This window comes from Pseudomonas sp. MYb13, from assembly GCF_002980075.1.
Classification (GTDB): domain Bacteria; phylum Pseudomonadota; class Gammaproteobacteria; order Pseudomonadales; family Pseudomonadaceae; genus Aquipseudomonas; species Aquipseudomonas lurida.
This window is the reverse complement of sequence record NZ_PCQI01000015.1, coordinates 1-57,671: the sequence shown is the minus strand read 5'-3', so window position 1 is coordinate 57,671 and position 57,671 is coordinate 1. Positions and strand designations below refer to the sequence as shown.

Sequence of the window (57,671 nt, the reverse complement as noted above, 5' to 3'; positions counted from 1 at the left end):
TTGTGGCCGTAAAGGCTCAAATAGCCATTACCGTGGTCCAGAATGACCAACAAACCGGCGCCGCGCAGCCAATCGGCAAACACCACACGCCCGCCATGCACTGCATGGACCTGGCTGCCAGCGGAGGCGCTGATCATCACCCCATCCCACTTGGCGCGGGTGTCATCGCCACGGGTTTCCCCAAAGCGTGCCAGTAGTCGACCATCAACCGGCCATGGAAGTTTGCCGCGCGCTGAAGCAAAAGGCCCACCGAATGACTCACCGGCGCTGGAAACCAGCGGTCCAGGGGCTGCACGCACCGGTTTACGGGGTGCAGGGGCGTCCGAGGTGGCAGCCAACTCGGCCTCACGCTGGCGCTTTTTTTCGGCTTCCTGCTGGGCGATCAGTGCTTTCTGCCGCGCCTCTTCGGCCTCACGTGCCTGGCGGGCCAGGGTTTCCTCGATGGTCTTGAGCACCTTGGCCAGGTCGGCCTGGTCCTGCTCGCGGGCTTGCAGCTTGGCGTCGCGGGCCTTCACATCGTCATTGAGCTTGGCCAGGGCCAGCTGGCGCTCCTTGCGCACCTTGTCCAGTTCGTCGCGCTGGGTATCCAGGGCGCTTTTCTGGTCCTGCAACTGAGATTGCTGGTTGGCGATTTCCTGTTCGACGTTGACCAACTGGCGCAAGGTCTCGTTGAAGCTTTTCAACTGCTCCATCCGGGCCTTGCTCAGGTAATCGTAGTAGGTCAGGGTGCGGGCGAATTTTTCGGGGTTCTGCTGGTTGAGCAGCAGCTTCAGGTATTCCTGGCGGCCGTTCTGGTAGGCCGCGCGGGCCTGGATCGCGATCAGGCGTTGCTGTTCAACACGGGCGCTCTGGAGTTTTTTTTTCTCAGCGTCGAGTCGCTCCAGTTCCGACTCGCTCTTCTTTAATTCTTTTTGCAGCTCCTGGACTTGCTTCTCGAGCTTGCCCATTTCGGTTTCCGTACCGCGCAGGTCTTTCTGCACCCCGGATTTCTCTTCCTGGAGCTTGCCGAGCAGTTTTTTCAGCTCGGTAATGTCCTGACGCGTAGCGTCCAACTGTTGTTGGGTTTGTGCGCGCTCATCGGCAAACGCCGGTTGGAGCAGGCAGACAAGAGCAAGGGTAATCAAGGCGCGAAGCATAGAGGCGGGCGACACCAGGGAAAGGGACGGCCTAGTATGCCCGCCAAGCGCGGCAAAAAAAACGCCTCAAGGCCAACTGCTTTGAGGCGTTCGTCATAAAAAGCCGTTTAAGGCGATTTAATCGCTTGGTTTAAGGGCTTAAACCAATATCGAAGTGCCAGTCATTTCCACAGGCTTCTCCATCCCCATCAGCATCAGCATGGTCGGCGCCACATCCGCCAGCACGCCACCTTCACGCACCTTGAAGTCGCGTTTGCCGACATAGATGAATGGCACCGGCTCGGTGGTGTGGGCCGTGTGGGCCTGGCCGGTGGATTCATCGGACATTTGCTCGCAGTTGCCGTGGTCGGCGGTGATCAGCGCTTCGCCGCCGACTTTCTCGAGGGCGTCGACGATGCGGCCGACGCACAGGTCCAGGCATTCCACGGCCTTGGTCGCGGCCTCCAGGTTGCCGCTATGGCCGACCATGTCGCCGTTGGCGTAGTTGACCACGATCACGTCGTAACGCTGGTTGTCGATGGCGTCGACGATCTTGTCGGTGACTTCCGGTGCACTCATTTCCGGCTGCAGGTCGTAGGTGGCGACCTTTGGCGATGGAATCAGGATGCGCTCTTCACCCGGGAACGGCTCTTCACGGCCGCCGGAAAAGAAGAAGGTCACGTGGGCATACTTTTCGGTTTCGGCGATGCGCAGCTGGGTCTTGCCGTTTTTGGCCAGGTAGTCGCCCAGCACGTTGTCCAGGCTGCTGGCGGCAAAGGCGGCGGGGGCCGGGATGCTGGCGGCGTACTGGGTCAGGCCCACGTACTGCACCTTCGGCTGGCGAGCGCGCTCGAATTCCTTGAAACCGTCTTCGACAAACACACGGCTCAGCTCGCGTGCGCGGTCGGCACGGAAGTTCATGAACACCACGGCGTCGCCGTCTTCTACCTTCACCGGCTCACCAATGGTGGTGGCCTTGACGAATTCGTCGCTCTCGCCGCGGGCGTAGGCGGCTTCCAGGCCTTCCTGGGCGGTGGCAGCGTTGAACTCGGCCTGGCCGTCGACGATCAGGTTGTAGGCCTGGGAGACGCGGTCCCAGCGGTTGTCGCGGTCCATGGCGAAGTAACGGCCCACCAGGCTGGCAATACGGCCTTTGCCGAGGGCGGCGAAGGTGGCGTCGAGCAGTTCGATGGACGATTGTGCGCTTTTAGGCGGCGTGTCACGGCCGTCGAGGAAGGCGTGCAGGTAGATCTTGTCGGCGCCGCGCTTGAAGGCCAGTTCGGCCATGGCGACCAGGTGGTCCTGGTGGCTGTGGACGCCGCCATCGGACAGCAGGCCCATGAAGTGCACGGCCTTGCCAGCCGCCACTGCTTTATCTACCGCGGCGCATATGGTCGGGTTTTCGAAGAACTCGCCATCGCGGATCGCTTTGGTCACTCGCGTGAAGTCTTGATATACCACTCGTCCGGCGCCGAGGTTCATGTGGCCGACTTCCGAATTGCCCATCTGGCCGTCCGGCAGGCCCACATCCATGCCCGAGCCAGAGATGAGGCCGTTGGGTACGGTGGCGGTCAGGCGATCGAGTACGGGCTTCTTGGCCGCGTATACCGCGTTGTCGTGGTGGCTTTCACTGTGTCCGAAGCCATCGAGAATTATCAGGACCAAAGGTTTAGGCGTCGTAGTCATAGATCCTCTCGCGGCGGTAATAAAGGAAGACAATTGAAAAGGGAGTGGCAGTTTAAAGCGAAGTTCCGACCACGTCACCGCTTTACGGGGGTTGGCCCCCCCTGACGGCTGTGTATACTTACCGCCATTTTAACGCCCTGGAACCTCCTTGATGGTTGATCACCTGATTGCATTTGCCACTGCCCACTACCTGCTCGTGGGTGCCTTCGTCATCCTGCTGGCGCTGCTGATCGCTCACGAATTGAGCCGCGGTGGCCGCAGCCTGAGCACGGCGGAGCTGACCGCGTTGGTCAACAAGGATGAGGCCGTTGTCGTGGACATCCGCCCGGCCAAGGATTTTGCTGCCGGCCATATCGTCGGTGCCCTGAACATTCCGCAGGACAAGCTGATCGCGCGCCTGGCCGAGCTGGAAAAGCACAAGGCCAAGACCATCATCCTGGTCGACGCCCAAGGCCAGCATGCCGGCACCCACGCCCGCGAAATGCTCAAGACCGGCTTCACCGCCGCCAAGCTGTCCGGTGGCATCAGCAGCTGGCGCGCCGATAACCTGCCGCTGGTGAAGTGATATGAGCCAGGTTGTCGTGTATTCCAGCGATTGGTGCCCCTACTGCATGCGGGCCAAGGCCCTGCTGGAGAAAAAGGGCGTTGCCTTCGAAGAAATCAAGGTCGACGGCAAACCCCAGGTGCGTGCTGAAATGGCCCAGAAGGCGGGGCGCACGTCCGTGCCGCAGATCTGGATCGGCGCCAGGCACATCGGTGGTTGCGACGACCTGTTCGCCCTGGAGCGCGCCGGTAAACTCGATGCGCTGCTGCTCGTCTGACTCCTAAACCCTAAAAGACCCCAAGATCAAGAAGGATCTGCGATGACTGACCAACAGAACACCGAAGCAGCAGAAGCCCAAGCTCCACAGTTCTCGCTGCAGCGGATCTACGTGCGTGACCTGTCGTTCGAAGCGCCGAAAAGCCCGGCCATCTTCCGCCAGGAATGGACCCCAAGCGTTGCGCTGGACCTGAACACTCGCCAGAAGGCACTGGAAGGCGACTTCCACGAAGTCGTACTGACCCTGTCCGTTACCGTCAAGAACGGCGAAGAAGTGGCCTTCATCGCTGAAGTGCAGCAGGCCGGTATCTTCCTGATCCAGGGCCTGGACGAAGCCTCCATGAGCCACACCTTGGGTGCGTTCTGCCCGAACATCCTGTTCCCATATGCCCGTGAGACCTTGGACAGCCTGGTCACCCGTGGCTCGTTCCCTGCGCTGATGCTGGCTCCGGTGAACTTCGATGCCCTGTACGCCCAAGAGCTGCAGCGGATGCAACAAGAAGGTTCGTCGACGGTTCAGTAAGTCGACGCGGTAAAAAAATGTGGGAGCGGGCTTGCTCGCGAATGCGGTACTTCAGTCGATATCTTCATCGACTGACACACTGCTTTCGCGAGCAAGCCCGCTCCCACATTTGTTTGCGGTGTTATTTAAAACCCAGCTGGCGCCAGCCTTCGTAAACCGCGACGGCCACGGTGTTGGACAGGTTCAGGCTGCGACAACCCTCGCGCATCGGCAGGCGCAGGCGGTGGCCGTCGGGCAGGGCGTCGAGGACCTCGGCTGGCAGCCCGCGGCTTTCCGGGCCGAACAGGAAGGCGTCGCCTTCGGCAAAGCTGGCATCATGGAACGGCCGCGAACCCTTGGTGGTGAACGCGAACAGCCGTGGGTGCCCCAGGCTTTCCAGGCAACTGGCCAGGTCAGCGTGGCGCTTGAGCGTGGCGTACTCGTGGTAGTCCAGCCCGGCACGGCGCAGGCGCTTGTCGTCCATGTCGAAGCCCAGGGGCTCGATCAAATGCAGGTGGCAGCCGCTGTTGGCGCACAGCCTGATAACGTTGCCGGTATTCGGCGGAATTTCTGGTTGAAAAAGGATGACGTGAAACATGCACGGCTCCGAAGGCAAAGATGCGCTGCATTCTACCCCCGAAGAGGACCCAAGGCCGAAGCTTATGCCGCGGGTCATGGGCTCATTGGCAATCGTTGGCTTGATGGTGGGCCTGATGATCGGCCGCCTCACCACCCCGGACCCGGTCGAGCTGCAACAGGTCGAGACAGCGGCGGAGGGTGTAGTGGTGTGGTTCAACAGCGAGCCCAAGCTGCACGGCGAGCATATCGACGGTACGGTGGCGCTGCTGTTCGACGCGCAAGGCAAGGCGGCCAGTGGGCAACTCAAGGTCAATGAAAAGGACGTGAACTGGCGCGTGCGCAAGACCGATGGTGGCCTGCTGCTCAACCTGGTGGCGGCCCGGCCGTTGCGTGGGGAGTGGAAGGGCGAGAAGGCCGATGGCCGCTGGCGGCTGGAGATCCATCTCCAGGAGCAATAAAAGAGGGAAGCCCCGGCCTGCCTGTACCAAGGTCCCCAAAACGGGCTGGGGCTATGGGCGCAGTGCCACATAAGCCCCGGGTGTAAAGAAGGGAGTTCCCGGCCTGCCTGTACCAGGGCTCCCAAAACGGGGTGAAGCCTGAAGGCTTCGGTGTTAAAGAGGGAGTCCCCGGCCTGCCTGTACCGAGGTTCCCCAAAGCGGTGTGGAGCGCGACGCGATTCGCATCAAGCACCCCGGGTGTAAAGAGGGGATTCTCGGCCTGCCTGTACCAAGGTCCCCGAAACTGGGTAGTACGAGGGTTATTGCAGGGCGCGTGCCAGAGTCGCCAGGTTGTGCCAAAAAATTTCCCCAGAAAGCGCAAAGCCCCGGAATACGGGGCTTTGGTGTTTTGGGCGTTCAGGTTTATTTCACCACCGACGGGGTTTCAGGCGCTGGGTCCATGCCCGATGCTAGTTCATGGTGCATTGAAGCGGTGCACAGGGCTGCAGCGTTGTGGCGATTCAAACGTGGGCGCGGGCTTGCCCGCGAAAGCGCCGGACCAGTCGATACATCTATTGACCGATACACCGCCATCGCGGGCAAGCCCGCGCCTACATTCAAGTTCAGTGGGGCTGAGATTCAGCCCTCATCGCCTTCATCATCATCCCCACCATCGACCTTCATCCCCAGCTCCTTGATCTTGCGCGTCAGGGTATTACGCCCCCAACCCAGCAACACGGCGGCGTCGCGGCGGCGGCCAGCGGTGTGCTTCAAGGCAGTCTCGATCATGATCCGCTCGAAAGCCGGCACGGCACTGTCCAGCAGGCTCGACTGGCCGCGTGCCAGGGCCTGGTCGGCCCATTGGCGCAACGCCTGCTCCCAGTTCGTCACAGGCGCAGAGTCCTGCGGCAGGCTCAGCAGCTCCGGTGGCAGATCGCTGATATGCACTTCGCGCCCGGACGCCATCACGGTGATCCAGCGGCAGGTGTTCTCCAGCTGGCGCACGTTACCCGGCCACGGCAGGTTCTTCAGGTATTCCTCGGTCTCGCTTTTCAGCAGCTTCGGCTCGACGGCCAGCTCCTGGGCGGCGCGGCTGAGGAAGTGGCGGGCCAGGGTAGGAATGTCTTCACGACGATCCGACATGCGCGGAATGTGGATGCGGATCACGTTGAGGCGGTGGAACAAGTCCTCACGGAATTTGCCCGCATGCACCAGGGTTTCCAGGTTCTGGTGGGTCGCCGCGATGATGCGCACGTCAACCTTGACCGGTGTGTGCCCGCCCACGCGGTAGAACTCGCCGTCCGCCAGCACCCGCAGCAAGCGGGTCTGGGTATCGGCCGGCATGTCGCCGATTTCATCCAGGAACAAGGTGCCGCCGTCCGCCTGTTCAAAGCGGCCGCGACGCAGGTTGGCCGCACCGGTGAAGGCGCCTTTCTCATGGCCGAACAGCTCGGACTCCATGAGGTCCTTGGGAATCGCTGCCATGTTCAGTGCGATAAAAGGCGAGTCCGCCCGTGGGCTGTGGCGATGCAGGGCGTGGGCGACCAGTTCTTTACCCGTACCGGACTCGCCATTGATCAGCACGGTGATGTTGGAATGGCTCAAGCGCCCGATGGCGCGAAACACTTCCTGCATCGCTGGCGCTTCGCCGATGATTTCCGGGGTGCGGGTCAGGGCCGGTGGGGCTTCCTGGTTCTGTTGTTCCTGGGCGTGCTGGTTGGCGCGCTTGACCAATGCCACCGCCTCATCCACGTCGAACGGCTTGGGCAGGTATTCAAAGGCTCCGCCCTGATAGGACGCGACAGCGCTGTCCAGATCCGAGTGCGCGGTCATGATGATCACCGGCAAGCGCGGGTGCTGCTCGCGAATCCGCGCCAGCAAGTCCAGGCCACTGGCGCCGGGCATGCGGATGTCGGAGATGATCACGTCAGGCTGCTGGCGCGCCAGGCGGCTCATTACCCCGTCGGCGCTGTCGAAGCTCTGGGTGGTCATGCCTTCCTGTTGCAAGGCTTTCTCGAGGACCCAGCGGATAGAACGGTCGTCATCGACGATCCAGACAGTTTCACTACGGCTCATGTCGATGGGGCTCCTTGTTCCAGAGGCAGAAAGATCGAGAAGGTGGTGTGGCCAGGATGGCTCTCACATTCGATCAGACCCTGGTGCTGGCTGATGATGTTCTGGGTAATGGCCAGGCCCAGCCCGGTACCGTCCGGGCGGCCGCTGACCATGGGAAAGAAAATGGTTTCCTGCAGTTCCGCAGGAATACCCGGGCCGTTGTCGATGATCTCGACCTTGGTCACCAGGCGATGGCGCACATGGCCGATGGTGAACTGGCGCAGGGCGCGGGTCCGCAGGCTGATGCGGCCCAGGCGCAGTTCGTTCTGGCTGCTGATGGCCTGCATGGCGTTGCGGACGATATTGAGCACCGCCTGGATCATCTGTTCGCGGTCGATCAATACGTCGGGAATGCTCGGGTCGTAGTCACGCACCAAGGTGATGCAGCCCTGGCTTTCGGCTTCCACCAGGTGGCAGACGCGCTCGAGCACCTCGTGCACGTTGGTCATCGCCAGGGACGGCAGCTTGTTGGAGCCGAGCATGCGATCCACCAGGTTACGCAGGCGATCGGCCTCCTCGATGATGACGTTGGTGTAGTCCTTGAGGTTCTCGTCCGGCAGTTCGCGGGCCAGCAGTTGCGCCGCGCCGCGAATACCACCAAGCGGGTTCTTGATCTCATGGGCCAGGCCGCGCACCAGCATCTTGCTGGTTTCCTGTTTGGACAACTGCGCTTCTTCCTTGGTGATGCGCAGCAGGCGGTCGCGGGGGTGCACTTCCAGCAGCAGCAGGGTGGCGCCGTTGCTGAGGATCGGAGTCACGGCGTAGTCGACGGTCAGCGTCTGTCCGGTAAGGGCGGTGAGCATCGCTTCGCGTTTGGTGAACGGGTGTGCCTGCTCCACCGCCTGGCGCAATGAGCTCAAGGCTTCGGCCGACTCGGTGAACAGTTCGCTGATGAATTGCCCATGGCTGCGCTGACCGCTGATGGCCAGCAGCATCTCCGCCGCCGGGTTCATGTACTCAAGGCGCAGGTCGTCATTGAGCAGGATGGTCGCGGTGGTCAGGTTGTCGAGTAACAAACGGTGCAGTGCATCGCTGATGGTCATCAGGACCTCTTTTGGAGCAACGCGCGGGCTTGAGGCACACGCTGATACAAGGAAAATGCAAAAACCAAACCAAGGCTCCGAAAAGAAGCGCGCAAGCCCTGAAATGGAGGTTTTAGGCGCGAAACTGTGGCGTTCTGCCAGCTTGGTCGGGAAGTTTCGAACCAAAATGGGCTGGGCAGGTGGGAAGGGTGCAAGTCATTGCACCAATATAGTGCTGATTTGCGCAGGTTGTTCAGGAAGGTGTTGAAGGTGCAGCTGAATCCGCCCCATCCAAACGGGGGAAAGGGCTTGATCGCGAAAGCGGTGTTTCAGTGGATGCATGGGTGACTGGCAAGCCGCTTTCGCGAGCAAGCCCGCTCCCGCAGTGTTGACTGGGTTTGCAACGTTTAACCTTTGTGGATGCACAGCTCGGCGGTGGCGCGGATCATTGCCAGTTGGCGCAGTGGATCGTTCAGCGGCTCATGCACGGCTGTGGCAAGCCATGCGGGGCACTGCGGGTCGGCACGTTGCGGGGTAAAGTCGGCCAACTGTTGCAGCAGGCGTTTTTGCAGTTCATCCAGCTGCGGCCGAATCTGTTTGATCAGGTCCGGGCGTGGGTCGTCCGGCGCCTTGCCTTGGAACTGCCAGTCGGAAAGATGGGTGTATTGCACCAGCTTGTTGGCCTCGATCTGCGCCGAAAAGAACTGCTCGGCGGCGGCCGGGTCCAGCATGTAGGTTGGCGCCTGGGCGCTAACGCTGGCGATCACCTCCTGTTCGCGCTTTTTATCCTCCACCGGCTTTTTACTGTCCCATTTGCTCAGGGCTACCTGGTCGGCAATCTCCAGGCGTTCGGCGATGCTGTTGAGCAGCGGCTCCAGGGTGGGCGGCGCAGCACTGGCACTGGCACTGACGAACAGCAGAGCGAACACAAGTCGACGTTTCAAGGATGATCTCCTGTGGGGGCGGGGCTTGCCCGCGATGGCGCAGTAGCAGTCAATACAATAGATGCCTGGCGCGGCGCAATCGCGGGCCAAAAAAAAGACCTCCCGAAGGAGGTCTTTTTCTTCACGCCACGTTAAGCAGCGCTACTGGATCAGCAGCTGTAGTACAGCTCGTATTCCAGTGGGTGTACGAAGGTACGTACTTTGATTTCTTCTTCGCTTTTCAGGCCGATGTAAGCGTCGATGAAGTCGTCGCTGAACACGCCGCCTTTGGTCAGGAACGCACGGCCCTTGTCCAGCTCTTCCAGGGCTTCTTTCAGGCTGCCACACACTTGCGGGATCTCTTTGGCCTCTTCAGGCGGCAGGTCGTACAAGTTTTTGTCGGCGGCATCGCCAGGGTGGATCTTGTTCTGGATACCGTCCAGGCCGGCCATTACCAGGGCAGCGAAGGCCAGGTACGGGTTGGCTGCTGGATCCGGGAAGCGGGCTTCGATACGGCGAGCACGCGGGCTGGACACGTAAGGAATACGGATCGAGGCGGAACGGTTGCGAGCCGAGTAGGCCAGCATTACCGGAGCTTCGAAACCTGGGACCAGACGCTTGTAGGAGTTGGTCGACGGGTTGGTGAAGCCGTTCAGGGCCTTACCGTGCTTGATGATACCGCCGATGAAGTACAGGGCGGTGTCGGACAGGCCGGCATAACCTTCGCCAGCGAAGGTGTTCTTGCCATCTTTGGCGATGGACAGGTGAACGTGCATACCCGAACCGTTATCGCCATACAGAGGCTTAGGCATGAAGGTAGCGGTACGGCCGTAGGCAACGGCAGTGTTGTGTACGCAGTACTTCAGGGTCTGTACTTCGTCAGCCTTGGCAACCAGGGTGTTGAACTTCACACCGATTTCGTTCTGACCGGCAGTGGCCACTTCGTGGTGGTGCACTTCGATGACCAGGCCCATGTCTTCCATCGCGTTGCACATGGAGGTACGGATTTCGTGGTCGTGGTCGAACGGCGGAACTGGGAAGTAACCACCCTTGATACCTGGACGGTGGCCATGGTTGCCGCCTTCCACGTCCTGGTCGGACATCCAGGAGCCTTGTTCGGAGTAGATCTTGAACATGGAACCGGAGATGTCGGACTTGAACTTCACTTGGTCGAAGATGAAGAATTCTGGCTCTGGGCCCACGAATACGGTGTCACCGATACCGGTCGACTTCAGGTATTCCTCGGCACGCTTGGCGATCGCACGCGGGTCGCGGTCGTAGCCTTGCATGGTCGACGGTTCGATCACGTCGCACACCAGGATCAGGGTCGGCTCTTCGGTGAAGGGGTCCAGTACGGCAGTGCTGTCGTCCGGCATCAGGATCATGTCGGAAGCTTCAATGCCTTTCCAGCCAGCGATGGAGGAACCGTCGAACATTTTGCCTTCTTCGAAGAAAGCTTCATCCAGCGCGTCGCGAGCCGGCATGGTCACGTGGTGCTGAGTGCCTTTGGTGTCCGTGAAGCGCAGATCAATCCATTTAACGTCATGATCTTTGATGAGTTGAACCGACTTCGACATAGTGTCCTCCGGGTGGCTTCGGGCTGGGTAGTGGAGTTAGCCCTTAGAATGTGGGTGATGCCGGCGCGGATACTCCGCCATGGCAACCTGCCTCACAAGAGAGCAAATTGCATGCCAGTGCGCCAACATGGGTTTTCTGCTCCAAAAACGCCCCTATAAAGGTGCATTACGACAAAAGCCCAAAAATAGCGCACCTCAATGTAGCGTAAAGGTGCGCAAATGCACCTATTTAGTGCGTTGCGCGTGCTGTGCATATTAACTGGTTAAACCTTGAGCGATTTCCGCTATAATCCGCGCCCCCCTTTTTCAGCAGGCCCGGCGCGCGCTGTTTCCATGAAATTAATCGTTAAAGTCTTCCCCGAGATCACCATCAAAAGCCGACCGGTACGGACGCGTTTCATCCGTCAGTTGGCCAAGAACATCCGTGCCGTGCTCCGCGATCTGGACCCGGCTGTGGTGGTGAACGGCGTGTGGGACAATCTCGAGCTGGAAACCCGCATTACCGAGCCCAAAGCCTTGAAGGACATGACCGAGCGCCTGAGCTGCATGCCGGGCATCGCGCATTTCCTGCAGGTGGATGAGTACCCGTTGGGTGACTTCGACGACATCACCGAGAAGTGCAAACAGCACTACGGTGGCGAGCTGGAAGGCAAGGTCTTTTCGGTGCGCTGCAAGCGCGCCGGCAAGCACACTTTCAGCTCCATGGACGTCGAGAAATACGTCGGCAGCAAGCTGCGTCGCGAGTGCGGCGCGGCTGGAATTTCTCTCAAGGCGCCGCAAATTGAAGTGCGCATGGAAATTCGCGACCAACGGTTGTTTGTCATCCACAGTCAGCACAACAGCATCGGCGGCTACCCGCTGGGCGCCCTGGAACAGACCCTGGTATTGATGTCTGGTGGTTTCGATTCTACGGTGGCGGCCTACCAGATCATGCGCCGCGGCCTGATGAGCCACTTCTGCTTCTTTAACCTGGGCGGGCGTGCACACGAATTGGGCGTGATGGAAGTCGCGCACTTTATCTGGAAGAAGTACGGCAGCTCGCAACGCGTGCTATTTGTAAGCGTACCGTTCGAAGAAGTGCTGGGCGAAATTCTCGGCAAAGTCGATAACGGTCATATGGGCGTGGTATTGAAGCGTATGATGTTGCGCGCTGCGTCCCGAATCGCCGATCAATTGCAGATCGACGCGCTGGTGACCGGTGAGGCGATCTCCCAAGTGGCCAGCCAGACACTGCCGAACCTGTCGATTATCGATTGCGTCACCGAGAAGCTGGTATTGCGCCCGCTGATCGCGAGCCACAAGCAGGACATCATCGACCTGGCAGAACAGATTGGCACTGCCGATTTTGCCAAGCACATGCCTGAGTACTGTGGCGTCATCTCGGTGAACCCCAAGACCCACGCCAAGCGTCCCCGCGTGGAGCATGAAGAGAAAGAATTCGACATGGCGATTCTGGAGCGTGCGCTCGAGAACGCCAAGCTGGTCCCGATCGATCGTGTGATCGACGAACTGGGCCAGGACATCAAGATCGAAGAAGTCAGCGAAGCCCTGGCGGGCCAGATCGTCATCGACATCCGTCACCCGGATGCCGCTGAAGATGAGCCGCTGGAAATCGCCGGCATCGACGTACAAACGCTGCCGTTCTATGCACTGAACGCGCGTTTCAAGGAACTGGATAACAGCCGTCAGTACCTGCTGTATTGCGACAAAGGCGTGATGAGTCGCCTGCATGCCCACCATTTGCTCAGTGAGGGGCATGCCAATGTGCGCGTTTATCGACCGAGCTAAGAGCCCGGGGCTGTTTGCCTGTGGCCTGCGTCACCGGCCCCCCGACTCTGCCGTCAAGCTGTAACGGCAAGGCCTGACTCTACTGTTAATCGCTGCCACGACCTGTCAGCACACCGAATCCTCTGATCGAGATACACAAGTGATCGAAAATCTACGTAACATCGCCATCATTGCTCACGTTGACCATGGTAAAACCACCCTGGTAGACAAACTCCTGCGTCAATCCGGCACCCTGGAGCGCAACGAGCTCAACGACGAGCGCGTGATGGACTCCAACGACCAGGAAAAAGAGCGCGGCATTACCATCCTGGCTAAAAACACCGCTATCAACTGGAACGGCTACCACATCAACATCGTGGATACCCCGGGCCACGCCGACTTCGGCGGCGAAGTAGAACGCGTAATGTCGATGGTTGACTCCGTTCTGCTGCTGGTTGACGCTCAAGACGGCCCTATGCCGCAAACCCGTTTCGTGACCAAGAAGGCTTTCGAAGCCGGCCTGCGTCCGATCGTGTGCATCAACAAGGTTGACCGTCCAGGCGCGCGTCCGGACTGGGTTCTGGACCAGATCTTCGACCTGTTCGACAACCTGGGTGCTACCGAAGAACAGCTGGACTTCAAAGTCGTCTACGCCTCGGCCCTGAACGGTATTGCCGGTCTGGACCACACCGACATGGCCGAAGACATGACCCCGCTGTACCAGTCGATCGTCGACAACGTACCTGCGCCGGCTGTTGACCGTGACGGTCCGTTCCAGATGCAGATCTCCGCACTGGACTACAACAGCTTCCTGGGTGTTATCGGCGTTGGCCGTATCGCTCGTGGTCGCGTCAAGCCGAACACCCCGGTTGTCGCTATCGGCGCCGACGGCAAGAAGCGTAACGGTCGTATCCTGAAGCTGATGGGTCACCACGGTCTGCACCGTGTGGACGTTGAAGAAGCGGCTGCCGGCGACATCGTGTGCATCAGCGGTATGGACTCGCTGTTCATCTCCGACACCCTGTGCCACCCGGACGCGGTAGAGGCGATGAAGCCTCTGACCGTTGACGAGCCAACCGTTTCCATGACCTTCCAGGTAAACGACTCGCCTTTCTGCGGTAAAGAAGGCAAGTTCGTGACCTCCCGTAACATCAAGGAGCGTCTGGACAAAGAGCTGCTGTACAACGTTGCACTGCGCGTTGAAGAAGGCGACTCGGCTGACAAGTTCAAGGTTTCCGGCCGTGGTGAGCTGCACCTCTCGGTACTGATCGAAACCATGCGTCGCGAAGGCTTCGAAATGGGCGTTGGTCGTCCGGAAGTGATCATCCGTCAGGTTGACGGCGTGAAGCAGGAACCGTTCGAAAACGTCACCATCGACACCCCTGAAGAATCCCAGGGCAAGGTCATGGAAGAGATGGGCCTGCGTAAAGGCGACCTGACCAACATGGTGCCGGATGGCAAAGGCCGTGTGCGTCTGGAGTACAACATCCCTGCTCGTGGTCTGATCGGTTTCCGTAACCAGTTCCTGACCCTGACCAACGGTGCTGGCATCCTGACCTCGATCTTCGATCGCTACGACACCATGAAGTCCGGCGACATGTCCGGCCGTCAGAACGGTGTTCTGGTATCGGTAGAAACCGGCAAGGCGCTGACCTACTCCCTGGAAACCCTCCAGGCACGTGGCAAGCTGTTCGTTGAACACGGTCAAGAGATCTACAACGGTCAGATCGTTGGTCTGAACAGCCGTGACAACGACATGGGCGTCAACCCAACCAAAGGCAAGAAGCTCGACAACATGCGTGCTTCGGGTAAAGACGAAACCATCGCTCTGGTTCCACCTGTTCGCTTCACCCTGGAACAGGCCCTGGAATTCATCCAGGACGACGAGCTGTGCGAAGTCACGCCTAAGTCGATCCGCCTGCGTAAGAAGATCCTGGACGAAGGCGAGCGTACCCGCGCTGCCAAGAAAGCCAAGAACTGAGTTAACTCAGGCTGAATGAAAAACGCCCCCGGTCGAAAGGCCGGGGGCGTTTTTTTATGTTTGGGTTTTTGTGTTTACTGTGCTGGCCTCATCGCGGGCAAGCCCGGCTCCCACATTGGAATGCATTCCAAATGTGGGAGCTGGCTTGCCTGCGATAGGGCCCTCAAGAACCCTGCAAAAATCCGGATCAGAACTTGTCGAGGGTCTTGAACTTCGTCTCGCGCACCACTTCCTTCGGCTTATAAGCGCAATACCCCGGGCGCGGCCCGATTTTCGGGTGGTTGCGGCAAGTATCCGGGCGCTTGTCATAAATAGTGCAGAAGCGCGTCTTACGATCCAGGTACAGGCAATCGTTGTTGCTCATGCGCTGCAGGGTAAAGATCTCGGATTTGGAATTGAAACGCTCGACGATGCCTTCCTTCTGCAAGCGCTTGGCGATGTTCTTCGGCGGGTCGCCACGCTCGAATTCATCGACGATGCCGATGCGGATCAGGTCCTTGATCTTCACTTCGACCGGCAGCGTGCAGCAGCTGGACACGCAACCGCCGCACATATGCGCGGAGTATTTCTGCCATGTTTCAAGTCGGTCGAGTTCCGCGGCGGCGATCAATTGAGGCTTCATCAGGGTTCCAAGGGTGGGGCTGTATCCGGGCGCGCGATCATACCGGGATTGGTGATTTTTTGAACAACATTTTCAGGTTTTCAGCTCAAAGGTTTGCGCTCGGGCTGATCGGGCACGACCCCTGCATCTAATTCATGCAATGGTGAATGAGTTAAAAAACTGCCGAACCAGAGCGTCTACCGTCTGTCAGACCGTCTAGGCTCTAGCAACTCCTTCTATCTCGCCCGAGGTCGCAATTGATGTCTCAGGAACCACTTGCACGAGAAGCAGAGGTAGCCGCATTTCGCGATGCCGTCTTGACCAAGCTCACCTACGCGGTGGGCAAGGACCCGGATCACGCCTTTGACCATGACTGGTTCGAAGCCATTGCCTTGGCCGCCCGCGACCAGATGGTCGACCACTGGATGGACCATACGCGGCGTATCTACCGTAAAGGCCAGAAACGGGTTTATTACCTTTCCCTGGAGTTCCTCATTGGCCGCTTGCTCTACGACAGCCTGAGCAACCTTGGCGTGCTGGAAATCGCGCGCGAAGCACTGTCCGAGCTGGGTGTCGACCTCGAGCGTATCCGCTTGCTGGAGCCCGACGCGGCGCTCGGCAACGGTGGCCTGGGCCGCTTGGCGGCGTGCTTCATGGAAAGCATGTCGACCCTGGGCATTGCTGGCCATGGTTATGGCATTCGTTATGAGCATGGCTTGTTCCGCCAGGCCATTGTCGATGGCTGGCAACAGGAACAAACCGAACGCTGGCTGGATTTCGGCAACCCGTGGGAGTTTGAGCGGGCCGAAGTGATTTACCCGATCGGCTTTGGCGGCAGCGTCGAAACCCTGGCGGACGCGTCCGGCAAGATGATCCAGGTGTGGTCACCCAACGAAACCGTCAGGGCTGTGGCTTATGACACCCCGGTGGTCGGCTGGCGTGGCGCCAGCGTCAACACCCTGCGCCTGTGGCGTGCCCGTGCGGTCGAAGATTTGCACCTGGAGCGCTTCAACGCCGGTGACCACCTGGGTGCTGTCGCCGAAGTGGCGCGTGCCGAAAGCATCTCCCGAGTGCTGTACCCGGCCGATAGCACCGAAGCGGGGCAAGAGCTGCGCCTGCGCCAGGAGTATTTCTTCGTCTCCGCCTCCCTGCAGGACTTGCTGCGCCGTCACAAGAACATGCACGGCTCAGTGCTGAGCCTGGGCGAGCATGCCGCCATCCAGCTCAACGACACCCACCCGTCTATCGCCGTGGCCGAGTTGATGCGCCAACTGGTCGACCTGCACGACATTCCGTGGGAAGCCGCGTGGGACGTGACCGTCGAAACCCTGTCGTACACCAACCACACGCTGCTGCCCGAAGCGTTGGAAACCTGGCCGGTCGGCTTGATGGAGCGCATGCTGCCCCGGCACATGCAGATCATCTACCTGATCAATGCCCAGCACATCGACTCGCTGCGCGCCAAAGGCATCCACGACTTTGACGTGCTGCGCGCGGTATCGCTGATCGAAGAAGACAACGGTCGCCGTGTGCGCATGGGTAACCTGGCGTTTCTCGGCTCCCACAGTGTCAACGGCGTGTCCGGCCTGCACACCCAACTGATGCGCAGCACGGTGTTCTCCGAGCTGCACAAGCTGTACCCGGAGCGCATCAACAACAAAACCAACGGCATCACCTTCCGCCGCTGGTTGTACCAGGCCAACCCGAAGCTCACGTCCATGCTGGTGGAAGCACTCGGCCCGGACATTCTCGACAAGCCCGAAGAGCGGCTGGTGGAGCTTGAGTCGTTTGCCGAGAAACAGACGTTCCGCAAGGCGTTTGCCGAACAGCGTCTGCACAGTAAGCGTGCACTGGCGGACATCATTCACGAGCGCCTGGGCATTGCGGTCAACCCGGCGGCGATGTTCGACGTGCAGGTCAAGCGTATCCACGAGTACAAGCGCCAACTGCTCAACCTGCTGCACACCGTGGCGCTGTACCAGGCGATCCGTGCCGAACCGGGCACTGATTGGGTGCCGCGCGTGAAGATTTTCTCCGGCAAGGCGGCGGCCAGCTATCACCAGGCCAAGCTGATCATCAAGCTGACCAACGACATCGCCCGCACGGTCAATAACGACCCGACGGTGCGCGGTTTGCTCAAGGTGGTGTTCCTGCCCAACTACAACGTCAGCCTGGCGGAAAGCATCATTCCGGCGGCGGACCTGTCGGAGCAGATCTCCACGGCCGGCTTTGAAGCCTCGGGCACCAGCAACATGAAGTTCGGCCTCAACGGTGCGCTGACCATCGGCACCATGGACGGCGCCAACGTGGAAATGCACGAACGCGTGGGTGCAGAGCACATGTTTATCTTCGGTCTCAGTGCGCAGCAGGTGGAAGCCCGCAAGCATGCGGGTGAATTCAATGCCGGGCCCGACATCGCCGCCTCCCATCGTCTCAACGATGTGCTGCAAGCGATCCGTGGCGGGGTGTTCTCGCCGGATGACCCGGGCCGATACGTGGGACTGATCGACGGGCTGATCGACTACGACCGCTTCCTGGTCTGTGCCGACTTCGATTCGTACTGGGACGCACAGGCGCGGGTCGAGGCGCATTGGCACGACTCCAAGGCGTGGTGGCGTTCGGCGGTGCTCAATACCGCGCGCATGGGCTGGTTCAGCTCTGACCGTACGATCAGGGAGTACGCGACCGAGATCTGGAAAGCCCTCGACTGAACATCGCTGACCTGAACATGTGTGCGGGCTTGTGTGGGCGCTGGCTTGCCTGCGATAGCATCACCTCGGTGTGACAGATACACCGAGGTGTCTGCATCGCGGGTACGCCCGGCTCCCACACACGCCCGCTTCCACATGGGGTGCGCGTCGATATACTAGGCCTCGGTTTGCCCGCTTCGGGCTGCTTAGGGATATCGACCATGCAATGGATTTTCATGCTGATTGGCCTGGTGCTCGGCTGGACGCTCGATGAGTCGTTCAGTGATGCGGGTATCGGTGCGCTGCTGGGGTTGGGGATTGGTCAGGCGATTCGCCTGACGAAGCTGGCGGCCCAGGCAGAACAGCAGGCTCGTCAGTTGGAAACCACGCAGAAGTCGCTGATAGCGCTGGGTGAGCGCCTGCGGCAACTGGAAGTACCCGCCGCGACGAGCAGTGTCATTGTCGAACCGCCAATCCCCGAGCCGACGCCCGTCACCCAGGCGCCCGAGCTTGTCTGGGAGCTGCCTGCCGAATTGGACCCCGTCAAACCGGTCGCCGAGGCGAGCCAGCCGCTGCCCGAAGATGTCTGGGCGCCTGCCCCGACGCCGCGTGTTCAAGCGCCCACCATTCCACGTGGCCCCAACCTTATCGAACGCGCCATCAACGGTGCGCGCAATTGGCTGTTTGGCGGCAACACTGTGCTGAGAGTGGGTGTGGTGCTGTTGTTCCTCGGCCTGGCGTTCCTGCTGCGCTACGCCACCGAGGGCATGGTGGTGCCCATCGAAGTGCGTTACGCCGGCGTTGCCGCTGCTGCATTGGGCCTGCTGGGACTGGGTTGGTGGCTGCGTTTGCGTAACAGCAATTACGGCCTGATGCTGCAAGGCACCGGCATTGCCGTGCTCTACCTGACGGTGTTCGCCGCGATGCGCTTGCACCCGCTGATCGACCCCAGTGCTGCACTTGGCCTGTTGGTGGCCGTCACGGTGTTCTCGGCGATCCTGGCGATTACCCAGGATGCGCTGGGGCTGGCCTGCGCGGCAGCGCTGGGTGGTTTTGCCGCGCCGATCCTCGCGTCCACCGGCGCTGGCAACTCGGTGGCGCTGTTCAGCTATTTCGCGTTGCTCAACGCCGGCATCCTTACGATTGCCTGGTTCAAGGCCTGGCGCCTGCTCAACCTGATCGGCTTTGTCGGCACCTTTGGTATCGGTTTCGCCTGGGGCCTGCGCTCCTACACGCCGGAACTGCTGTGGAGTACCGAGCCGTTCCTGATTCTGTTTTTCCTGATGTACCTGGCCATCGGCCTGTTGTTCGCCCGGCGCAAGTTGCGGGAGATGAAGGACGCGCCCGAGGACAGCAGCCGTGAAGCGCTGCTGCGCTGGTCAGCGGCCAAGGGCGATTATGTCGACGGCAGCATGCTGTTCGGCCCGCCGCTGGTGGGTTTCGGCCTGCAGTTCGCAGTGGTGCAGCACCTGGAGTTTGCAGCCGCGTTCAGCGCCTTGGGCCTGGGTATCCTCTACATGGGCCTGGCCCGGCTATTGAGCGGCGGGCGTGCCTTGCTGCTCGCGGAAACCTGCCTGGCCCTGGGGGTGATCTTTGCCAGCCTGGCGATTCCCCTGGGCCTTGATGCGCGTTGGACTGCGGCGGCCTGGGCGGTGGAAGGTGCGGGCATCTTCTGGCTCGGCCTGCGTCAGCAGCGACCGTTGGCGCGGGCCTTTGGCGTGCTGCTGCAAGTCGGCTCGGCGCTGGCATTCCTCAGCGAGTTGCGTGTCGCAGAGCGCACCTTGCTCGACGGTGCGCCCTTGGGGGCGTTGCTGTTGGGGGCGGCGTTGCTGTTCAGCTTTGATCAACTGCGCAAGGCGACGACCGAGCAGGCGGCAGACTGGGAACGCAAAGGCCTGCCGGTACTGGCGAGCCTTGGCTTGAGCTTTTTGTACCTGCTCGCGCCGTTGTGGCTGAATACCCAAGGCACCGCGCTCAGTTGGGCAATCGCCGGCCTGGTAACGCTGTTCATCGGCTTGCGCATCGGCTCGCGGACCTTCCTGTTCACTGCGTTCGCCGTGCAATTGCTAGGCGGCGCGTTGTTCCTGCTGCGACTGCAGGGTGGCGACGGGACGGCGGTGTTCAGCGCGGGCTGGAGTGGTTTGTTGAGCGCTTCACTGATCGGCCTGGCGCTGATCGGTGGCATGCTGTTGGCTGCACAAGACGACGGGGTGCGCAGTGATGTCCGGCTGCTGCGCGGGCTGTCGGTGGTGCTGCTGGCTGGACTTGTACTGATCAACCTGGCGGTGCTGTTCGTGCTGCCGTGGGAAAGCGCCAGCGGCGTATGGGCGGCCAGTGGCTTGTTGATCATCTGGCTGAGCTTGTACCTGCAACAACGCGTCGGTTTCGTATTTGGTTTGTTACTGCAATTGGTGGGTGGCGCCTCGTTCCTGCTGGCGGTGCCGGAGTTGCTCGGGCCGTTGACCAGCGAGGGCTTGCGCCCGCTGGCCCATAGCGGTTTCTGGACGCCGCTGGTATTGGGCCTGGCCGCACTCGTGGGTGCCTGGCGCTTGCAGCGTGAACCCCACCCACCGATGTTTGCCGTGTTGAAGTTGCAACGCCTGTCCGACCTGCTGTTGATGTGGGGCACCGCGTGGTGGACGTTGGCGCTGGTCGGTGAAGTGTTGCGGTTTATCCCGCAGGAATTGCAGGGGGCGTTCCTGTTGGGCAGCGCGGCAATCAGCGTTGCGATCTGGACGCTGCTGGCTTCGCGCCTGAAATGGGTGTCTCTGGGTGTGCTGTGCACGATGCTGATGCCAGCGGCGGGCGTGGTGTTGCTGGTGTGCGCGCATACCTATTACCACCCGGGGGCGGACTACGGCTGGCTGGCGTGGTCGGCGGTGTTCGTGGTGCATTTCATCTCGCTGCGACGTCTGGCGGCGATTGTCCCTGCCAAGGCGCTGAGCGTCGCTCACGTGCTGGGCTGCTGGATGCTGGTCGGCATGCTGGCGCTGGAGCTGCGTTACGGTTTGCTGAGGTTGTCTGCCGAGTACAACGCCTGGCGCTGGCTGGGCTGGGCAATCTTGCCAAGCCTCTATCTCGTGCTGGCTGCCATGCCGCGCCAATGGCCTTGGCCGGTGTCGGCGTATCCAAGGGAGTACCGAGTGTTGGCGGCAGTGCCATTGGCGGTGCTGATGCTCGGTTGGTTCTGGCTGGCGAACGGCTTCAGCGATGGCACGGCCAAGCCGCTGCCCTATCTGCCACTGATTAACCCGCTCGACCTGGGTTTGCTGTTCGCGCTGCTGGGTGTGTATTGGTGCGCGCGAAGTGTGGCGCCGCTGCGCGGACCGCGTGTCGAGTTGATCGCCCAAGGTGTGGTGGGTGTTTCGCTGTTTGCCTTCTTTACCGCGCTGGTGATGCGAACCGCCCACCATTGGGGCGGCGTGCCGTTTCAACTGGATGCGTTGCTCGACTCCATGCGGGTACAGGCCGGCCTGTCGATCGTGTGGACGCTGATTGCCCTCGGCCTGATGATCGGCGGTCACCTGCGCCATCGCCGCGAAGTGTGGCTGATCGGCGCGGCGCTGATTGCCGTGGTGGTGGCGAAACTGTTCTTTGTCGAACTGAGCAACCGTGGCGGCCTGGCGCGGATCGTGTCGTTTATTGGCGTGGGTGGGTTGTTGCTGGTGGTGGGCTACTTCGCACCGCTGCCGCCCAAACGCGCAGAACCGGGGTCGGAAACTCAAGGAGCATCCTCTTGATCGGTAAGTTGAGCATGGCTGTGCTGGGCGTGTGTACGACCTTGTCCGTGTGGGCGCAGGAAACGCCCGCCGATTTCACCATCCACGTGCCACTGATTGTCAGCGGCAGCGGCCCCTGGTACCGCCTGGAGCTGCCGCTGGCCGTGCAATTGAGCGCGCGCCAGGCCGATCTCGGCGACGTGCGCGTGTTCAACGCCGCCGGAGAGCCCCAGGCCTACGCGTTGTCGCGCCAAACCGCGCAGCGCACTCAGAGCCGCACCGTCACCGACGTGAAGTGGTTCCCCCTGTACGCCGCCGATACCCAGCAAGCCTTGCCCGACGTGGTGATGAAAGCCACCACGGCAGGCACCCTGGTTGAAATAAAACCGTCCAGCGCTCCCAAGCCCGGCAAACAAGTGCTGCGTGGCTGGGTATTGGACGCCAGTGCAATCAAGGCCCCGCTGCAGCAACTGAGCCTGGACTGGAGCCGCGAGCAGGAGGGTTTCCAGCGTTTCAGCATTGAAGCCAGTGATGACTTGCAGCACTGGCGAGCCTGGGGCGATGGTCAGGTGGCGCGCCTGTCATTTGCCGATGAGCGGGTCGAGCAGCATGACGTGAGCCTGCCTGGGCAATCGGCGCGTTACCTGCGGCTGGTATGGCAGGGCCAGGCGGCGCCGTTGCTGACGTCGGCCCAGTTGGAAAGCACCACCAGCAGCAACCTGCCGATGCCGTTGGTGTGGTCGCAAGCGTTGGCGGGGGAGCGGCTCAAGGCGGGAGAGTACAGCTGGCAATTGCCGGCGGGGCTGAATGTCGAACGTTTGCGGGTCGAGTTGACGCAGCCCAACACGTTGGCGCCGGTGACGTTGTCGGGCCGAAGTGACATCAAGCAAACGTGGCAGCCGTTGAGCAATGGCCTGCTGTACCGCCTGAGCCAGAACGGCAAGGACGTGGTGCAGGATGAATTGCAGTTGCCCGGCCAGACGGTCGCCCAGTTGAAGTTGCAGGTGGATGAGCGGGGCGGCGGCCTGGGCGTCGAAACTCCCGCGTTGCGTGTTGCCGTGCGTGCCACGCAGTTGGTTTTCCTGGCGCGTGGGGAGCCGCCGTTTACCCTGGCGCTGGGGAATGCTTCCGTGAAAGGGGCGAACCTACCGCTGTCGACGCTGATCCCCGATGACAGTCCCGAGCGTCTGAAGACGTTGGGGCAGGCCACGTTGGCGGGGGAAATCGCGGTCAAGCCGCCGGCGATTGCCGCATTGCCCGAAGCCGGCACCGACTGGAAGAAACTCGGCCTGTGGGCCGTGTTGCTGCTTGGCGTGGCGGCACTGGGCGCCATGGCCTACAGTTTGCTGCGCAAGCCACCGGTGGCACGTTAAATAAAGTCCATGAACTCTATTGGGTTTAAATCCTCTGATAGGAGGAAATACGCCCCGACTCGCGTTAAACTGCGCGGGTTTTTAGCCCCCCATTTTCCGGAGCCTTCCATGTCCCGCGTTACCCTGAGTCGCTATTTGATCGAGCAGACCCGCAGCAACAACACGCCTGCCGATCTGCGCTTCCTTATCGAAGTGGTGGCGCGTGCTTGCAAGGAAATCAGCCACGCCGTCTCCAAAGGCGCGCTGGGTGGTGTCCTGGGCAGCATGGGCACTGAAAACGTCCAAGGCGAAGTGCAGAAGAAACTCGACGTGCTCTCCAACGAGATCCTGCTGGAAGCCAACGAATGGGGTGGTCACCTGGCCGGCATGGCGTCCGAAGAAATGGACAATGCCTACCAGATCCCAGGCAAATACCCGAAAGGCGCCTACCTGCTGGTATTCGACCCACTGGACGGCTCGTCCAACATCGACATCAACGCACCGGTCGGCACCATCTTCTCGGTGCTGCGTTGCCCTAACGAATACCTGAGCCAGAACGAAGCCCTGAACGAAAAGGCCTTCCTGCAGCCAGGCACCGAGCAGGTCGCTGCCGGCTACGCGATCTACGGCCCGCAGACCATGTTGGTACTGACCCTGGGCGACGGCGTCAAGGGCTTCACCCTGGACCGCGAAATGGGCAGCTTCGTCCTGACCCACGAAGACATCTCCATTCCTGCTTCCACCCAGGAATTCGCGATCAACATGTCCAACCAGCGCCACTGGGAAGAGCCGGTCAAGCGCTACGTCAACGAGCTGATGGAGGGCGAAGAAGGCCCGTTGAAGAAAAACTTCAACATGCGCTGGGTAGCCGCGATGGTCGCCGACGTGCACCGTATCCTCACCCGTGGCGGCCTGTTCATGTACCCACGCGACAGCCGCGAGCCGTCCAAGCCAGGCAAATTGCGCCTGATGTACGAAGCCAACCCGATGTCCTTCCTGGTTGAGCAGGCGGGCGGTGCGTCCACCGACGGTCACCAGCGCATCCTCGACATCCAGCCTGAAGGCCTGCACCAGCGCGTGGCCGTATTCCTGGGTTCGAAGGAAGAAGTTGAGCGTGTGACGGCATACCACAAGAAGTAAGTCTTTGCGATAAGTGACCGGTGTTGTTGTGAGCCGGTTCACCCTTGAAGAAGCCCCGAAACGTTTCAGCGTTTTCGGGGCTTTTTTGTTTTCACTCGTCGGGAACCAGACACCTATTTTTCCTTCTAAGCTTCTGGCAGATACCCAAGCTGCTTCGTCCCTCCAGGAGTTTTTCCATGTCGTTACGCCGTCTCGCTTTGCTGGCTTTTTGCGTGCTGTTGGCCGCTTGCAGCAAGGTCAACCAAGAAAACTACGCGAAGCTATCGGCTGGCATGGCCAAGGCAGAGGTGGAGTCGTTGTTGGGTAAGCCGACCGATTGTTCCGGCGCGCTGGGCATGTCCAGCTGCACCTGGGGCGATAAAAACAGCTTTATCAGCGTTCAATATGCCGGTGACAAGGTTCTGATGTTTTCCGGGCAAGGCCTGAAGTAAACCGGGGCGCAAGCCTGCGGGAGAAGAAGAATGATGCGTTTTGTTTTGTTCCTTTGCGCCAGCCTGTTTTTGGCGGGGTGCGCCAGCCATTCTGGCGACGATCTGCAACCCAAGACAGCGAGCAACGTCAACCTCAAGCGTTACCAGGGGACCTGGTATGAGTTGGCCCGATTGCCGATGTACTTCCAGCGCAACTGCGCGCAGTCCGAAGCCCGCTACACCCTGCTGCCCGATGGCGACATGTCGGTGTTCAACCGTTGCCTGACCACCGAATGGAAGTGGGAAGAAGCCAAGGGCACAGCCACCCCGCAAGTGCCGGGCAAGACCGACAAGCTCTGGGTGGAATTCAATAACTGGTTCACCGCCCTGTTGCCGGGCGTTGCCAAGGGCGATTACTGGGTGCTGTATGTCAGCGATGACTACAAGACCGCGATTGTCGGTAGCCCGAGCCGGCGTTACATGTGGATCCTGTCGCGCACGCCGACGGTCAGTGCGGACACCCGTGAAGACCTGCTGAGCAGGGCCCGACAACAGGGGTATGACACCACACGGTTGATCTGGCGTACGTCGGACAAGCAGATGGCGAAGACCTCTCAATAAACCTGGGTCACCGCCGATCAAAAAATGTGGGCGCTGGCTTGCATGCGATAGCATCACCGAGGTGTAACTGAAACCCCTCGGTGCCTGTATCGCAGGCAAGCCAGCGCCCACATTTGTTATGTGTCGCGAGTTAGCCCAATAGATCTCTCAAGACGTGCGTAAAGGCCCGGCTGCTTTCTTCTTCACCGGCATGACGCCCGTCGCGCACCACCCACTTGCCGTTGACCAGCACATCACGCACCTGCCGGTCACCGCCCGCGAACAGCCAGCGATTGAGAATCCCATCCTCCGTCGCCGTCGCCAGGTACGGATCATTACCGTCCAGCACAATCCAATCCGCACGCTTGCCCACTTCCAACCGACCAATTGGCTGTCCCAGTGCCTGGGCACCACCCTCGAGTGCGGCATCAAACAGCGTGCGTCCAACCATCGGCTGATCACGGCGATACAGGCGGTTACGCCGTTGGTCGCGCAGCCGCTGGCCGTATTCGAGCCAGCGCAGTTCTTCCACCACGCTCAATGACACATGGCTGTCGGAGCCGATCCCCATGCGTCCGCCCTGGGCGAGGAAATCCACCGCCGGGAAAATACCGTCACCCAGGTTTGCCTCGGTGGTCAGGCACAGGCCAGCAATCGCACGGCTCTTGGCCATGCGCGCCACTTCGTCTGTATCGGCATGCGTGGCGTGCACCAGGCACCAGCGCTCATCGACCTCGACATTGTCATATAGCCATTGCAGCGGGCGCTTGCCGCTCCAGGCCAGGCAGTCGTCGACTTCTTTCTGTTGTTCGGCGATGTGGATATGCACCGGGCACGCCTTGTCACTGGCGGCCAGCACGTCATTGATTTGTTGCGGCGTGACGGCACGCAACGAGTGAAAGCACAGGCCCAGTTGCTGCGCCGGTTGTGCAGCGAGGATCGGTTGCAGGCGTGCCTGCAGATCCAGGTAGTTTTCAGTGCTGTTGATAAAGCGCCGCTGGCCTTCATTCGGTGCCTGGCCGCCAAATCCGGAGTGAGTGTAGAGCACCGGCACCAACGTCAGGCCGATCCCACTGCTGGTCGCTGCCTGACTGATCTGCCGCGACAATTCCGTGCGATCGGCATACGGCTGGCCGCTGACGTCGTGGTGCACGTAGTGGAATTCGGCCACCGAGGTGTAGCCGGCCTTGAGCATCTCGATGTACAGCTGGCGCGCGATCACCTGCAATTGATCCGGGTTGATCTTGCCCACCATGCGGTACATCAGGTCGCGCCAGGTCCAGAAACTGTCATTCGGGTTACCGGCCACCTCGGCCAAACCCGCCATCGCCCGTTGGAACGCGTGGGAGTGCAGGTTCGGCATGCCCGCCAAGACCGGGCCTCTCAGCCGTTCAGCAGCCTCTGCGCTGGCATTGGCCTCAACCTGTGTCAGTCGCCCATCGGCGCTGACTTCAAGACGTACATCATTGGCCCATCCATTAGGCAGCAGCGCGCGTTCGGCAAAGAAAGCGGACATGATCAAGGCACCCCGGTCGTGTGTTTATTTGTATATACATATACAGACGTTTGCCTGCTCGGTAAACTCCGGCAATCTATGCATCTTTTCCCCCTGCAAGGATTCCCTGTGCCGACTCCGCCCGCCAACTCCTCGCTGGCTGCCCACATGGACGAAAGTCCGGCGCCCTTGTATGCCCGCGTCAAACAGATGATCAGCCAGCAAATCCTCAACGGCAACTGGCCGCCCCATTATCGCGTGCCGTCGGAGAGCGAACTGGTCAGCCAGCTCGGTTTCAGCCGCATGACCATCAACCGCGCCCTGCGCGAGCTCACCGCCGAAGGTCTGCTGGTACGCATGCAAGGCGTCGGTACTTTCGTCGCTGAGCCCAAGAGCCAGTCTGCACTGTTCGAAGTCCACAACATTGCCGATGAGATCGCCTCGCGCGGCCACCGGCATACCTGCCAGGTCATCACCCTGGGTGAAGAAGCTGCCGGCTCGGAGCGTGCTGTCGCCCTGGAAATGCGCGAAGGCGGGCGGGTCTTCCACTCGTTGATCGTGCACTTCGAAAACGATATTCCCGTGCAAATCGAGGACCGTTTCGTCAATGCGCTGGTCGCACCGGAATACCTGCAGCAGGATTTCACCCAACAGACCCCCTACGCCTACCTGAACCAAGTGGCACCGCTGACCGAAGGCGAGCACGTGGTCGAAGCCATCCTCGCCGATGCGGCCGAGTGCAAGCTGCTGCAGATCGAACCCTCCGAGCCGTGCCTGTTGATTCGCAGGCGCACCTGGTCGGGTCGCCAGCCGGTGACCGCCGCGCGTCTGATCCACCCCGGTTCCCGTCACAGCCTGGAAGGACGTTTCAGTAAATGAATGCAGTAAAAGTCTGGCGCGCCGCCGATTACGTACGCATGCCGTGGAAAAACGGCGGCGGCAGTACTGAAGAAATCACCCGAGACGCAGGCCAGGGCCTGGATGGTTTCGGCTGGCGCCTGTCGATTGCCGATATCGCCGAGTCGGGTGGGTTTTCCACCTTCGCCGGTTACCAGCGCGTGATCACGGTGATCAAAGGCGCGGGCATGGTGCTGACTGTGGATGGCGAGGAGCAGCGCGGGTTGTTACCGCTGCAACCCTTTGCGTTCAAAGGTGACAGCCAGGTGTCGTGCCGCTTGATCACCGGGCCGATTCGCGATTTCAACCTGATCTATGCGCCGCAGCGTTACCACGCGAGGCTGCAATGGGTGGATGGCGAGCAGCGCTTTTTCAGCACGGCACAGACGGTGTTGGTGTTTAGCGTGGCGGACGAAGTGAAGGTGCTGGGTCACACGCTGGGCCATCACGACTGCCTGCAAGTGGACGGTAACGCTGGCTTGTTGGATATCTCGGTCAGCGGTCGCAGCTGCGTCATCGAGCTGACCGCCCGCGACTAGAAAATGTGGGAGCGGGCTAGCCCGCGAGTGCGGTGTATCAGTACCCGATAGGCTGGCTGAACCACCGCATTCGCGGTCAAGCCCGCTCCCACCGTTGTTTTGGGGTGAGCAAAAAAACTGTTTCCAGCGCCCGCACCAATTTGTTACCGAATGCCCCAGCGTGGCGCAAAACCGCGCTGTCGTGACAAGCCTCCCTCTTGGCAGAACGCTCCCTCAAGAAATTTCATCAAGCTTCGAAGCCTTAATTTCCAAGGCCCGGACGCGCTTTCCAAAAAAATCCAAACACCTCGCCGAAAAAGTTGGCCGCTTGATTGCATATGCTTGTATGTACAAGTAAAGATGTGTGCGTAAGACTCTCCTTCGCACCATCCATGTTCGCGCATCGATCGCCGAGGAGTTCTGTTGTGACCAAGCCTACCAAGTACCGTGACGTCGAAATCCGTGCCGCCCACGGTAACAAGCTCACCGCCAAAAGCTGGCTGACTGAAGCGCCGCTGCGCATGCTCATGAACAACCTCGACCCGCAAGTGGCCGAGAACCCCAAGGAGCTGGTGGTGTACGGCGGTATTGGCCGTGCGGCACGTAACTGGGAGTGCTACGACCAGATCGTCGAGAGCCTCACTCATCTGAACGATGACGAAACCCTGCTGGTGCAATCCGGCAAGCCGGTCGGCGTGTTCAAGACTCACAGCAACGCGCCACGTGTCCTGATCGCCAACTCCAACCTGGTGCCGCACTGGGCAAGCTGGGAACACTTCAACGAACTGGATGCCAAGGGCCTGGCCATGTACGGCCAGATGACCGCCGGCAGCTGGATCTACATCGGTAGCCAGGGCATCGTCCAGGGCACCTACGAAACCTTCGTCGAAGCCGGTCGCCAGCATTACAACAGTGACCTCAAAGGCCGTTGGGTGCTGACTGCCGGCCTCGGCGGCATGGGCGGCGCCCAGCCTCTGGCGGCAACCCTGGCGGGCGCGTGCTCGCTGAACATCGAGTGCCAGCAGGTCAGCATCGATTTCCGCCTGAGCAGCCGTTATGTCGACGAGCAAGCCACCGACCTCGATGACGCCTTGGCACGCATCGCCAAATACACCAAGGAAGGCAAGGCCATCTCCATTGCCCTGCTGGGTAACGCCGCCGAAATCCTGCCGGAGCTGGTCAAGCGCGGCGTGCGCCCGGACATGGTCACCGACCAGACCAGCGCCCACGACCCACTCAACGGCTACCTGCCGGCTGGTTGGACCTGGGACGAATACCGCGCCCGCGCCAAGACCGAGCCCGCCGCCGTGATCAAGGCCGCCAAGCAGTCGATGGCCGTGCACGTCAAAGCCATGCTGGAATTCCAGAAACAAGGCATTCCGACCTTCGACTACGGCAACAACATCCGCCAGATGGCCCAGGAAGAAGGCGTGGAAGACGCCTTCGCCTTCCCGGGTTTCGTGCCGGCCTACATCCGCCCGCTGTTCTGCCGTGGCATTGGTCCGTTCCGTTGGGCTGCGCTGTCCGGCGACCCGCAAGACATCTACAAGACCGACGCCAAAGTCAAAGAGCTGATCCCGGACGACGCCCACCTGCACAACTGGCTGGACATGGCGCGCGAGCGCATCAGCTTCCAGGGCCTGCCGGCGCGTATCTGCTGGGTTGGCCTGGGCCAGCGCGCCAAGCTCGGCCTGGCGTTCAACGAAATGGTGCGCAGCGGCGAGCTGTCGGCCCCCGTGGTGATCGGCCGTGACCACCTCGACTCCGGCTCGGTATCCAGCCCGAACCGCGAAACCGAAGCCATGCAGGACGGCTCCGACGCCGTGTCCGACTGGCCACTGCTCAACGCCTTGCTCAATACCGCCAGCGGCGCGACCTGGGTCTCGCTGCACCATGGCGGCGGCGTAGGCATGGGCTTCTCCCAGCACTCCGGCATGGTCATCGTCTGCGACGGTACCGACGAAGCGGCCGAGCGTATTGCCCGCGTGCTGCACAACGACCCGGCCACCGGCGTGATGCGTCATGCAGACGCCGGCTACCAGATCGCGATCGACTGTGCCAAGGAGCAGGGCCTCAATCTCCCGATGATCAAATAACCCATGGGGGAGCTGGCTTGCCTGCGATGGCATCCCCTCGGTTCGACTGATAGACCGAGTCGCCCGCATCGCAGGCAAGCCAGCTCCCACAGACAAGCGGTTTTACACAGGCTTTATGAACAATCCATCAGAGGTTGAACACACATGGCTGCAAATGACGCACGTGCAAGCACCACCCCGTTGATCGAAAGGCGTTCGATCGACTACATCCCGGAAGCGGAAAGACACGGTCGTCTGTTTAGCCAGTTCACCCTGTGGATGGGTGCCAACCTGCAGATCACCGCGATTGTCACCGGTGCCTTGGCCGTGGTGTTGGGCGGTGATGTGTTCTGGTCGTTGATCGGGCTGTTTATCGGTCAGCTGATCGGCGGTGGCGTCATGGCGTTGCATGCGGCGCAAGGGCCTAAGCTTGGGCTGCCACAGATGATCTCCAGTCGGGTGCAGTTCGGCGTGTATGGCGCAGCCATCCCGATCGTGCTGGTGTGCCTGATGTACCTCGGTTTCACTGCCACCGGGACCGTGCTGTCCGGGCAGGCGCTGGGGCAGTTGTTCGGGGTCAGCGACAGCGTCGGTATCCTGGTCTTCGCCAGTGTCATCGTGCTGGTCACGGTACTGGGTTACCGGGTGATCCATTTCATCGGTCGCGTTGCCAGCGTCATTGGCGTGATTGCCTTTGTCTACCTGTTCAGTCGCCTGGTGAGCCAGACCGACGTCGGCGCACTCCTGCAAATCCGCCACTTCAGCTGGAGCAGTTTCCTGCTGGCGGTGTCGCTCGCGGCCTCCTGGCAGATTGCTTTCGGCCCTTACGTGGCGGACTACTCGCGTTACCTGCCAAGCAAGACGTCATCGGTGAAAACCTTTTTCGCCGCTGGCGCGGGTTCGGTCGTGGGTGCGCAGGTGGCGATGACCCTCGGCGTGTTTGCCGCGGCCATGTCCAACGGGCAGTTCGTCGGTCACGAAGTGGCCTACATCGTTGGCTTGAGCGGTACTGGTGCCACCGCTGCGCTGCTGTATTTCAGCATCGCGTTCGGCAAGGTCACCATCTCTACGCTGAATTCCTACGGCAGCTTCATGTGCATCGCGACCATCATCAGCGGCTTCCGTGGTCGCCTGGAGGTGACGCGCCTGCAGCGCCTGGTGTTCGTGCTGGTGATTGTCGGCACCGCGACCCTGATCGCGCTGCTCGGCCAGCACTCGTTCCTAGGGGCATTCAAATCTTTCATTCTGTTCCTGCTGGCATTCTTTACGCCCTGGAGCGCGATCAACCTGGTGGACTACTACTGCATCACCCGCGAGCGCTATGACGTGCCGGCGCTCGCCGACCCGAACGGACGCTACGGTCGCTGGAACCTGCTCGGTATCAGCGTCTATGTGTTCGGCGTGCTCGTGCAGTTGCCGTTCATCTCCACCAAGTTCTACACCGGTCCCCTGGTGGCCGCGCTGGGGGATGTGGATATTTCCTGGATCATCGGTCTGGTACTGCCGGCCGTGCTGTATTACGTGTGTGCGAAAAAATGGCACGGCACGGTGCCCGATCACCTGATCCTGCCGGTAGAGCAGGGCGCTATACCAAGAGCAAACGGGCTGGCTGCACAAGCCTGATGGGACGTGGACAGGGCAGGATGCCTACTGACTGCCGTAATCCATTTCAAGATTGGGAGCGTCACAACAATGAAAATGCATAAGACCCTATTAGCCACCGTGCTCTCTACAGGCCTGCTGGCCTGCGCTGGCGCCCAGGCGGCCGGCTGGTGTGAATCCGGCAAGCCAGTGAAATTCGCAGGCCTGAACTGGGAAAGCGGCATGTTGCTCACCGACATCCTGCAAACCGTGCTGGAAAAAGGCTACGACTGCAAAACCGACAGCCTGCCGGGTAATTCCATCACCATGGAAAACGCCCTGAGCAGCAATGACATCCAAGTGTTCGCCGAAGAATGGGTCGGCCGCAGCGAGGTCTGGAACAAAGCCGAGAAGGCCGGCAAAGTCGTCGGCGTCGGTGCCCCGGTTGTCGGCGCTATCGAAGGTTGGTACGTGCCACGCTACGTGATCGAAGGCGACGCCAAGCGCAAGCTCGAACCCAAGGCACCAGGCCTGAAAAACATCGCCGACCTGGCCAAGTACGCCTCGGTCTTCAAGGACCAGGAAGAGCCTTCCAAGGGCCGCTTCTACAACTGCCCGGCCGGCTGGACTTGCGAGCTGGACAACAGCGAGATGCTGAAAAGCTACGGCCTGGAAAACGCCTACACCAACTTCCGCCCAGGCACCGGCCCGGCGCTGGATGCAGCGGTGCTGTCGAGCTACAAGCGTGGCGAGCCGATCCTGTTCTACTACTGGTCGCCAACGCCGCTGATGGGCCAGGTCGACCTGGTCAAGCTGGAAGAAAAACCCGGCGTCGATAAAAGCGTGAGCATCAAGGTCGGCCTATCCAAGACCTTCCACGAGCAAGCCCCGGAGCTGGTGGCCGTGCTGGAAAAGGTCAACCTGCCCATCGACCTGCTGAATCAGAACCTGGGTCGCATGGCCAAGGAGCGAATTGAGTCGCCAAAACTGGCGAAAATTTTCCTCAAGGAACATCCTGAAGTCTGGCACGCCTGGGTGAGCGACGACGCAGCCAAGAAAATCGACGCGGCCTTGTAGGTCAAGCGTGCCCGGCTACCCTGAGGGGCAGCCGGGCGCCTGGCCACAACCCACTGGATCGAGAGCACGATATGTTTCCTGAGAGTTTTACGTTTTCCATCGCCGACTGGGTCAACGGTTGGGTGGACTCACTGGTCACCAACTACGGTGATGTGTTCCGGCACATCTCCGACACCCTGCTATGGGCCATCGTCAACCTGGAAGGGTTGCTGCGCATGGCGCCGTGGTGGCTGATGCTGGCTATCGTCGGCGGTGTCGCCTGGCACGCCACCCGCAAGCTGGTGACCACGGCGGTGATCGTCGGCTTGCTGTTCCTGGTGGGCGCGGTAGGCCTGTGGGACAAGCTGATGCAGACCCTGGCCTTGATGATGGTTGCCACGGTGATATCGGTGCTGATCGGCATTCCGCTGGGCATTCTGTCGGCACGCAGCAATCGCCTGCGTTCGGTGCTGATGCCGCTGCTCGACATCATGCAGACCATGCCCAGCTTCGTGTACCTGATCCCGGTGCTGATGCTGTTCGGCCTGGGCAAGGTCCCGGCGATTTTCGCCACGGTGATCTACGCCGCGCCACCGCTGATTCGCCTGACAGATTTGGGCATTCGCCAAGTCGACGGCGAAGTCATGGAAGCCATCAACGCGTTTGGTGCCAACCGCTGGCAACAACTGTTCGGTGTGCAACTGCCGTTGGCATTGCCGAGCATCATGGCCGGTATCAACCAGACGACCATGATGGCGCTGTCGATGGTGGTCATCGCGTCGATGATCGGCGCCCGGGGCTTGGGTGAAGACGTCCTCGTCGGCATCCAGACCCTCAACGTTGGCCGTGGCCTCGAAGCCGGGCTGGCGATCGTGATTCTCGCAGTGGTCATCGACCGCATTACCCAGGCCTATGGTCGTCCACGGCATGAGGCGAGCAAATGACTACTGTCAGCAAAATCGAAGTTAAAAACGTCTTCAAGATCTTCGGCGCGCGTTCCAAGGATGCGCTGGCCATGGTCAGCCAGGGCAAGACCAAGGATCAGGTCCTGGCCGAGACCGGCTGCGTGGTCGGTGTGAACGACTTGTCGTTGAGCATTGGCACTGGTGAGATCTTCGTGATCATGGGCCTGTCGGGTTCCGGCAAGTCCACCCTGGTGCGCCACTTCAACCGCCTGATCGACCCGACCAGCGGCGCGATCCTGGTGGACGGCGAAGACATCCTGCAACTGGATATGGAAGCCCTGCGCCAATTCCGTCGGCACAAGATCAGCATGGTGTTCCAGAGCTTCGGCCTGTTGCCCCACAAGAGCGTGCTCGACAACGTCGCCTATGGCTTGAAAGTGCGTGGCGAGACCAAGCAGGTGTGCGCCGAGCGCGCGCTGCACTGGATCGAAACCGTGGGCCTCAAGGGCTACGAAAACAAATACCCGCACCAGCTCTCCGGTGGTATGCGCCAGCGTGTGGGCCTGGCCCGCGCCTTGGCGGCCGACACCGACATCATCCTGATGGACGAAGCCTTCAGCGCCCTCGACCCGCTGATCCGCGCCGAGATGCAGGACCAGTTGCTGGAACTGCAAAAGACCTTGCACAAAACCATCGTGTTCATCACTCACGACCTCGACGAGGCCGTGCGCATCGGCAACCGCATTGCGATCCTCAAGGACGGCAAGCTGATCCAGGTCGGCACGCCGCGCGAGATCCTGCATTCGCCGGCGGATGAGTACGTGGACCGGTTTGTTCAGCGGCGCGCTGCGGTGGTCTGACCGGACCTTGTGGTGAGCCGGCTGGCGCTGTCGCAGGCAAGCCCGCTTCCACATTTGGAATGCATTCCCCTGTGGGAGCCGGCTTGCCTGCGATGAGGCCAGTAAGGCTGCAAAAGAATTAAAGAAGGTATGAAGATGTCCCAGGCAACAAAAATCACCCTCGCCGATACGCCATTGCGCTGGCAGGACGTAGTCGCCGTCGCCCGTCATGGCGCTGTCCTCGAGCTGTCTGGCCAGGCCTGGGCACGTATCGACAATGCCCAGGCCATCGTGCAGCGCATCGTCACCAGCGGTGAGCGCGCCTATGGTGTGAACACCGGCCTGGGCGCGTTGTGCAATGTGTCGCTCAAGGGCGAGCAACTCAGCCAACTGTCGCGCAATACCCTGCTCAGCCATGCTTGCGGCGTCGGCCCGGTGCTGAGTGACGAGCAGACCCGCGCGATCATCTGCGCCGCGATCATCAATTACAGCCACGGCAAATCCGGCCTGCATCCGCAGGTGGTGCATTCGCTGCTGGCGCTGCTCAATCACGGCATCACACCGCAAGTGCCGTCCCAGGGTTCGGTGGGTTACCTCACCCATATGGCCCACGTTGGCGTGGCCTTGCTGGGGGTCGGCACTGTGAGCTATCGCGGCCGGGTCGTTTCGGCGCAAGAAGCCCTGGCGGCTGAAGGTTTGCACCCGGTGGTGCTCGGCGCCAAGGACGGTTTGTGCCTGGTCAACGGCACGCCGTGCATGACCGGCCTGAGCTGCCTGGCCCTGGCGGATGCGCATCACTTGCTGCAATGGGCCGACGTGATCGGCGCCATGAGTTTCGAAGCCCAGCGTGGCCAGATCGATGCCTTCGATGAAGAAATCATCGCACTCAAGCCACACCCTGGCATGCAACACGTGGGTATCAACCTGCGCGCCTTGCTCGATGGCAGCGAAGTGATCGCCAGCAGCAAAGGCATTCGCACACAGGACGCCCTGAGCATCCGCTCGATCCCGCAGATCCACGGCGCGGCGCGTGATCAGGTGGAACACGCCACCCGTCAGATCGAGACCGAACTCAACAGCGCCACCGACAACCCACTGGTGCTCGGCACCCCGGACAATTACCGCGTGGTGTCCCAGGCCAACCCGCATGGGCAGTCCGTGGCGCTGGCGGCGGACATGCTGGCGATTGCCATGGCTGAAATCGGTTCGGTGGCCGAACGCCGCCTGGACCGCCTGATCAACCCGCACGTCAGCGGCCTGCCGGCGTTCCTGGTCAGCAACCCCGGGGTCAACTCCGGGATGATGATCGTGCAGTACGTCGCTGCCTCGCTGTGTGGGCAAAACCGCCAACTGGCGCAACCGGCGGTGCTCGACAACTTCGTCACCTCGGGCCTGCAGGAAGATCACCTGAGCATGGGCACCAATGCCGCGCTCAAGCTGCACCAGGTGCTGGGCAATGTGACGCAGATCCTCGCCATTGAGTATTTGCTGGCGGCCCAGGCGTTCGAGTTTCTCAAGGACCAACGCTTCGGCGCGGGCACTGACCGCGCCTGGCGCTTGCTGCGTGAAGTGGTGCCGGCCTATGAGCAGGACCGTTGGCTGGCGCCGGACATTGCGGCTGCCGCCAAGCTGGTCAAAGACACCGCGTTACCGAATTTGCACTGAACACTTATGTATTCAAAAGAATTATTCAAAAGGAGTATGAATGTGACTGCGCTAAACCTGATTCCAGGCCAACTGAGCCTTGCCCAACTGCGAGCCATCTACCAGCAGCCGGTAACGCTCAGTCTGGATGACAGCGCCACGGCGCAGATCGAAGCCAGCGTTGCCTGCGTGGAGCAGATTCTCGCCGAGAACCGCACCGCCTACGGCATCAATACCGGTTTCGGCCTGCTGGCCTCGACCCGCATCGCCAGCGAAGACCTGGAAAACCTCCAGCGTTCCCTGGTGCTGTCCCACGCCGCTGGCGTCGGTGAGCCGATCAGCGATGCGCTGGTACGGCTGGTCATGGTGCTCAAGGTCAACAGCTTGAGCCGTGGGTTCTCCGGGATTCGCCGCCAGGTGATCGACGCGCTGATCGCGCTGATCAACGCCGAGGTGTACCCGCATATTCCTCTGAAAGGTTCCGTGGGTGCCTCCGGCGACCTGGCGCCCCTGGCGCACATGTCCCTGGTACTGCTGGGCGAAGGCAAGGCGCGCTACAAAGGCGAATGGCTGGAAGCCACCGAGGCGCTGAAAGTCGCCGGCCTGACGCCGCTGACCCTCGCCGCCAAGGAAGGCCTGGCGCTGCTCAACGGCACCCAGGTCTCCACCGCCTATGCCCTGCGTGGCCTGTTCGAAGGCGAAGATTTGTTCGCGGGCGCCTTGGCGTGTGGCGGCCTCACCGTGGAAGCGGTGCTGGGCTCGCGCTCGCCGTTCGATGCGCGCATTCATGCGGCACGCGGCCAGCGTGGGCAGATCGATTCGGCGGCGGCTTATCGCGACTTGCTCGGCGAAAGCAGCCAGGTCTCCCAGTCGCACCAGAACTGCGACAAAGTGCAGGACCCGTACTCGCTGCGTTGCCAGCCACAAGTGATGGGCGCCTGCCTGACCCAGTTCCGCCAGGCCGCAGACGTGCTGGTGGTCGAAGCCAACGCCGTGTCGGATAACCCACTGGTGTTTGCCGCTGAAGGTGACGTGATCTCCGGCGGTAACTTCCACGCCGAGCCGGTGGCCATGGCGGCCGACAACATGGCCCTGGCCATCGCGGAAATCGGCTCCCTGAGCGAGCGTCGCATCTCGTTGATGATGGACAAGCATATGTCGCAACTGCCGCCGTTCCTGGTGGGCAATGGCGGGGTGAACTCCGGTTTCATGATCGCCCAGGTAACCGCTGCAGCACTTGCCAGCGAGAACAAGGCGTTGGCCCATCCCCACAGCGTCGACAGCCTGCCGACCTCGGCCAACCAGGAAGACCACGTGTCCATGGCCCCGGCCGCCGGCAAGCGCTTGTGGGAAATGGCCGAGAACACCCGTGGCATTCTGGCCGTTGAATGGCTGGCCGCCTGCCAGGGCCTGGACCTGCGCGAAGGCCTGAAGACCTCGCCGAAGCTGGAGAAGGCCCGTGGCATCCTGCGCGACAAAGTGGCGTTCTACGACAAAGACCGCTTCTTCGCCCCGGACATCATCGCCGCCAGCGAATTGCTTGCCAGCCGCTGCCTGAATGAGCTGGTGCCGGCCAAGCTGCTGCCGAGCCTTTAAGCTCACCGGCGCCCTATGTGGGAGCTGGCTTGCCTGCGATCGCTCGCTGTCAGTTAAAGAATTTGCGACTGATACACCGCCATCGCAGGCAAGCCAGCTCCCACATTTGAGCGTTCGCAGCTCTGAATTTTCTCAGGATAAAAATAATTAAGGACGAGAAATGCTCCCGCAAGAGAAAGGATTGAAACGCGGGCTCAGTGCCCGACATATTCGCTTCATGGCACTCGGTTCCGCGATCGGCACCGGGCTGTTCTATGGCTCTGCCTCTGCTATCCAGATGGCCGGCCCAGCCGTGCTGCTGGCCTACCTGATCGGCGGCGCCGCCGTGTTCATGGTCATGCGCGCCCTTGGCGAAATGGCTGTGCACAACCCGGTGGCCGGTTCCTTCGGGCAGTACGCCAGCACCTACCTGGGGCCCATGGCCGGGTTCATTCTCGGTTGGACCTACGCGTTTGAAATGATCATCGTCTGCCTGGCGGACGTCACCGCCTTCGGCATCTACATGGGCTTCTGGTTTCCGGAGGTCGCGCGTTGGGTCTGGGTACTCGGCATTGTGTTTTTGATCGGTGGCCTGAACCTGTGCAACGTCAAAGTGTTTGGCGAAATGGAGTTCTGGCTGTCACTGCTCAAGGTTGGCGCTATCGTCGCGATGATCCTCGGCGGCTTCGGCATCATGCTGTTCGGCATTCATTCGGCCGGTGACACCCAGGCCAGCGGCCTCAGCAATTTGTGGGCCCACGGCGGCTTCATGCCCAATGGCATCGGCGGCTTGATCGCCTCGTTCGCGGTGGTGATGTTTGCCTTTGGCGGCATTGAAATCATCGGCATCACCGCGGGTGAAGCCAAGGACCCGCAACGCGTGATCCCCAAGGCGATCAACGCCGTGCCGCTGCGTATCCTGTTGTTCTACGTGCTGACCCTGTTCGTGCTGATGGCCATCTACCCGTGGCCGCAGATCGGTAGCCAAGGCAGCCCGTTCGTGCAGATCTTCAGCAACCTGGGCATCGGCTCGGCGGCGACCATCCTCAACATCGTGGTGATCTCGGCGGCCGTCTCGGCCATCAACAGTGACATCTTCGGTGCTGGCCGCATGATGTACGGCCTGGCCCAACAGGGGCAGGCGCCCAAGGGCTTTGCGCAGTTGTCCAGGCACGGCGTGCCGTGGATGACCGTGGTGGTGATGGGCGCGGCGCTGCTGGGCGGGGTGGTGCTCAACTACCTGATCCCGGAAAACGTGTTCCTGCTGATCGCCTCGATTGCGACCTTCGCCACCGTGTGGGTGTGGCTGATGATCCTGTTCACCCAAGTGGCCATGCGCCGCTCGATGACCAAGGAACAGGTCGCCGAACTGAAATTCCCGGTGCCGTTCTGGCCTTACGCGCCAGCGGCCGCCATTGTCTTCATGCTGTTCGTGTTTGGTGTGCTGGGTTACTTCCCGGACACCCAGGCCGCCTTGCTGGTCGGGGGCGTGTGGATCGTGCTGCTGGTCGTTGCCTACCTGCTGTGGGTCAAGCCCGCAGCCGGCCAAGCGGCCAGGGTCCACTACGACCCGGCCTTGTCTCATCGTTAATCTAGGGAGGCGTTGATGAAAACGCTTTGGCAACACTGCCACGTCGCAACCATGGCCCAGGGCAAATACTCGATCATCGAGGATGCCGCCATGGTGACCGCCGGTTCGCTCATCGAGTGGATCGGCCCCCGCAGCCAGGTACCCACGGCGGATTACGCCCAGGTGCATGACCTGCAAGGCACGTGGGTCACCCCCGGGCTGATCGACTGCCACACCCACACGGTGTTTGGCGGCAACCGCAGCGGCGAGTTCGAGCAGCGCCTCGAAGGCGTCAGCTACGCCGAGATCGCGGCCAAGGGCGGCGGTATTGCCAGCACCGTGCGTGCTACCCGTGCCGCGACGGAGGATGAACTGTTTGCCAGCGCCGAAAAGCGCCTGCGCAGTCTGCTGCGCGACGGCGTGACCACGGTCGAGATCAAGTCCGGCTACGGGCTTGACCTGGTAAACGAACGCAAGATGCTACGGGTGGCGCGTCGCCTTGGCGAAGCATTGCCGGTCAGTGTGCGCGCCACGTGCCTGGCGGCCCACGCGCTGCCGCCGGAGTACAAGGACCGCGCCGACGATTACATCGACCACATCTGCGCCGAGATGCTGCCGGCCCTGGCGGCGCAAGGGCTGGTGGACGCGGTGGATGCATTCTGCGAGTACCTGGCGTTTTCCACCGAGCAGGTAGAGCGTGTGTTCAAAGTCGCCCAGCAACTCGGCTTGCCGGTGAAGCTGCACGCCGAGCAACTCTCGTCGCTGCACGGCTCCAGCCTGGCCGCGCGTTACCACGCGTTGTCGGCGGACCACCTGGAGTTCATGACCGAAGAAGATGCCATCGCCATGGCCGCTTCCGGCACCGTTGCGGTCTTGCTGCCGGGTGCCTTCTACTTCCTGCGCGAAACCCAGTTGCCGCCAATGGATGCCCTGCGCAAGCACGGCGTGAAGATCGCCATCGCCAGCGACCTCAACCCTGGCACTTCGCCGGCCTTGTCGGTGCGCCTGATGCTCAACATGGCCTGCACACTGTTTCGCATGACCCCGGAAGAAGCCCTGGCCGGTGCTACGCAACATGCCGCCACTGCGTTAGGCATGGGTGACACCCATGGCTCGCTGGAAGTGGGCAAGGTCGCGGATTTTGTTGCCTGGCAGATCGATCGTCCCGCCGACCTCGCCTACTGGCTGGGCGGCGAGTTGGAAAAACGCGTCGTACGCCATGGCGTCGACGTCACTGTTTGAGGAGTACGGGTTGTGGATAAGGTTCTGAGCTTCAAACAAGGCCGCGTGCCACTGCTGATCAGCATGCCTCACGCCGGCCTGCGCCTCACGCCTGCTGTCGAGGCAGGTCTGATCCCCGAGGCGCAAAGCCTGCCGGACACCGACTGGCACATCCCCACGTTGTATGACTTTGCCGAAGAGCTGGGCGCCAGCACCCTGGCAGCGGAGTACTCGCGGTTTGTGATCGACTTGAACCGACCGTCCGACGACAAGCCTCTGTACGCGGGCGCTACGACCGGCCTCTACCCGGCGACGCTGTTTGAGGGTGTGCCGTTGTTCCGTGAAGGGGCGGAGCCTTCGCAGGCAGAGCGCGTGACTTACCTCCAAAAGATCTGGGGGCCCTATCACCGCGCGCTGCAAGAAGAGCTGGCGCGGCTCAAGGCCGAGTTCGGTTATGCCTTGCTGTTTGACGCGCACTCGATCCGTTCGGTGATCCCGCACCTGTTTGACGGCAAGTTGCCGGACTTCAACCTCGGCACGTTCAACGGCGCCGCGTGTGATCCGGAGCTGGCCAGCCAGTTGGAGGCCATCTGCGCCGCGCATCCGCAGTACACCCATGTACTCAACGGACGTTTCAAGGGCGGCCACATCACCCGGCATTACGGTGACCCTGCGCAGGATATCCATGCTGTGCAGTTGGAACTGTGCCAGAGCACTTATATGGAAGAGGTAGAGCCATTCCGCTATCGCCCCGACCTGGCCGAGCCGACGCGGGTGGTACTCAAGCAATTGCTGGAAGGGGTGCTGGCCTGGGGGCAGCAGCGTTACGGCTGATGTCGCCATCGCAGGCAAGCCAGCGCCCAGCTTGGGATACATTCCAAATGTGACAGCTGGCTTGCCTGCGAAGGCGCCCTCATGGTCGCCGCAGTGCAACTGCCGGTCGCCACAGGTCGTGTGAGCCAGGGTTTCACTGGGTAAGGTTGTGGAATAAAAACAGCCGAGTGAGACCTCTTCCATGAAAAGACTGTTGTTGACCCTCACCGGCGCCCTGTTGATTGGCGCCAACGCCATGGCCGCCGAGCCGGCCTCTTGCAAAAATATCCGCATGGGCGTGGTCAGCTGGACTGACGTGGTCGCCACCTCCGGCATGGCCGACGTGCTGCTCAATGGCCTGGGCTATGACAGCAAACAGACCAGCGCCGTGCAGCAGATTATTTTCGCTGGCATCCGCGACAAACGCCTGGATATCTTCCTCGGCTACTGGAAACCCGCGATGGATAACAACATCGCGCCATTCCTGGCGGCCAAGCAGGTCCATGTATTTGACACCCCGAGCCTGGCCGACGCGCAGGCCACCCTGGCCGTACCGCAGTACGTGGCCGATGCGGGCTTGAAGACCTTCGCCGATATCGCCCGCTTCAAGGACAAACTGGGTGGCAAGATCTATGGGATCGAGCCTGGCAGTGGCGCGAACACGGATATCCAGAAAATGATCGACACCAACCGCTTCGGCCTGGGCGGCTTCAAACTGGTCGCGTCCGGTGAGGCAGGAATGCTCGCCGCTGTGCAGCGCGCGGTGAATCGCAAGGAATTCGTGGTGTTCGTCGGCTGGACCCCGCACCCGATGAATATCAACATGAAAATGGCCTACCTCACCGGCAGTGAAGACGTGTTTGGCCCCGACGAAGGCCGCGCTACCGTCTCCACTGTGACCGCGCCGGACTTTGCCGAGCGCTGCCCCAATGCCAACCGGCTGTTGGAAAACCTCACGTTCACCGCCGCTCAGGAAAGCCAGTTGATGGTGCCGATCATGGAGCGCCAGTCGCCGCAGGCTGTGGCCAGGCAATGGCTGCGTGATCATCCCGAGGACTTGCAGCGCTGGCTGGCCGGGGTTCAAGCGTTCGATGGCAGCGATGGCGTGGCGGCCGTGCAAGCCAGCCTCAAGCCCTGAGGGCAACACCGGACAAATGTGGGAGCGGGCTTGCCCGCGAAGGCGGCTTATCAGTCGTGAATGTCTTGACTGACACACCGCCTTCGCGAGCAAGCCCGCTCCTACAGTGGATGTTCATCGTCAGGGATATTTGCGCATGTACCCGATTTCTCCCCAGCTCGCCGCCTTCGTCGCCAAGACCGAATCCTTCGCCAGCAACGACTCGTCGCTGGCTGGGCTGCGCACAGGCTATGACCGCATGTGCCGTGCATTCACCCCGCCGCAACCCGCAGGCTTGCAGGTCGAGGACTTCACCCTGACGGGCGTTCGTGTGCGCAGTTATCTGCCCACCGCACCCACGCCACCTGATGGGTGGCCGTGCCTCCTTTATATGCACGGCGGCGGCTGGGTGGTCGGCGGGCTGGATTCCCACGACTTCATCTGCTTCGAACTGGCCACGACCTTGCAGGTACTGGTGATCGCCATCGATTACCGGCTGGCGCCCGAGCACCCGTTCCCGGCCGCTTATGAGGATTGCCGCACTGTGTGGCAAGCCATGCAGGCCGGGCAGGGGCCTCACGCGATCAACCTGCGACGCCTGGTGGTGATTGGCGACAGCGCAGGCGGCAACCTGGCCGCGGCGTTGTGCCTGGGCTTGCGGGACGACGGGCAGCCGCTGCCCGGGGCTCAGGTGCTGATTTATCCGGGGTTGGGTGGCCCTTGCGACCTGCCGTCACGACGCGACTGCATGGACGCGCCGCTGCTCAGCAGTGCCGACACCGACTGCTACCTGGCGCTGTACCTGCGGGGCAGCGACCAGCCCTCACCTTATGCCATGCCGCTGTTGGCCGTGGATTTCAGCGGTTTGCCCAAGGCATTCATCGCCGTGGCGCAGTTCGACCCGCTGCGCGATGACGGCAGGCTCTACGCCGAACGCCTGCAGGCGGCGGGCGTGGCCACCGTGCTGTATCCCGGCAAGGGCCTGGTCCATGGTTGCCTGCGGGCGCGGCGGCAGGTGCCGGAGGTGGACCGTCTCTACGATGACCTGTTCAATTACCTGGGGAGCGAAGGGCTGACACAGGTCTAAGTGCTCAAGGACATGCTGATTGCACAATTCGGGTTTATAGTGCCAGACGGCAGAATAAAAGACGTCCCCCCAGGGATGAACCCGACCCCCTACGGAGCGCGCAATGCAGACTTGGTACCCGCAGATCAAACCCTACGCCCGGCACGATCTGGCAGTCGATGACACCCACACGCTGTACGTCGATGAAAGTGGCACCCCCGAAGGCTTGCCCGTCGTATTCATCCATGGTGGCCCTGGTGCCGGTTGTGATGCCCAGAGCCGCTGCTATTTCGATCCGAACCTTTACCGCATCGTCACCTTTGACCAGCGTGGTTGCGGGCGGTCCACCCCTCGCGCCAGCCTGGAAAACAACACCACCTGGGACCTGGTCGCCGACCTTGAGCGCATCCGCGAGCACCTGGGTATCGATAAATGGGTGCTGTTCGGCGGCTCATGGGGCTCGACCCTGGCCCTGGCCTACGCGCAAACCCATCCGGAGCGTGTGCATGGCCTGATCGTGCGCGGCATTTTCCTGGCGCGCCCACAGGACATTCACTGGTTCTACCAGGAGGGCGCGAGCCGCCTGTTCCCGGACTACTGGCAGGATTACATCGCGCCTATCCCACCGGAAGAGCGCCACGACATGATCGCGGCGTATCACAAGCGCCTCACCGGCAACGACCAGATCGCCCAGATGCACGCGGCCAAGGCGTGGTCGGGCTGGGAAGGGCGGATGCTGGGCCTGTGCCCGAGCCCGCAGCATGTGGAGCGTTTTTCCGAGCCGCAACGTGCCCTGTCCATCGCGCGTATCGAGTGCCACTACTTCACCAACAACTCGTTCCTGGAGCCCAACCAGCTGATCCGCGATATGCACAAGATCGCGCATCTGCCTGGCGTAATCATTCACGGTCGCTACGATATGATTTGCCCACTGGATAACGCGTGGGAGTTGCATCAGGCGTGGCCCAACAGTGAGCTGCAGGTGATCCGCGAGGCCGGCCATGCGGCGTCCGAACCCGGTATCACCGATGCCTTGGTGCGTGCGACCAGCGAAATGGCACGCCGCTTGCTCGACCTACCACCTGAAGAAGCATGAAGGGCCTGTTGCAACGGGTGCGAGGCGCCCGGGTCGAGGTGGCGGGTGAAATCGTCGGGGCCATCGACCAGGGTTTACTGGTGCTGGTGGCTGTCGAGCCTTCGGATACCGCCGAAAGTGCCGATAAGCTGCTGCACAAGCTGCTGAACTACCGCGTCTTCAGCGACGACGAAGGCAAGATGAACCTGTCGCTCAAGGATATCGATGGAGGTCTGCTGCTGGTGTCGCAGTTCACCCTGGCAGCAAACACCAAGAGCGGGCTGCGGCCGAGCTTCTCCACAGCGGCCCCACCGGCCCTGGGAGCGGCGCTATTTGATCACTTGCTGTTACAAGCGCAACAATTGCATGGCAAGGTGTCGTCGGGGCGTTTTGGCGCCGATATGCAGGTGCATTTGGTCAATGATGGCCCTGTGACCTTCCTCTTGCAGACGTGAATGTATTAAAAACGACTTTAATGCCTAAAAACGCAGGGTTTCGCTACAAATACTTCGTTATCCCTGATGCGTTGTTTCGCGGGCTACTAGATAATCGCGCGCTACGGGGATCAGCGTTGTTTGGTCCATTTTTGACTTAGGTAGAGACTTGTCCGATAGCCATTGGGGAATCATTTTGACCCAGGGGAGTCGGAACAATGCTCGCCAACCTGGCATATAGATAGCTGGCCGTTGGTTTTTTGATCTGTTTTCGGCGAGGGTTGCTCGTGATTGTTAGTCCCTGTAATGCACCAAAATTGTCTGCCAAACGGTTACGAAACGCACTGGTGACGGGCTCTGCCCTGTTTTGCCTGTTCGGCGCGGGTCAACTGTGGGCATTCAGTCTGGATGATGTGTCGGCCAAGGCAAAAGAGCTGGCCGGGCAGAAATACGAAGCTCCGCGCAGCAATCTGCCGAACGAATTCCGCGAAATGAAATTCGCGGACTACCAGAAGATTCGTTTCCGCAACGAAAAAGCCGAGTGGGCCGATCAGAACACCCCGTTCAAGCTGTCCTTCTATCACCAGGGTATGCACTTCGATACACCGGTGAAAATCAACGAAGTCACCGCCGACAGCGTGCAGGAAATCAAGTACGACCCAACGCGCTTCGATTTCGGCGACGTGAAGTTTGATCCTAAAGCCACCGAACAGCTGGGTTATGCCGGCTTCCGTGTGCTATTCCCGATCAACAAGGCCGACAAGCAAGACGAAATCATGACCATGCTGGGCGCAAGCTACTTCCGCGTGGTCGGCAAGGGCCAGGCCTATGGCCTGTCGGCCCGTGGCATGGCGATCGACACCGCATTGCCGTCTGGTGAAGAATTCCCGCGTTTCACCGAGTTCTGGATCGAACGTCCGAAACCGGGTGAGAAACAACTGGTGATCTTTGCCCTGCTGGACTCGCCACGCGCGACCGGTGCTTACCGCCTGATCCTGCGTCCGGGTACCGACACCATTGTCGATGTCAAATCCCAGATGTTCCTGCGCGACAAGGTCAGCAAGCTGGGCGTTGCCCCGTTGACCAGCATGTACCTGTTCGGCGCGAACCAGCCGTCCAAGGTGCTCAACTACCGTCGTGAGCTTCACGATTCCAGTGGCCTGTCGATCCATGCCGGCAATGGCGAATGGATCTGGCGCCCGCTGAACAACCCTAAACACCTGTCGGTCAGCAACTTCACCGTAGAGAACCCGCGTGGTTTCGGCCTGCTGCAACGTGGTCGCGACTTCAGCCACTACGAAGACCTGGACGACAACTACGACAAGCGCCCAAGCGCCTGGATCGAGCCTGAGGGCGACTGGGGCAAAGGCACCGTCAACCTGGTAGAGATCCCGACCGCCGATGAAACCAACGACAACATCGTTGCGTTCTGGAGCCCTGCGGAGCTGCCAGAAGTCGGCAAGCCACTGGATGTCGCCTACCGCCTGCACTGGACCATGGACGAGAAGTCGCTGCACCCGACCGATAGCGCCTGGGTCAAGCAGACCCTGCGTTCCACCGGTGACGTGAAGCAATCCAACCTGATTCGCCAGCCTGACGGCAGCGTGGCCTACCTGGTGGACTTCGAGGGCCCGTCCCTCAAGGCCCTGCCGACGGATGCCCCGGTTCGCAGCCAGGTCAGTGTCGGCGACAACGCCGAACTGGTTGAGAACAGCGTGCGCTACAACGAGCACACCAAAGGCTGGCGCCTGACCCTGCGCATGAAGATCAAGGACGCAGGCAAACCGACCGAAATGCGCGCGGCGCTGGTGCAGGACGTTCCTCCGCCGGCCCCCGAGCAGGACTCGAGCCACGTGCTCAAGGCCGACAAGGTCCTGGCCAAGCAACACGAGAAACAGGCCAAGAAAGACGCGAAAGACAAGGAAGCCAAGCAGCCAGAAGCTGCCCCAGCCACACCGGAGCCGATCAAGACCGAGCAAGTCCTGACCGAAACCTGGAGCTATCAGTTGCCTGCCGATGAGTAATTCTCAAGTAACGCCCGAGACTCTGTCCGAGTACCTGGCGCATCTACCGATGACCGCTGAGCAGCGCGCCGAACTGGCGGGCTGCACATCCTTCACCGAGTTGCACGAACGCTTGTCGTCGAAGACGTTCGATGCGCCTGGCGACGCCGCGCAGGCGTCGGTTGGCACTCGGTTGACCCTCAGCACCGCAGAAGAGCTGCAAGACGCTGAAATGCTGGCGCTCGACGCCGAGGGCCGCGTGTGCCTCAAGGCCACGCCGCCAATTCGTCGTACTCGCGTGGTACCGGAGCCATGGCGCACCAATATCCTGGTGCGCGGCTGGCGTCGTATCACCGGGCGCAGCAACCCACCTGCACCGCCGAAGGATGAGCGCGTATTGCCGGCCGCCCGCTGGCGTACCGTCGGTTCGATCCGTCGTTACATCCTGCTGGTGCTGATGCTCGGCCAGACCATCGTTGCTGGCTGGTACATGAAAGGCATCATGCCGTACCAGGGCTGGTCGCTGGTCGACTTCGACGAGATTCGCAACCAGACCCTGCTGCAAACCGCGACCCAGGTACTCCCTTACGCCCTGCAAACCAGCATCCTGATCATGTTCGGGATCTTGTTCTGCTGGGTGTCAGCCGGTTTCTGGACCGCGTTGATGGGCTTCCTGGAGCTGCTCACCGGCCACGATAAGTACCGCATCTCCGGTAAAAGCGCGGGTGACGAGCCGATTCCAAAAGATGCCCGCACCGCGCTGGTGATGCCGATCTGCAACGAAGACGTGCCCCGGGTGTTTGCCGGCCTGCGCGCGACGTTCGAGTCGGTCGCTGCCACGGGTGACCTGGATCGCTTCGACTTCTTCGTGCTCAGCGACAGTAATGAAGCCGACATCTGCATCGCCGAACAGCAAGCCTGGCTCGACGTATGCCGCGAAGCCGGTGGTTTCGGCAAGATCTTCTATCGCCGTCGTCGCCGTCGCGTAAAGCGCAAGAGCGGCAACCTCGACGACTTCTGCCGTCGTTGGGGCGGTGACTACAAGTACATGGTCGTGCTCGACGCTGACAGCGTCATGAGCGGCGAATGCCTGACCAGCCTGGTGCGCTTGATGGAAGCCACGCCGGATGCCGGGATCATCCAGACCGCGCCACGTGCGTCGGGCATGGACACCCTGTATGCGCGCATGCAGCAGTTCGCAACCCGCGTCTACGGCCCGCTGTTCACCGCCGGCCTGCACTTCTGGCAGTTGGGTGAGTCCCACTACTGGGGTCACAACGCGATCATCCGCATGAAGCCGTTCATCGAGCACTGTGCCCTGGCACCCTTGCCGGGCAAAGGCGCGTTCGCCGGTTCCATCCTGTCCCACGACTTCGTCGAAGCAGCGCTGATGCGCCGTGCCGGCTGGGGCGTGTGGATCGCCTACGACCTGCCGGGCAGTTACGAAGAGCTGCCGCCAAACCTGCTGGATGAACTCAAGCGTGACCGTCGCTGGTGCCACGGCAACCTGATGAACTTCCGCCTGTTCCTGGTCAAGGGCATGCACCCGGTGCACCGCGCGGTGTTCCTGACCGGTGTGATGTCCTACCTGTCGGCGCCGTTGTGGTTCCTGTTCCTGGTCTTGTCCACGGCCTTGCTGGCGGTGAACACCCTGATGGAACCGCAGTACTTCATGGCGCCACGCCAGTTGTACCCACTCTGGCCGCAATGGCATCCGGACAAGGCCGTGGCGCTGTTCTCTACCACCATCGTGCTGCTGTTCCTGCCTAAGCTGCTGAGCATCATCCTGATCTGGGCCAAGGGCGCGAAAGAGTTCGGCGGCAAGTTCAAGGTGACCTTGTCGATGCTGCTGGAGATGCTGTTCTCCATGCTGCTGGCGCCGGTGCGGATGATCTTCCACACCCGCTTCGTGCTCGCCGCGTTCCTGGGCTGGGCTGCGACCTGGAACTCGCCGCAACGTGACGACGACTCCACCCCATGGAGCGAGGCGGTCAAGCGCCACGGTCCGCAAACCCTGCTGGGCTTCCTCTGGGCGCTGCTGGTGGTGTGGTTGAACCCGAGCTTCCTGTGGTGGCTGGTGCCGATCGTCGGTTCGCTGATGCTGTCGATCCCGGTGTCGGTAATTTCCAGCCGTGTCGGGCTGGGCCTCAAGTCCCGCGACGAGAGCCTGTTCCTGATCCCTGAGGAATACAATCCGCCGCAAGCGTTGCTGTCCACCGACAAGTACACCCACGAAAACCGTTGGCACGCGCTCAACGACGGCTTCGTGCGCTCGGTAGTCGACCCGCAGCAGAACGCCCTGGCCTGTGCCCTGGCGACCTCGCGTCACGCGCAGGCAGAACCGATCGAGTACCTGCGTGCCGAACGTGTGCGCCATGCGTTGAAAGTCGGTCCTGCCGGCCTCAACAACGGTGAACGCCTGGCGTTGCTCAGTGACCCGGTAGCCCTGGCTCGCTTGCATGAGCAGGTCTGGAGTGAAGGCCATGCCGAGTGGCTCGCGGCCTGGCGGGATTCTCTAAAGGCTGACCCGCACGCGCCGTTGCTGCCGCTGCAACCGCTGTCGTCCCAGGCCCAACCGGCCTGATTCAGACGCCCCCGAGGGCTCACCTCGGGGGCGTTCGAAGCGCTGGTCCTACAGCGTTTCCTGTGACTTCCTTCCTGCGCTAACCCCCTGTTTTTAATAAACTATTTCGATACAAAAGACCTTTGCCCGAGGCGTATTGCCGTGCCCGCGACTGAGTTAGCATCGCCCCGAATTTAACCTGCCTTCGGGGTATTCATGAGCAAAGGCTATTGTTCTGCGCTGTTGATAAGCGCTGTCGCATTGATTCACATGGGCCTGGCACAGGCCGGCGCGATCGACGACGCGGTTCGACGCGGCGTACTCAAAGTCGGCACCACGCCCACCTATGTACCTTTTGAAATGACCGATAGACAGGGGCGCATCGTCGGCTTTGAAATCGACCTGCTCAAGGTCATGAGCCGCGCGTTGGGGGTGGAGCTTGAATTGGTCGCCGTCCCCTACACCGAGTTAGTGGCGGGGCTGCTGGCGAAAAAATTCGACCTGATCGGCAGCGGCATGACCGTCACCCAGGAGCGCAACCTGAAGCTGAATTTCAGCGACTCGTTCATCGTGGTTGGCCAGTCGGTGTTGTTGCATCCCAGGCACCTGGGCAAGGTCAGCAGCATTGAAGACCTGGATGATGCCAGTTACCGGATAGCCACCACCGAAGGCACCACGGGCGAAGCGGCGGCCAGGCGTTTTCTGGGCGCGGCCCGGATCAATAGCTTTGCAACGCCGGAGGAAGGGGTGCGCCAAGTGGTGACAGGCGCGGCCGATGCCTTTATTCATGACGCGCCTTATAACCTCATCGCCCTGGGCCGTGCGGAAAACAGCTCATTGCTGGCGCTGGAGCAACCCTTCACCTTCGAACCCCTGGCATTTGGGGTCAAGAAAGGAGATTTCGACAGCCTCAACTGGATCAACCATTTCCTCAATCAAGTGGCCCAGGACGGGACCTATGATCGCCTGCACGACAAGTGGTTTAAGGACACCGCCTGGTTGATGGAAATCGACTGAAAGTCATAACTGCTTACACATCAATCCGTTGCGGCTACCACCCATTGGAAAGCGTCTAAAGCTGTGCTTTGTCGCACCGTTGTGGGGCTTTTCCGACATATGCAGATAACAAATAGCCGCGAAACCTTTGTGACGGGAGACGAGTGGGTTAGGATCGCACCCCGAAATGGTGCAGCCCTTTTTGCGCGCCTATCTCATAAGAATCGTTCAGGGGACTTGATGATGAAAAAGTATCTTTCGATGCTGCTGCTTGGCGTCACCGCGCTGGTCGCGGCCAATGCTGCCCAGGCGGGTGCTATCGATGATGCGGTCAAGCGCGGCACGCTGAAAGTCGGCATGGACCCGACCTACATGCCGTTCGAAATGACAGACAAGCGCGGCGAAATCATCGGTTTTGAAGTCGACATCCTCAAGGCCATGGCCAAGTCCATGGGCGTCAAGCTGGAACTGGTGTCCACCGGCTACGACGGCATCATCCCGGCCTTCCTGACCGGTAAGTTCGACATGATCGGCAGCGGCATGACCCTCACCCAGGAACGCAACCTGCGCCTGAACTTCAGCGAACCCTTTATCGTGGTCGGCCAGACCCTGCTGATCCGCAAGGAGCTGGAAGGCACCATCAAGTCGTACAAAGACCTGAACGACGAGAAGTACCGCCTGACCTCCAAGCTGGGCACCACGGGTGAGATGGTCGCCAAGAAGCTGATCTCCAAAGCCAAGTACCACGGCTATGACAACGAGCAGGAAGGCGTGCTGGACGTGGTCAACGGCAAGGCCGATGCCTTTGTGTATGACGCGCCTTACAACGTGGTTGCCGAGAAGAAAGTCGGCAACGGCAAGCTGGTGTTCCTGGACGAACCCTTCACCTTCGAGCCGTTGGCGTTCGGCCTGAAGAAAGGCGACTACGACAGCATCAACTTCATCAACAACTTCCTGCACCAGATCCGTAACGACGGCACCTACGATCGCATCCATGACAAGTGGTTCAAGAGCTCCGAGTGGCTCAAGGACATGGAATAAGGCCTAGACCGAGTTGCCTGTAGCGCAGGCAAGCCAGCTCCCACCGTTGGAATGCGTTCCCCTGTGGGAGCGGGCTCGCCCGCGATGACGGCCTGCCAGGCGATACATATCCCGGAACCTGAAATGAAACAGAAAAAAGCCCAATGGCCCTGGCACCTGCTGACCGTGGTCGTGCTTGTCGGCCTTGCCGGCGCCTTGTACTACGCCACCTCGCTGATGTCCTACGAGTGGCGCTGGAACCGCGTACCGCAGTACTTCGCCTACCAGGCCGAAACGTCGCAGCGCGCGGCTGACATCTCCACGGTGGTCGAGTTGGTGCGCAAAGGCGATGTGGCCGAGGTGACCCTGCGCAACGACGCGGGCGCCGAGCAAACGCTGACCGTTGCCGAGAACAGCCTGCAAGTGGCGCGCGGCGACGATGTCGCAGAAGGCGATGTGGTCGGTGTGACCCGGCAGTGGGCGCTGGGGCCGCTGATGTGGGGCTTGTGGACCACGCTGTGGCTGTCGGTGGTGTCGGGCATCCTGGGCCTGGTGATTGGCCTGGCGACCGGCTTGTGCCGTTTGTCCAGCAACCCGACCCTGCGGGATCTGTCGACGATCTACGTCGAACTGGTACGCGGTACGCCGCTATTGGTGCAGATCTTCATTTTCTATTTCTTTATCGGTACGGTGCTCAACCTGTCCCGGGAGTTCGCCGGGATCGCCGCGCTGTCGCTGTTCACCGGCGCCTATGTGGCGGAAATCGTCCGCGCCGGCGTGCAGTCCATCACCCGTGGCCAGAACGAAGCCGCGCGGTCCCTGGGACTGAGTGCCAGCCAGTCAATGCGCCATGTGGTGTTGCCGCAGGCCTTCAAGCGCGTGCTGCCGCCGCTGGCCGGGCAATTTATCAGCCTGGTGAAAGACACGTCCCTGGTCTCGGTGATCGCGATTACCGAGCTGCTCAAGAGCGGCCGTGAAGTGATCACCACCTCGTTCTCGCCGTTTGAAATCCTGTTCTGCGTCGCAGGCCTGTACCTGCTGATCAACCTGCCGCTGTCGAAAATGGCCAGCCGGCTTGAGCGGAGGCTCGCGCAAAGTGATTGAAGTCCGCGATCTGGTAAAAGTCTTCGACACCCGTGGCCACGTGGTCCGCGCGGTGGACCACGTCACCACCCAGGTGGCCAAGGGCGAAGTCCTGGTGGTGATCGGCCCGTCCGGCTCCGGCAAGTCCACGTTCCTGCGCTGCCTTAATGGCCTGGAAGCGTTCGACTCAGGCTCGGTGAGCATCGACGGCCTGCAACTGGCTGATCCGAAAACCGACGTGAACGCCTACCGCCGTGAAGTCGGCATGGTGTTCCAGCACTTCAACCTGTTCCCACACATGACCGTGCTCGAAAACCTGTGCCTGGCGCAAAAAGTCGTGCGCAAGCGCGGTAAGCAGGAACGTGAGGCCAAGGCCCTGGCGCTGTTGGAAAAGGTTGGTATTGCACAGAAGGCCAACGAGTTTCCCTCTCGCTTGTCCGGCGGCCAACAGCAGCGGGTCGCCATCGCCCGGGCCCTGGCAATGGAACCCAAGGTGATGCTCTTTGATGAGCCTACCTCGGCGCTGGACCCGGAAATGGTCGGCGAAGTGCTGGACGTGATGAAGACCCTGGCCCTGGAAGGCATGACCATGGTCTGCGTCACCCACGAAATGGGCTTTGCCCGTGAAGTGGCTGATCGGGTGCTGTTCTTCGACCATGGCAAGTTGCTGGAGGATGCAGCCCCGGCCGAGTTCTTCGACTCACCGAAAGACCCACGGGCGCAGGCGTTCCTGCGCCAGGTGTTGTAAGCCTCAGAGCCTGAACTTGCCGACCAGGGTTTGCAGGTCCAGGCTCAGCCCCATCAACTGAGCGCTCGCCGCCGCCGTTTCCTCGCTGGCGGCGGCTGTCTGCTCTGATACGTCACGCACCTTCAACACACTGCAATTGATCTCTTCGGCCACCGCGCTCTGCTGCTCGGCGGCGGCGGCAATCTGCGGGTTCATTGCCTGGATGACGGAGACCGTGCGGGCAATCGCCGCCAATGCGTCGCCGGCGTCGCGGGTCAGGCCGACACTGCAGTCGGTAAGGTGGCGGCTACTGCCCATGATATCCGCCACCTGCTGGGTGCCGGTGTTCAGGCCAAGGATCAGCCCTTCGATTTCTTCCGCCGATTCCTGGGTGCGCTGGGCCAGGCTGCGCACTTCATCGGCCACTACGGCAAACCCTTCGCCAGCCGTGCCGGCGCGTGCCGCCTCAATGGCGGCATTCAGCGCCAGCAGGTTGGTTTGTTGAGAGACCGACTTGATCACGTCCAGCACGCTGCCGATCTTCTGGCTTTCGTGTTGCAACGCCAGCATCGCTCGGCCCGAAAGAGCCATCTCATCCGCCAACTGGCCAATCTGTTCAATGGCCTGCGCCACCACGTTGTCCCCAGCACTGGCTTGCAGGTCGGCTTCATTCGCCGCGATTGACGCTTGCTCGGCGTGTCGGGCGACTTCCTGGGCGGTGGCGAGCATTTCGTTCATGGCGGTCGCCACCTGATCGGTTTCGCTTTTCTGGTTGATGATGCCGGTGCGGGTCTGCTCGGTGACTGCCGATAGCTGCGTGGCGGCACTGGCGATATGGTGGGCGCTGTCACCGATGCCGCTGATCAGCCTACGCAGGCTGCGGGTCATGTCACTGAAGGTGTGTTGCAACTGGCCCAACTCATCGCGGCGCTCTATCTGGATATCGTGACTGAGATCGCCGTGCGCGATGCGATGGGCGGATAACAACACCTCGCGCAGCGGCACAGCGATCTGCCGAGCGATCCACCACGCCGCCAGGGTACCAAGCAGCAGGGCGGCCACCGTGACGCTGATGAGCAGTGTTCGCGTGGCGTCCGCTTCCCTGTCGCGTTGGAGGGCCTGGCTCTGGCTGACTGACTCGGTGTGTTCGAGCAGCTGGTTGAGCTGCTGTTCAAACCGATTCTGCGCAGTTTCTGTGGTGAGTTGAGCGTCCTTGAGCGCTATGAGTTGCGTACGATAGTTCGTCAGGTCGGTTTCAAGCAGGGTGGAGTCGGCCGGCAACTGAGCCACGGCGGCCTGGGCGACGTCCAAGGCGTCGAGGGTCTTGTCGACGGTGTCGGCATAGGCTGGCAGAGACTCGGCTGCCCAGGCAGGGCTTTGGGTCCGATCCTCGGCCAGCTCCATGGCCTGGCGCAGATTTTCTACCGCATCCAGCGCCTGTCGGTCATTCTGGTCAGGCAATTCAATGGCCAATCGTGTGAGGGTGTCACTGGCCTGGAGCGCCGTCGCATGCAGGGGCGGCCGCGTGCCTTCGCGCTGTTCGATCAAGGGTGGCAGTTCCTCCAGTGCCGTTTTGAAGTGGTTGGCCAGGCCTTGCGCTTCCTGGATACGTTGCAGGTCATCCGGGTCTTTCACGCGGTTCGACAGGTGGTCCAAGTGTCGATCGATGTGGGCAATCTGTTGTTCCATTTTTCCCAGGCTGGCGATGTCCGCAAGCGTTCGGTAAACGATACGGTCTGCGCGCATGGCTTCGGCCACGACAGCCATCTGGCCCAAGGTCGTCAGGTTGCTTGAACGAAACAGCAAGGCATTCAGGGCTTGCCAACCGGTCACGGCGATGGCGAAGCTGAGGATCAGCACCAGGCCAAATCCCAGGGCGAGCTTGAGGTGGACGCTGGCGTTGGCCAGCAAGCGGGTGAGCGGAGAAAACATGGTGGGCCTCCGAATCCGAAAAAGCGTTTCGCAACAGAGGAAACGCTAATTCGATTCGGAGTATTGCTGGGCTGATAACTGCGTAGGAAATTTCACAAACTATTGGTTAGATGCGGAAACGCCCGACCAGTGTTTGCAGATAAATACCCAGGCGTGCCAGTTCGGCGCTGGATGCGGCGGTCTCTTCGCTGGCCGACGAGGTTTGTTCCGACACATCGCGCACGTTCAACACACTGCGGTTGATTTCTTCGGCCACTGCACTTTGCTGCTCGGCGGCGGTGGCGATCTGCGAGTTCATCGCCTGGATAGTCGAGACCGTACGAGTGATGCTCGCCAAGGCGCTACCGGCCCGGCGGGTCAATTCGACGCTGCTGTCGGTGAGGCCACGGCTGTTGTCCATGATGGTTGCCACCTGCTGCGTGCCGTTTTGCAGGCCGACGATCAGCTCCTCGATCTCTTCCGTGGACTTCTGCGTGCGCTGGGCCAAGCTACGCACCTCGTCGGCCACTACCGCGAAGCCACGCCCGGCTTCACCGGCACGCGCAGCTTCAATCGCGGCGTTGAGGGCCAGCAGGTTGGTTTGCTGGGCCACGGACTTGATCACGTCGAGCACGCTGCCGATCTTGTCGCTTTCGCGTTTCAGATCGCCCATGGCCACGGTGGAGTTACCCACTTCGGTGGCCAGGCGTTCGATCTGGGCGATGGCTTCGCCGACCACTTTGTCGCCTTCACGGGCCTGCTGGTCAGCGGCCACGGCGGCCTCGGAGGCTTCCTCGGCGTTGCGCGCAACTTCCTGCACGGTAGCGGCCATCTCGTTCATGGCGGTGGCCACCTGGTCGGTCTCGACCTTCTGGCTGTTGACCCCGGCACTGGTCTGTTCGGTCACGGCCGACAGTTGTTCGGCGGCGCTGGCGATCTGGGTGACGCCATCGCTGATACCACCGATCAGCTCACGCAGGCCGACGGTCATGCTTTGCATGGCGCGTTGCAGTTGGCCCAGTTCGTCCTGGCGCAAGGACGTCAGGTTGTGGCTCAGGTCGCCCGAGGCCACGCGTTCGGCCACCTGGAGCGTCTGGTTCAGCGGAATGATGATCTGGCGGGTGATGGCCCAGGCGGCGACCAGGCCAAAGATCAGCGCCAGTAACGTGGCCAGCAGCAGGAAGTTCTTGGCTTGCGCGGCGTCGGTGTCGCGCACCACGGTCTGCGAGACAGTGAGTTTCTCACTGTGGCCGAGCAGGGTATCGCCCTCGGCGGTCATGTTCTTCAGGGCTGCGGCGCTGGCAACCTGAGAGTCGCGATACTGGCTGACGGCGTCGCGGTAAGCTTGCAACGACACGCTGGCTTCCTGCAGGTTGGCCTGGTACTGCGCCGGCAGTTGCCCTTGGAGTTCGGTGATTTTCTTCAGGGCATTGTCGATGGCATCCAGGGCCGGTTGCTCGGCCTCGACTTTGCCGCTGTAGGTGTAGCCGCGTACTTGGAAGCGCGATTGCTGGATCAGTTTGCTCAGGTCGACCACGCTATTGAACTGCGTGACGCTGTCGCCTTGCAGCAGGGACTTCTCGACTTCATTGATCTTGGCCACGGCGTTGTCGGCGGTGTCGCCAAGCTTGCTGCGCGCACCTTCACGCTTGAGCCCGGCCTGGACCATGGCGCCGAAAGCCTTTTTGTATCGGCCCAAGGCCTCCTGTTGCTGCTCCACCAGGGCCTTGTCAGCGGGTTGCTCGATCAGCTCGGCGGCTTTTTTCAGGCCAGTGTCCAACTGAGCGATCAGGCCGTTGACCGCGTCCGTGCCTTGTTCGCCGCGACGCATTTCGAAGTCCAGGCGTGCCAGGCGCAGGTCTTTGGTCAGCCCGTTGAGGCTGGAGATAAAGCCCAGCTTGTCGCCCCGACTGATCACATCGCCCAGGCCGGTCCAGCCGGTGAAGGTGATCATTAATGTCAGCAGCAATACCAGGCCGAAGCCCACGCCGAGTTTGGTTTTGACGCTGACATTCCCCAGTTTTTCGGCTAACCAACGATACATGCTGCGAACTCCCCTGGAACAAGGCTTGGACTTATTCAGGGGTTATCGGCAGGTTGGTAACATTCTGTAGTGGCCGGCTTGCCTGCGATGGCGGCCTGACAGCCGACCACTATCTTCCTGACACCCCGCGATCCAACTGTGGGAGCGGGCTTGCCCGCGAAGGCGGCCTGACAACCAACCACCATCTAACTCTCACCCCGCGATCCAAAAATGTGGGAGCGGGCTTGCTCGCGAAGGCGCCCCGACAGCCAACCACTCTCTTCCTGACACCCCGCGATCCAACTGTGGGAGCGGGCTTGCCCGCGAAGGCGGCCTGACAGCCGACCTGGATGTTGGATCAGACCGGGTACATATCCGTTATTTAGGTTACGGCTGATATTGGTTCCGCTCTTACAGCGGGTCACTTT

44 protein-coding genes and 2 pseudogenes (1 of these 46 running past the window's edge) are annotated in these 57,671 nt (G+C 61.1%); 34 read left to right on the top strand and 12 right to left on the bottom strand.

The annotated features are described in order from the left end of the window. Positions 1–1,136: the 5' portion of a murein hydrolase activator EnvC gene (locus CQ002_RS22540; RefSeq protein ID WP_098465599.1), read on the bottom strand. 160 nt of this gene lie to the left of the window's left edge; only the first 1,136 of its 1,296 coding nucleotides appear in the window; its start codon is at positions 1,134–1,136; the stop codon falls past the left edge of the window. Between the two features lie 138 nt (positions 1,137–1,274). Then, on the bottom strand, positions 1,275–2,801 hold the full coding sequence (gene gpmI / locus CQ002_RS22535) for a 2,3-bisphosphoglycerate-independent phosphoglycerate mutase (protein WP_034108756.1): 1,527 nt from the start codon (positions 2,799–2,801) through the stop codon (positions 1,275–1,277). A 151-nt stretch (positions 2,802–2,952) separates the two neighbouring features. Here gpmI and CQ002_RS22530 point away from each other — a divergent pair, with 151 nt between their 5' ends. Genes CQ002_RS22530 through secB form a run of 3 tightly spaced genes read left to right on the top strand, consistent with a single transcriptional unit; the run spans position 2,953 to position 4,144 of the window. Then, on the top strand, positions 2,953–3,366 hold the full coding sequence (locus tag CQ002_RS22530) for a rhodanese-like domain-containing protein (RefSeq protein ID WP_034108758.1): 414 nt from the start codon (positions 2,953–2,955) through the stop codon (positions 3,364–3,366). A gap of 1 nt (position 3,367) precedes the next feature. After that, positions 3,368–3,622 carry a glutaredoxin 3 gene (gene grxC / locus CQ002_RS22525; protein WP_033896917.1) on the top strand — a complete coding sequence of 85 codons (255 nt, stop codon included), beginning with the start codon at positions 3,368–3,370 and terminating at the stop codon, positions 3,620–3,622. A gap of 42 nt (positions 3,623–3,664) precedes the next feature. Further along, positions 3,665–4,144 (top strand): protein-export chaperone SecB, encoded by a 480-nt coding sequence (secB, locus tag CQ002_RS22520; protein WP_010213875.1) that lies wholly within the window; start codon positions 3,665–3,667, stop codon positions 4,142–4,144. Positions 4,145–4,265: 121 nt separating this feature from the next. Here secB and CQ002_RS22515 read toward each other — a convergent pair whose 3' ends face one another. Beyond that, positions 4,266–4,721: a tRNA (cytidine(34)-2'-O)-methyltransferase gene (locus CQ002_RS22515; protein ID WP_003171120.1), complete on the bottom strand. Its 456-nt coding sequence runs from the start codon at positions 4,719–4,721 to the stop codon at positions 4,266–4,268. Here CQ002_RS22515 and CQ002_RS22510 point away from each other — a divergent pair. After that, complete coding sequence (locus CQ002_RS22510) at positions 4,720–5,160, top strand: hypothetical protein (protein ID WP_034108763.1); 441 nt, start codon at positions 4,720–4,722, stop codon at positions 5,158–5,160. The genes CQ002_RS22515 and CQ002_RS22510 overlap by 2 nt on opposite strands. 618 nt (positions 5,161–5,778) lie before the next feature. Here CQ002_RS22510 and ntrC read toward each other — a convergent pair. The 4 genes from ntrC to glnA form a co-directional block, all read right to left on the bottom strand. Next, a complete protein-coding gene (gene ntrC, locus CQ002_RS22500; protein ID WP_034108764.1) occupies positions 5,779–7,215 on the bottom strand; it encodes a nitrogen regulation protein NR(I) in 1,437 nt (478 codons plus the stop codon). After that, positions 7,212–8,297, bottom strand: a complete 1,086-nt coding sequence (gene glnL, locus CQ002_RS22495; RefSeq protein WP_032890142.1) for a nitrogen regulation protein NR(II) — start codon at positions 8,295–8,297, stop codon at positions 7,212–7,214. The genes ntrC and glnL overlap by 4 nt, the downstream gene beginning before the upstream one ends. A 386-nt stretch (positions 8,298–8,683) precedes the next feature. Continuing rightward, on the bottom strand, positions 8,684–9,220 hold the full coding sequence (locus tag CQ002_RS22490) for a chorismate mutase (protein WP_034108767.1): 537 nt from the start codon (positions 9,218–9,220) through the stop codon (positions 8,684–8,686). A gap of 149 nt (positions 9,221–9,369) precedes the next feature. Beyond that, positions 9,370–10,776, bottom strand: coding sequence for a type I glutamate--ammonia ligase (gene glnA, locus CQ002_RS22485; protein ID WP_016979133.1), 1,407 nt, complete (start codon positions 10,774–10,776; stop codon positions 9,370–9,372). Between the two features lie 333 nt (positions 10,777–11,109). On the opposite strand from glnA, the gene thiI reads away from it, so the two are divergent. Then, positions 11,110–12,564, top strand: coding sequence for a tRNA uracil 4-sulfurtransferase ThiI (thiI, locus tag CQ002_RS22480; protein WP_034108769.1), 1,455 nt, complete (start codon positions 11,110–11,112; stop codon positions 12,562–12,564). Between the two features lie 139 nt (positions 12,565–12,703). Beyond that, positions 12,704–14,524, top strand: a complete 1,821-nt coding sequence (typA, locus tag CQ002_RS22475; RefSeq protein WP_034108771.1) for a translational GTPase TypA — start codon at positions 12,704–12,706, stop codon at positions 14,522–14,524. Between the two features lie 187 nt (positions 14,525–14,711). Here the strand turns inward: typA and CQ002_RS22470 are convergent, their stop codons facing one another. Further along, the gene (locus tag CQ002_RS22470; RefSeq protein ID WP_017529542.1) at positions 14,712–15,146 is read right to left on the bottom strand and encodes a YkgJ family cysteine cluster protein; all 435 of its coding nucleotides are present in this window, start codon (positions 15,144–15,146) and stop codon (positions 14,712–14,714) included. Positions 15,147–15,385: 239 nt separating this feature from the next. On the opposite strand from CQ002_RS22470, the gene CQ002_RS22465 reads away from it, so the two are divergent. The 6 genes from CQ002_RS22465 (at position 15,386) to CQ002_RS22440 (ending at position 25,057) form a co-directional block, all read left to right on the top strand. After that, positions 15,386–17,836, top strand: coding sequence for a glycogen/starch/alpha-glucan phosphorylase (locus tag CQ002_RS22465; protein WP_105161509.1), 2,451 nt, complete (start codon positions 15,386–15,388; stop codon positions 17,834–17,836). Between the two features lie 200 nt (positions 17,837–18,036). Next, positions 18,037–21,555 carry a DUF2339 domain-containing protein gene (locus CQ002_RS22460; protein WP_105161510.1) on the top strand — a complete coding sequence of 1,173 codons (3,519 nt, stop codon included), beginning with the start codon at positions 18,037–18,039 and terminating at the stop codon, positions 21,553–21,555. Then, positions 21,555–22,907, top strand: a complete 1,353-nt coding sequence (locus CQ002_RS22455; RefSeq protein ID WP_105163094.1) for a DUF3999 domain-containing protein — start codon at positions 21,555–21,557, stop codon at positions 22,905–22,907. The genes CQ002_RS22460 and CQ002_RS22455 overlap by 1 nt, the downstream gene beginning before the upstream one ends. Positions 22,908–23,015: 108 nt before the next feature. Further along, a complete protein-coding gene (locus CQ002_RS22450; protein ID WP_003187818.1) occupies positions 23,016–24,026 on the top strand; it encodes a class 1 fructose-bisphosphatase in 1,011 nt (336 codons plus the stop codon). Between the two features lie 176 nt (positions 24,027–24,202). Then, positions 24,203–24,457, top strand: a complete 255-nt coding sequence (locus CQ002_RS22445; RefSeq protein ID WP_017849914.1) for a hypothetical protein — start codon at positions 24,203–24,205, stop codon at positions 24,455–24,457. A gap of 30 nt (positions 24,458–24,487) precedes the next feature. Then, positions 24,488–25,057, top strand: coding sequence for a lipocalin family protein (locus CQ002_RS22440; RefSeq protein WP_028615380.1), 570 nt, complete (start codon positions 24,488–24,490; stop codon positions 25,055–25,057). A 130-nt stretch (positions 25,058–25,187) separates the two neighbouring features. Here the strand turns inward: CQ002_RS22440 and CQ002_RS22435 are convergent, their stop codons facing one another. Further along, the gene (locus CQ002_RS22435) at positions 25,188–26,552 is read right to left on the bottom strand and encodes a formimidoylglutamate deiminase (protein WP_105161511.1); all 1,365 of its coding nucleotides are present in this window, start codon (positions 26,550–26,552) and stop codon (positions 25,188–25,190) included. Between the two features lie 147 nt (positions 26,553–26,699). Here CQ002_RS22435 and hutC point away from each other — a divergent pair, with 147 nt between their 5' ends. The 22 genes and pseudogenes from hutC to CQ002_RS22325 all read left to right on the top strand — a co-directional run bounded on the left by hutC (position 26,700) and on the right by CQ002_RS22325 (position 53,330). Beyond that, positions 26,700–27,410: a histidine utilization repressor gene (gene hutC / locus CQ002_RS22430; protein WP_173668614.1), complete on the top strand. Its 711-nt coding sequence runs from the start codon at positions 26,700–26,702 to the stop codon at positions 27,408–27,410. After that, a complete protein-coding gene (locus CQ002_RS22425) occupies positions 27,407–27,967 on the top strand; it encodes a HutD family protein (protein WP_105161512.1) in 561 nt (186 codons plus the stop codon). The genes hutC and CQ002_RS22425 overlap by 4 nt, the downstream gene beginning before the upstream one ends. 404 nt (positions 27,968–28,371) lie before the next feature. Then, positions 28,372–30,042 carry a urocanate hydratase gene (gene hutU, locus CQ002_RS22420; protein WP_034108784.1) on the top strand — a complete coding sequence of 557 codons (1,671 nt, stop codon included), beginning with the start codon at positions 28,372–28,374 and terminating at the stop codon, positions 30,040–30,042. A 144-nt stretch (positions 30,043–30,186) separates the two neighbouring features. Continuing rightward, the gene (locus CQ002_RS22415; RefSeq protein WP_105161513.1) at positions 30,187–31,644 is read left to right on the top strand and encodes a cytosine permease; all 1,458 of its coding nucleotides are present in this window, start codon (positions 30,187–30,189) and stop codon (positions 31,642–31,644) included. Positions 31,645–31,713: 69 nt separating this feature from the next. Continuing rightward, positions 31,714–32,679: an ABC transporter substrate-binding protein gene (locus CQ002_RS22410; protein ID WP_034108786.1), complete on the top strand. Its 966-nt coding sequence runs from the start codon at positions 31,714–31,716 to the stop codon at positions 32,677–32,679. 71 nt (positions 32,680–32,750) lie between these two features. Next, entirely contained in the window at positions 32,751–33,602 is an 852-nt protein-coding gene (locus tag CQ002_RS22405) for a proline/glycine betaine ABC transporter permease (RefSeq protein WP_034108788.1), read from the top strand. Continuing rightward, entirely contained in the window at positions 33,599–34,423 is an 825-nt protein-coding gene (locus tag CQ002_RS22400) for a glycine betaine/L-proline ABC transporter ATP-binding protein (RefSeq protein ID WP_025859024.1), read from the top strand. The genes CQ002_RS22405 and CQ002_RS22400 overlap by 4 nt, the downstream gene beginning before the upstream one ends. Positions 34,424–34,558: 135 nt before the next feature. After that, a complete protein-coding gene (gene hutH / locus CQ002_RS22395) occupies positions 34,559–36,067 on the top strand; it encodes a histidine ammonia-lyase (protein ID WP_034109366.1) in 1,509 nt (502 codons plus the stop codon). Positions 36,068–36,103: 36 nt separating this feature from the next. Beyond that, complete coding sequence (gene hutH, locus CQ002_RS22390; protein WP_105161514.1) at positions 36,104–37,642, top strand: histidine ammonia-lyase; 1,539 nt, start codon at positions 36,104–36,106, stop codon at positions 37,640–37,642. Positions 37,643–37,802: 160 nt separating this feature from the next. After that, positions 37,803–39,212 carry an amino acid permease gene (locus CQ002_RS22385; RefSeq protein WP_105161515.1) on the top strand — a complete coding sequence of 470 codons (1,410 nt, stop codon included), beginning with the start codon at positions 37,803–37,805 and terminating at the stop codon, positions 39,210–39,212. A gap of 15 nt (positions 39,213–39,227) precedes the next feature. Further along, complete coding sequence (gene hutI / locus CQ002_RS22380; protein WP_105161516.1) at positions 39,228–40,433, top strand: imidazolonepropionase; 1,206 nt, start codon at positions 39,228–39,230, stop codon at positions 40,431–40,433. A gap of 12 nt (positions 40,434–40,445) precedes the next feature. Continuing rightward, complete coding sequence (gene hutG / locus CQ002_RS22375) at positions 40,446–41,246, top strand: N-formylglutamate deformylase (protein WP_105161517.1); 801 nt, start codon at positions 40,446–40,448, stop codon at positions 41,244–41,246. Between the two features lie 181 nt (positions 41,247–41,427). Next, complete coding sequence (locus CQ002_RS22370) at positions 41,428–42,363, top strand: choline ABC transporter substrate-binding protein (RefSeq protein ID WP_034108796.1); 936 nt, start codon at positions 41,428–41,430, stop codon at positions 42,361–42,363. A gap of 136 nt (positions 42,364–42,499) precedes the next feature. Next, entirely contained in the window at positions 42,500–43,429 is a 930-nt protein-coding gene (locus CQ002_RS22365; RefSeq protein ID WP_105161518.1) for an alpha/beta hydrolase, read from the top strand. A gap of 103 nt (positions 43,430–43,532) precedes the next feature. Further along, entirely contained in the window at positions 43,533–44,504 is a 972-nt protein-coding gene (gene pip, locus CQ002_RS22360) for a prolyl aminopeptidase (RefSeq protein WP_034108800.1), read from the top strand. After that, positions 44,501–44,938 (top strand): D-aminoacyl-tRNA deacylase, encoded by a 438-nt coding sequence (gene dtd, locus CQ002_RS22355; RefSeq protein WP_105161519.1) that lies wholly within the window; start codon positions 44,501–44,503, stop codon positions 44,936–44,938. The genes pip and dtd overlap by 4 nt, the downstream gene beginning before the upstream one ends. Before the next feature lie 266 nt (positions 44,939–45,204). Next, positions 45,205–46,941 (top strand): glucan biosynthesis protein G, encoded by a 1,737-nt coding sequence (locus CQ002_RS22350; RefSeq protein ID WP_034109368.1) that lies wholly within the window; start codon positions 45,205–45,207, stop codon positions 46,939–46,941. Beyond that, positions 46,934–49,506 (top strand): annotated as a pseudogene (gene mdoH, locus CQ002_RS22345) (glucans biosynthesis glucosyltransferase MdoH); the annotation flags it as partial. The gene CQ002_RS22350 and the pseudogene mdoH, both read left to right, overlap by 8 nt. A gap of 193 nt (positions 49,507–49,699) precedes the next feature. Beyond that, a complete protein-coding gene (locus CQ002_RS22340) occupies positions 49,700–50,500 on the top strand; it encodes a transporter substrate-binding domain-containing protein (RefSeq protein WP_034108806.1) in 801 nt (266 codons plus the stop codon). 222 nt (positions 50,501–50,722) lie between these two features. Further along, positions 50,723–51,520 (top strand): transporter substrate-binding domain-containing protein, encoded by a 798-nt coding sequence (locus CQ002_RS22335; protein WP_034109369.1) that lies wholly within the window; start codon positions 50,723–50,725, stop codon positions 51,518–51,520. A gap of 123 nt (positions 51,521–51,643) precedes the next feature. Beyond that, complete coding sequence (locus tag CQ002_RS22330) at positions 51,644–52,603, top strand: amino acid ABC transporter permease (protein ID WP_034108808.1); 960 nt, start codon at positions 51,644–51,646, stop codon at positions 52,601–52,603. Continuing rightward, on the top strand, positions 52,596–53,330 hold the full coding sequence (locus tag CQ002_RS22325) for an amino acid ABC transporter ATP-binding protein (RefSeq protein ID WP_069021294.1): 735 nt from the start codon (positions 52,596–52,598) through the stop codon (positions 53,328–53,330). Before CQ002_RS22330 ends, CQ002_RS22325 begins: the two co-directional genes overlap by 8 nt. 3 nt (positions 53,331–53,333) lie before the next feature. Here the strand turns inward: CQ002_RS22325 and CQ002_RS22320 are convergent, their stop codons facing one another. The 3 genes and pseudogenes from CQ002_RS22320 to CQ002_RS28970 form a co-directional block, all read right to left on the bottom strand. Continuing rightward, a complete protein-coding gene (locus CQ002_RS22320; protein ID WP_105161520.1) occupies positions 53,334–55,241 on the bottom strand; it encodes a methyl-accepting chemotaxis protein in 1,908 nt (635 codons plus the stop codon). Positions 55,242–55,347: 106 nt separating this feature from the next. Continuing rightward, positions 55,348–56,052: a methyl-accepting chemotaxis protein gene (locus CQ002_RS28975; protein ID WP_371919468.1), complete on the bottom strand. Its 705-nt coding sequence runs from the start codon at positions 56,050–56,052 to the stop codon at positions 55,348–55,350. A gap of 201 nt (positions 56,053–56,253) precedes the next feature. Further along, positions 56,254–57,174: pseudogene (locus tag CQ002_RS28970) on the bottom strand (methyl-accepting chemotaxis protein); the annotation flags it as partial. Positions 57,175–57,671: the final 497 nt, after the last annotated feature.

What these genes read in the sequence shown, in the direction of transcription:
- gpmI (WP_034108756.1), bottom strand. Translation starts at nt 2,801, where the DNA reads ATGACTACGACGCCTAAACCTTTGGTCCTGATAATTCTCGATGGCTTC.
- CQ002_RS22530 (WP_034108758.1), top strand. Translation starts at nt 2,953, where the DNA reads ATGGTTGATCACCTGATTGCATTTGCCACTGCCCACTACCTGCTCGTG.
- grxC (WP_033896917.1), top strand. Translation starts at nt 3,368, where the DNA reads ATGAGCCAGGTTGTCGTGTATTCCAGCGATTGGTGCCCCTACTGCATG.
- secB (WP_010213875.1), top strand. Translation starts at nt 3,665, where the DNA reads ATGACTGACCAACAGAACACCGAAGCAGCAGAAGCCCAAGCTCCACAG.
- CQ002_RS22510 (WP_034108763.1), top strand. Translation starts at nt 4,720, where the DNA reads ATGCACGGCTCCGAAGGCAAAGATGCGCTGCATTCTACCCCCGAAGAG.
- CQ002_RS22515 (WP_003171120.1), bottom strand. Translation starts at nt 4,721, where the DNA reads ATGTTTCACGTCATCCTTTTTCAACCAGAAATTCCGCCGAATACCGGC.
- ntrC (WP_034108764.1), bottom strand. Translation starts at nt 7,215, where the DNA reads ATGAGCCGTAGTGAAACTGTCTGGATCGTCGATGACGACCGTTCTATC.
- glnL (WP_032890142.1), bottom strand. Translation starts at nt 8,297, where the DNA reads ATGACCATCAGCGATGCACTGCACCGTTTGTTACTCGACAACCTGACC.
- glnA (WP_016979133.1), bottom strand. Translation starts at nt 10,776, where the DNA reads ATGTCGAAGTCGGTTCAACTCATCAAAGATCATGACGTTAAATGGATT.
- thiI (WP_034108769.1), top strand. Translation starts at nt 11,110, where the DNA reads ATGAAATTAATCGTTAAAGTCTTCCCCGAGATCACCATCAAAAGCCGA.
- CQ002_RS22470 (WP_017529542.1), bottom strand. Translation starts at nt 15,146, where the DNA reads ATGAAGCCTCAATTGATCGCCGCCGCGGAACTCGACCGACTTGAAACA.
- CQ002_RS22465 (WP_105161509.1), top strand. Translation starts at nt 15,386, where the DNA reads ATGTCTCAGGAACCACTTGCACGAGAAGCAGAGGTAGCCGCATTTCGC.
- CQ002_RS22460 (WP_105161510.1), top strand. Translation starts at nt 18,037, where the DNA reads ATGCAATGGATTTTCATGCTGATTGGCCTGGTGCTCGGCTGGACGCTC.
- CQ002_RS22450 (WP_003187818.1), top strand. Translation starts at nt 23,016, where the DNA reads ATGTCCCGCGTTACCCTGAGTCGCTATTTGATCGAGCAGACCCGCAGC.
- CQ002_RS22445 (WP_017849914.1), top strand. Translation starts at nt 24,203, where the DNA reads ATGTCGTTACGCCGTCTCGCTTTGCTGGCTTTTTGCGTGCTGTTGGCC.
- CQ002_RS22440 (WP_028615380.1), top strand. Translation starts at nt 24,488, where the DNA reads ATGATGCGTTTTGTTTTGTTCCTTTGCGCCAGCCTGTTTTTGGCGGGG.
- CQ002_RS22435 (WP_105161511.1), bottom strand. Translation starts at nt 26,552, where the DNA reads ATGTCCGCTTTCTTTGCCGAACGCGCGCTGCTGCCTAATGGATGGGCC.
- hutC (WP_173668614.1), top strand. Translation starts at nt 26,700, where the DNA reads ATGGACGAAAGTCCGGCGCCCTTGTATGCCCGCGTCAAACAGATGATC.
- CQ002_RS22425 (WP_105161512.1), top strand. Translation starts at nt 27,407, where the DNA reads ATGAATGCAGTAAAAGTCTGGCGCGCCGCCGATTACGTACGCATGCCG.
- CQ002_RS22415 (WP_105161513.1), top strand. Translation starts at nt 30,187, where the DNA reads ATGGCTGCAAATGACGCACGTGCAAGCACCACCCCGTTGATCGAAAGG.
- CQ002_RS22410 (WP_034108786.1), top strand. Translation starts at nt 31,714, where the DNA reads ATGAAAATGCATAAGACCCTATTAGCCACCGTGCTCTCTACAGGCCTG.
- CQ002_RS22405 (WP_034108788.1), top strand. Translation starts at nt 32,751, where the DNA reads ATGTTTCCTGAGAGTTTTACGTTTTCCATCGCCGACTGGGTCAACGGT.
- CQ002_RS22400 (WP_025859024.1), top strand. Translation starts at nt 33,599, where the DNA reads ATGACTACTGTCAGCAAAATCGAAGTTAAAAACGTCTTCAAGATCTTC.
- hutH (WP_034109366.1), top strand. Translation starts at nt 34,559, where the DNA reads ATGTCCCAGGCAACAAAAATCACCCTCGCCGATACGCCATTGCGCTGG.
- hutH (WP_105161514.1), top strand. Translation starts at nt 36,104, where the DNA reads ATGAATGTGACTGCGCTAAACCTGATTCCAGGCCAACTGAGCCTTGCC.
- CQ002_RS22385 (WP_105161515.1), top strand. Translation starts at nt 37,803, where the DNA reads ATGCTCCCGCAAGAGAAAGGATTGAAACGCGGGCTCAGTGCCCGACAT.
- hutI (WP_105161516.1), top strand. Translation starts at nt 39,228, where the DNA reads ATGAAAACGCTTTGGCAACACTGCCACGTCGCAACCATGGCCCAGGGC.
- CQ002_RS22370 (WP_034108796.1), top strand. Translation starts at nt 41,428, where the DNA reads ATGAAAAGACTGTTGTTGACCCTCACCGGCGCCCTGTTGATTGGCGCC.
- CQ002_RS22365 (WP_105161518.1), top strand. Translation starts at nt 42,500, where the DNA reads ATGTACCCGATTTCTCCCCAGCTCGCCGCCTTCGTCGCCAAGACCGAA.
- pip (WP_034108800.1), top strand. Translation starts at nt 43,533, where the DNA reads ATGCAGACTTGGTACCCGCAGATCAAACCCTACGCCCGGCACGATCTG.
- dtd (WP_105161519.1), top strand. Translation starts at nt 44,501, where the DNA reads ATGAAGGGCCTGTTGCAACGGGTGCGAGGCGCCCGGGTCGAGGTGGCG.
- CQ002_RS22340 (WP_034108806.1), top strand. Translation starts at nt 49,700, where the DNA reads ATGAGCAAAGGCTATTGTTCTGCGCTGTTGATAAGCGCTGTCGCATTG.
- CQ002_RS22335 (WP_034109369.1), top strand. Translation starts at nt 50,723, where the DNA reads ATGAAAAAGTATCTTTCGATGCTGCTGCTTGGCGTCACCGCGCTGGTC.
- CQ002_RS22330 (WP_034108808.1), top strand. Translation starts at nt 51,644, where the DNA reads ATGAAACAGAAAAAAGCCCAATGGCCCTGGCACCTGCTGACCGTGGTC.
- CQ002_RS22320 (WP_105161520.1), bottom strand. Translation starts at nt 55,241, where the DNA reads ATGTTTTCTCCGCTCACCCGCTTGCTGGCCAACGCCAGCGTCCACCTC.
- CQ002_RS28975 (WP_371919468.1), bottom strand. Translation starts at nt 56,052, where the DNA reads ATGGCCGCTACCGTGCAGGAAGTTGCGCGCAACGCCGAGGAAGCCTCC.